Consider the following 56,472-nt stretch of genomic DNA (forward strand, 5'->3'; position numbering starts at 1 on the left):
CCGCCCCCGCCCGCACCAGGCCGGCAATCTCGGAAGCGGAATTGTCATAGACCTTCACCGCCACGCCGGGATGAAGCTCCGCGAAGGTCTTGAGCGCATGGGGCAGATGGCTTGCCGCGATGGTCGGCAGGCAGCCGATCGCGATGCGTGCCTCCTGGCCGCGCGCCTTCTCGCGCAAGGTCTCGATCTCCCCTTGCAGCGCGGACAGCGCGGTGCGGGCCTTGGGCAGCAGCGCCTCGCCATCCGGGGTGAGCGTCACCTGCCGGGTGGAGCGGAGAAGAAGGCGCACCCCCAGGTCATCCTCCAGCTTGCGCAGGCGGTGGGAGAGCGCGGTCTGGGACAGGTTGAGATGGGCGGCCGCCCGCAGGAACGAGCCGCGCTCGGCAATGGCAAGGAAGGCCTGGAGGCCGAGGAAATCGATCCGCATGCCCTTTGCTTGGCACGCGGCAGACGCGTTGGAAAGACGGGCTTAAGCGGGGTCGCGCCGCTCCAGCGTCACATAGGTCACCGGCGCCTCGTCGCCGGGCGCCTGGACAGGGCCCTCAACGGCCACCTCGCGCCACACCGCCGGATCATAGGGCGGCAAATGCACGTCGCCCTCGGGGGAAAGGTGCACGCGGGTCAGTTCCACCCGCCGCGCCACGGGCAGCGTGTCGGCAAACACCTGCCGGCCGCCAATGACCATGATCGCGTCCGCCCCCATCTCGCCCGCCGCCGCCCGCGCCAAGGCGAGGGCTTCGTCCAGCGTGCGCCCCACCCGCACGCCCTCGGGCGCCGTGAAGGACGGATCGGCGCTCACCACCACGGAAATGCGCCCCGGCAAGGGCCGGCCAATGGACTGGAACGTCCGCCGCCCCATGAGCAGCGGCTTGCCCCAGGTGAAGGCTCGGAAGCGCTTGAGGTCCGAGGGCAGCCGCCAGGGCAGCTCCTGCCCGCGCCCGATCACCCCGTTCTCGCCCACCGCCACCACATGGACGAGCGGCAGTTCCTGGTCAGCCATGAGGGGAGGTCTCCAGCCCCGCCAGGGCCGCCTTGGCGGCGGCAAGGCCGGTGAGATGGGCGCCGTGGCAGGTGGAGAAGTCATGCCGGGACACGGCTTCCCCAGCGAAATGAATGCGCGCGTCGTACGGCTCAGACAAGCGGGCGCGCAGGTGCGCCTTGCCCGGCAGGGCGCAGGAATAGCCGCCGCCAATAAGGGGATCGGCGGTCCAGGAGGTGGCGCGGGTGGTCACGATGTGCCGGCGCACGTCGGCGCCGAAGGCCCGCACCAAGGCCTCCACCGCCTCGATGGCCAGCGCCGCCGCGCCCTCGGCCACAAGACGCGCGGCGGAGGGGCCGGCCAGATGCGCCACCACCACGGGGCGCGCGCCGGGCAGGATCTGGAAATTCACTGGCGCGCGGTCGGAATTGGTGCTGTCGAAGGTGCTCACCCCCGTGCGCTCGTCGAACCCGAACAGGTCGCGGTCGAAGCCGATGGCCACCTTCTCCACCACGCCCAGCGGCAAGGCGGCAAACGCGTCCTCCAGGTCCGGCGGAAAGCCCGGCCGCACCGCGATGGCGCCCCGCGCCAGCACGCTGGTGGGCACGGCGATGATCACCGCCCGCGCCCGCACCGTCCCCTGCGCCGTTGTCAGCACCAGGTCGCGACCGGAGCGGTCGATGGCGGTGACGGGGCAGTTGAGCGCCACCGGCAGGTCCGCCCCATGGGCTGCCACCAGGGCGCCATAGCCCTCCAGCACCGGCCAATTGTGCCCGGTGTCGGAATAGGCCGCATAGTCGGCGGTGGATATGTCCTCGGGAAAGGCCGCGGTGATGAGCGACAGCCAGTGCCGCACCAGGGGCGCCCAGCGGCCGGCATCGGGGATGACGGCGGTGGCCGCCACGTCCCGTTCCGCCATGCCGGCGGCGATCATGGCCTCGAAGGCGCCATCCAGCAGGCCAGCCGCCTGCGCCACCTCCTCGCCATTGGCCCAGCCGGCGCCCGTATGCACATGGCGCAGCAAGGGCCGGTCGCGCTTCAGATAGGAGAAGCCGAGCCGATCGGCGATGGCGGTGAAGGGATTGCGATCGGCGGAATGCAGCCAGTGGCAGCCCAGGTCCCAGGGCTGCTCGAAGCTGGTGGCATCCGTATAGGCGCGCCCGCCGATGCGGCCCGCGGCCTCGAATACGGCGAAGCGCACGCCGCCACCCCGGAGCACGGTCCCGGCCGCAAGGCCAGCGGCTCCGGCACCTATGACGGCGACATCGAGATCCTGCACAACGCCACCTGACCGATCTGGGTGAGCCGAGCCGTCAGGCGCTCACTTCTTGCGGAAGACGTCGAGGCGCACCACCTCGGCTCCGGCCTGGGGCTTCTCCTCGGCGGCTTCGTCCTTGGTGGCCTCGGCCTTGCCGGCCGGCGCTTTCTCAGTCTCGCCGTCACCCTTGCGGGCGCTGGCCAGCGCAGGCTCGGACGCCGCGCCCCGGATGGCGCGGAGGGGAGAGGCGGTCGGCAGGGGCGTGGGGGCGGAGGAGGAGGCATTTTCCTCCGGCGCCGGCTCCTCGGTGGCCTCGGCCTCGGCGATCTCGAACTGGAGGCCGAACTTCACGGAGGGGTCGAAGAAGCCCTTGAGGGCCGTGAAAGGCACCAGCAGCCGCTCGGGCACGCCGCCGAAGGACAAGCCCACCTCGAAGGCGTGCTCGGTCACGTTCAGGTCCCAGAACTGGTGCTGGAGCACGATGGTCATCTCTTCCGGATACTTCTCCCGCATGCGCGTGGAGAGCCGCACGCCGGGGGCGCGGGTGTCGAAGGAGATGTAGAAATGATGGTCGCCCGGCAGGCCGTCGCGCGCAGCATCCACGAGCACCCGGCGGACCACGCCGCGCAAGGCTTCCTGGGCAAGAAGATCGTAGCGGATATGATCGACCGACGACATGAGGGCGTTTGAACTTTCCGGACGCGGGCTTCGGCCGGAACACCCCCGCGCATTCCCCGCAGGACCGGTGGTTCCGCCCCTCCGGCGAATGGGCGAACGGCCCATTCCCCTCCTTCAGGTCCGGCCGGGCCCGGAAGGAAGTGGAGGCTTCTGTTGCCAGGTGCCTCCGAACCCCGCCTAGCCAGTGCTACCCGGTAGGACTTTTATTTCGGTACCTTTACCGCTCACGCGGCAACGGCAACCGGAGCATAGTTGTCATTCGCAACTATAGGTCGGCCCGATATCGGCGGAACCATGCCGAGCGAAAGAAAGCCCTTTACACCCTCGTCGATCCTGGTTCGCCCCCGCCGGAGCCCGCGCGCGTGCGCTTCACGGGCTCTGGTGGAGGCGCCGGGTACTGCCCCCGGGTCCGAAAGGCTTATTACGACAACCATTTATCGCCATAGCCGGCTTGCGCCGGCCCCTTGAATATAGGCGGGGCCGGCCTGCGATGAAAGGGGCGCGCCCGCTTTTCCCCGCAGCGCATGAATGGGCGGTATCAAAAGACCTTAGGACGCGCCGTCCGACAAAGGATGGAGGTCGCGCACCATGGCCTTCAGGCGCTCGTCCAGAATATGGGTGTAGATCTGGGTGGTGGAAATGTCCGCATGCCCCAGAAGCGTCTGCACGATGCGCAGGTCCGCCCCATGGGCCAGGAGATGGCTGGCGAAGGCGTGGCGCAGCACGTGGGGGGAAAGCTTGGCCGGGTTCACCTCCGCCGCCACCGCCAGGTCCTTCAGCTCACGCCCCGCCTGCTGGCGGGTCACATGGCCGCTGGCCGCCCCCGAGGGAAACAGCCACTTGGTGGTCGCGAGCCCCGCCTCGGCCCGCGCGGCGAGGTAGTCCGCCATGGCCGTTTTGGCGGCGCTACCCAGCGGCACCAGGCGGTCCTTGCCGCCCTTGCCGGTGACCACGATGGCATCGGCCCGGCTGCGGGCGGCGCTGGCGGGCAAGGCGACCAGCTCGGAGACGCGCAGGCCGGTGGCATAAAGCAGTTCCACCACCGTGAGGGTGCGCAGGCGCCGCAGGCGTTCGGCGGGGGGCGCGGGCTCCTGCGCGCGGGCATGTGCCGTGGAGATGAGGCGCGTCACCTCCTCCTCGGTGAGCACCTTGGGCAGCGGGCGGCCGCGCTTGGGGCCTTCCAGCACTGCCGCCGGATCGTCCCCGCGATGGCCTTCCGCATAAAGGAAACGATGGAATTGCCGGAGCGCCGAGAGGCGGCGGGCGACCGTGGTCGCCTTCATGCCGCGATGGGAGAGATCGGCCAGATAGGCCCGCAGGTCACCCGTATCGGCCTTGTCGAGCGCGACGCCGCGGGTGGCGAGGAACTGGCCGAGGTCCGCAAGGTCGCGGCGATAGGCGTCCAGCGTATGGGGGCTCGCCGCCCGTTCCACGGCCTGCATGTCCAGGAACAGGGCCAGCGGCCCGGCCGCGCTCATTTGCTGTAGCGGTCGTTGGGCACCGTGAAGGTCACGTCGCGGGAAATGGGCTGGACCTTGTTGGCGAGCCAATAGGCCCCGCCATAGATGCCTCCGGCGAGGACCAGGATCACCACAAGGAGCCGGATCAGGCTGGGCAAGGCGGCCTCTTTGCTTCCCGCGAATCGCTTGCGCCGTGCGCCCATCACAGGTGACATGGTGCGGCGCGGCTTTCAACCGCCATTGCCGCGCCGAAAGGGGGGTGCTATCGCCCTGCCCCACGGGCGCCGCTGAGCCGGCGCAGCAGGAGGCAGGTGGTGACGGGTCCCACAGCGACGGAAAAGCCGGATGCGGCGGCCGAAGCGCTTCTGGCGCGGCTCGGGCGGCGCTGCATCGTGCTGGTGGGCATGCCGGGCGCCGGCAAGTCCTCCGTGGGCCGCCGCCTCGGCAAGCGCCTCAACCTGCCCTTCCTGGATGCGGACGAGGAAATCGTGCGCGCCGCCGGCATGAGCATCCCCGAAATCTTCGCCCAGCGCGGCGAGGCCGAGTTTCGCGAGGGCGAGAAGCGCGTGCTCTCCCGCCTGCTCCAGAACGGGCCGACCGTGGTCGCCACCGGCGGCGGCGCCTACATGAATGCCGAGACCCGCGCCAACATTTCACGCCATGGGATCGCCGTGTGGCTCCATGCGGACCACGCCACGCTGCTGCGCCGGGTGAAGAAGCGCACCGACCGCCCCCTGCTCGCCCAGGGCGATGCGGGCGAGCGCCTCGCCGCCCTCCAGGCCGAGCGCGAGCCGGTTTATGCGCTGGCCGATGTCACCGTCGAATCCCGCGACGTAGTGCATGAAGCCGTGGTGGAGGACGTGATCACCGCCCTTCTGCGCCACACCCAGAGCACGGCCCCGACGGGCGATGCCAGCGCCTCCTGACGCCGTCCTTCGTTCAAGGAAGTCCCATGTCTGAGCCCGCAGCCGCCACCTCGCCCGCCGAACCGCGCCTGGTGCGCGTGGACCTGGCCGGGCGGCCCTATGAGATCGCCATCGGACCGGGCCTGCTGACCGAGATCGGCCCGCGCATCGCCGCGCTCCGGCCGGGCGCGCGGGTGGCCATCGTCACCGACACCCACGTGGCGGAGCATCATCTCAAGACGGTGGAGGCCTCGCTCGCCGCCGCCGGCATCCCCTCTTCCGTCATCGAGGTCACGCCGGGCGAGAAGACCAAGGGTTATGCGGGCCTCGAACAGGTGACCGAAGGGCTGATCGCCGCCCGCATCGAGCGGCGCGACCTGGTGCTGGCGCTGGGCGGGGGCGTGGTGGGGGATCTCGCCGGCTTCGCCGCCGCCGTGGTGCGCCGCGGCGTGGACGTGGTGCAGGCACCGACCACCTTGCTCTCCCAGGTGGATTCCTCCGTGGGCGGCAAGACCGGCATCAATTCCCCCCAGGGCAAGAATCTCATCGGCGCCTTCCACCAGCCGGTGCTGGTGATCGCCGACACCGCCGCCCTCGACACGCTCCCCGCCCGCGAGGTGCGCGCCGGCTATGCGGAAGTGGCCAAATACGGCCTGCTCGGCGATGCGCCCTTCTTCGAATGGCTGGAGCAGAACGGCCGCGACGTGATCTCCGGCGGCCCGGCGCGGGTAGAGGCGGTGGCCGCCTCCTGCGCCGCCAAGGCCGCCATCGTCGCCCGCGACGAGAAGGAGACCGGCGACCGGGCCCTCCTCAATCTCGGCCACACCTTCGGCCATGCGCTGGAGGCGGGCGCCGGCTTCTCCCAGCGCCTGCTCCATGGCGAGGCGGTGGCCATCGGCATGGCGCTGGCCTTCTCCTATTCCGCCAAGATGGGCCTGTGCTCCGGGCAGGACGCGGTGCGCGCCACCCGCCACCTGGAAGCGGTGGGCCTGCCCACCCGCATCGCCGACGTGCCGGGCGAGTTGCCGGATACGGACGGCCTCATGGCCCTCATTGCCCAGGACAAGAAGGTCAGCCGGGGCGCGCTGACCTTCATCCTGGTGCGCGGCATCGGCGCCGCCTTCATCGCCAAGGATGTGGACGCCGCCTCCATCCGCGCCTTCCTGGAGGAGATGCGCGCGGCCTGAGCGGTCAGGCCGCCCCGCGCAGCGCGTGTTCCGACAGATCGGTGATGCGCGCGCCAGTGCCGGTGAGCGGATTGTCCGGGTCATAGGCGTATTCGAGCGTCTCGAAGCGCATGGAGAGCGCGTCGATCATCAGGAGCTTGCCCACCAGCCCCTCGCCGAAGCCCACAATGGCGCGGATGACCTCCAGCGCCGCCAGCGAACCGGCGATGCCGGCCAGCGCGCCCAGCACCCCCGCCTCCGCGCAGGGCGCCACGGTCCCCGGCGGCGGCGGCTCGGGGAAGAGGCAGCGATAGGTGGGATGAGGCGTGCCGTCCGGACCCCTCTCATGGGGCTTCAATGTGGTGACGGTGGCATCGAAGGTGCCGAGCGCGGCGGTCACCAAGGTGCGGCCGGCGAGCGCGCAGGCATCCGACACCAGATAGCGGGTGGCGAAATTGTCCGAGCCGTCCAGCACCACATCGGCGGCGGAGATCAGCTCCATGGCATTGGCGGGGGTGAGGCGGGTGGCGTGGAGCGTCATTTCCACATGGGGATTGAGCGCGCCGACGCGGTCGCGGGCGCTCTCCACCTTCGGCCGGCCAATGTCCGGCGTGCCGTGGATCACCTGCCGCTGGAGATTGGAGAGGGACACCTCATCATCATCCACCAGCGCGATATGCCCCACGCCGGCGGCGGCGAGGTAGAGGAGAGCGGGCGCGCCAAGCCCACCGGCGCCCACCACCAGCACACGGGCGGATTTCAGTTTCTGCTGGCCCGGCCCGCCCACGTCGCGCAGCACGATGTGCCGGGCGTAGCGCTCGATCTCCTCCGGTGAAAACGCCATGGGACTTAAAATCCTTCACTGGCCCGCGCGGCAAAGCCGGGGCCTTTGTGCATCATCCCGGCCCTGAAGGCCGGATCAGGGCGCCGCGCGCCGTTCGCTCTCCTGCTGCGCGGCGAGGCCCTCGGCGAGGGCGAAACCATAGAGAACGAGGCACGGACCCTCCGCGCCCTCGGCCACCGCCTTTTCCACCGCCTCCGCAAGGCCACCCAAGGGGGCGCTGACCACCACCTCCTGCGGGCGGCTGACGGAAAACACCGCCAGCGCCGGCACTTGCGGGTCGATTCCGGCATCGGTGAGCCGGCTTACAAGCTCCGCCAACGTCCGGCGGGGCATATAGACCACGGTGGTGGCGGCCGGATCGGACAGGGCCTTGAAATCCAGGTCTTCCGGCAGCTTGCCGTTGCGCGCATGGGCGGTGACCAATTGCAGCCGCCGGGCATGATCGCGATGGGTCAGCGAGGTGACGAGCCGGCTCGCCGCGCCCTGGGGCGAGGAAATGCCGGGCACCACTTCCACCGGAATGCCGGCGCGGCGGCAGGCGGTGATTTCCTCCCCCGCCCGGCCGAAAATCATCGGGTCGCCGCCCTTGAGGCGCACCACGCGGCGGCCTTCCTTGGCCAGCGACACCATCAGCGTGTTGATGTCGCTCTGCTTGCAGGAGGGGCCATAGCCGGTCTTGCCCACCAGCATCTTCTTGGCCTCGCGGCGGGCGAAATCCAGCACCTCGCCGGAGACGAGGTCATCGTAAAGCACCACCTCGGCGGATTGCAGGGCGCGCACCGCCTTCAGCGTCAACAGCTCCGGATCGCCCGGCCCGGCTCCCACCAGCACCACCGAGCCAGTCTCGGGCGCGGTGCGCTCGGTCTCGGCCAGCGCGATCAGTTCGGCCCGGTCCCGCTCGTCCGGTGCCCGCTCGGGGGTGGCGAGCGCACGGGCGGTGAAGGCTTCCCAGAAATGCCGGCGGCCATGGAAGGAGAGGCCCAGCTGCGACACCGCCCCCCGCCAGCGCTGCGCAGCCTGCGCCCACCGGCGAAACCCCAGCGGCAGGATGGCCTCGATCTTCGCCCGCACCGCCTGCCCGAAGACCGGGGCCGCGCCATCGGTGGAGATGCCCACCACCAAGGGCGAACGGTTCACGATGGCCCCGAAGGCGAAGTCGCAGAAGGCCGGCTTGTCGATCACATTGACCGGGACGCCCGCCCCTTTGGCAGCGGCGCGGAAGGCCTCCGCTTCCCCGTCATCCTCGGCGTCGGCAATGGCAAGCGCAGCGCCTTCAAGGTCGTCCGCCACCCAGCCCCGTTCGATGAGGTGGATGACGCCCTCGCGGCCCTCCTCCGGCTGCGCCATCTCGGCGGCCAGCGTCACCATCTCGTCGCAGGGATGGGCCGCATAGACCTTCACCACCGCCCCGGCGGCACACAAAAGCTCGGCCTTCCACACGGCCGGCGGCCCGCCGCCGGCCACCACCACCGGCTTGCCGGCCAGCGCAAAGAAGACCGGCAGCCGCGCCAGCGCATCCATGCGCCCGCTCGCCGTGGGGCTGGGGGCGCGGGGGGGAAGGATCTTGTCGGCCGGTAGGGCCATGTCGTCGTCCATGCTTCCTTTGGAGCCAACGTCACACAGCCGCCGACGCCGATTACCGGGCCATGAGCCCACCTGGAGAGAAAGCGGGCAAGAGTTTCGGCGTCAAGTCGACGCACTGCTGCAATTTGGGGCTACCGACCATCCAGAGCAAGTGGACGAGGCTTCAGAAAGGGGACAAGGGGCTCCGCCCCTCCGCTACGAACGAATACTTTCATATTATTTCATAGAAATTAAATGAGCCGATGATAAAATTCCGCAACTAAAGCCAACATAGCCTGCATAAAATAGCTTAAATTATATAAATATAAGTAAAAATTCGATCGCATCCAATTGAGGAAACTCAAGATGAAAAAGTCGCTCGCAAAATTCCTTGTCGCAAAATACGATCAGCTGGAGAACATTTCAAACTTCTGCGACTGGCGAAAGGAAGATTTTTGGGATCCTGCCGTCACTTCATTTGAGCCCACGGTTGAAAGGGCGCGTGGCGCGCTTGTGGGCATAAGGCGCGACGAGGCGCGGCTTAGAGAGGCTAAGGGAAAAATCAACGTTGCATTAAGAAGCACAAGTGAAAAGAGTGATGTTATAGCATTGAAATGGAAAAAGATTGCAAATGCAGCATTGATAAAGCAGAATAGAATAGAACAAAGCGAAAATATTGTAATTCTTGAAGAAGGCACAGAGATCGCGACGGGATTCCGCAACGAAGAGCGAGAATTAAAGGAGGGCATATGTTTGGGCTTGAGCTGCAAGTGGCTTCAAAACTTCAATCAAATACATCAAGATGATATAATAAAGGCAAAAATTGATGCCGCCACCCGCATCGGACGTCTTATTGTGCCGACGGACCAAGAGCGGGGTACACTTAGCACTCAATTGTTTCGCGAAAAAATAAGTGATTTCATTTTTTCACTGAACGCACACCACGCTATGTACAAATCAAAATTAGAAACTCTTCAACAGGACCCATATATTGCCGAACCCTCCCATAATTCACATATAAATATCATTCGTTCGCTTCTGAAGAAGCACAAATTCGACGCCACGGAGCACTACATTCAGAGGAACGGCCGTACGCCGTTGCAAATTTCCTGGGACTCAATCACATCGCCGAATTCGATCAGCAACGCGCTCGACATGGTCGATGGTTCATTTTTCCTCCTCTTCGAACTCAACCGGCCGGGAGCAACCACCGGCTCAGCCCACGCCACATGTGGGAGCCAGAAAATCGCATCGAGCTTCTGGAGCAAAAAGGCGACACTTTCCTTTTTTGATCCCAATTTCGGGGAGTTCTTCTCCACTAGGTCGCAACGTACCGAATTTCTCACAGCTCTTTGCGAGAACTACAATGACATGGGGAAAAAAGTCCTTGGCTTTCACCTTATCCCCTTGAACCGCATCCCGTAGAAGGCATCCGCTGCCTCAGTGCGCCTCGTCCCAATTGTCCGCCGCGCTCGCCTCCACCCTCAAGGGCACGGCGAGCGACACCGCCGGCAGCGCGGCGGTTTCCATCACGTGGCGCACCAAGGGCAAGGTGGCGTCCACTTCCGCCTCGGGCACTTCGAACACCAGTTCGTCATGCACTTGCAGCAGCATGCGGGCGGAAAGGCCGGCCTCGTCCAGCGCGCCTTCCATGCGGATCATGGCGCGGCGGATGATGTCGGCAGCGGTGCCCTGGAGGCGGGCATTGATGGCGGCGCGTTCGTTGAAGGCGCGCACGGAAGGGTTTGAGGCGGCAATGTCCGGATAGTGGCAGCGGCGGCCGAACAGGGTCGTCACATAGCCATGCTCGCGGCAATAGGCCTTGGTCTCGTCCATATAGGCGCGGATGCCCGGGAAGCGCTCGAAATAGCGGCGGATATAGAGCCCGGCTTCCTCGCGCGGAATGCCCAGCTGGTTGGCGAGGCCGAACGCCGAGATGCCGTAGATGATGCCGAAATTGATGGCCTTCGCCCGCCGGCGCACCTCGCTCGGCATGCCCTCCACCGGCACGCCGAACATTTCGGAGGCGGTCAGAGCGTGGATGTCCAGCCCGTCCTTGAAGGCCTGCCGCAAGGAGGGGATCTCGGCGATCTCGGCGAGCAGCCGCAATTCGATCTGCGAATAATCCGCCGAGACCAGCTTGTAGCCCTTTTCCGCCACGAAGGCGCGGCGGATGCGGCGGCCTTCCTCGGTGCGGATGGGGATGTTCTGGAGGTTGGGCTCGGAGGAGGACAGGCGCCCGGTGGTGGTGGCCGCCAGGGCATAGGAGGTGTGCACCCGCCCTGTGCGCGGGTTCACATAGCCGGGCAGCGCGTCCGTATAAGTGGAGCGCAGCTTGGCCAGCTGGCGCCAGTCCAGGATCTTCTTGGGCAGGGGATGGCCGGCCTCGGCCAGCTCCTCCAGCACATTGGCCTTGGTGGACCAGGCGCCCGTGGGGGTCTTGGTGGCGCCGGGCAGGCCCATGCGGCCGAACAATATGTCGCCGATCTGCTTGGGCGAGCCCACATTCAGCCGCTCGCCGGCAATCTCGGCGATCTCGTCCTCGATGCGCGCCGCGCCCTGGGCGAACTCGCCGGAGAGGCGCGAGAGCAAGGTGCGGTCGATGGAGACGCCCCGCGCCTCCATGCGGCCGAGCACCGGGATGAGCGGGCGCTCCAGGGTCTCATAGACGGTGGTCATGCCGTCCGCCGGCAAACGGGGCTTCAGCACCCGCCACAGGCGCAAGGTGACGTCCGCATCCTCGGCCGCATAGGCGGTGGCGGCGTCCAGCGGCACCTTGTCGAAGGTGATCTGCCCCTTGCCCTTGCCCGCGACCTCGGTGAAGGCGATGGGCTGGTGGCCGAGATGGCGCACCGAAAGGTCGTCCATGCCGTGATTGGTGCGGCCGGCATCGAGCGCATAGGACATGCACATGGTGCAGTCGATGGGCGCCACCTCAATGCCATAGCGGGCGAGGATGGCCGCGTCATACTTGACGTTGTGGCCGATTTTCAGCGTGCCCACATCCTCGAACAGGGGCTTGAGCAGCGCCAGGGCGTCCTGGAACGGGATCTGGTTGGGCAGCCGGCCCTCGCTGAAGAGCCCATCGCCCGCCCCCACATGGGCGAGCGGAATGTAGCAGGCCACATTGGGCGCCAGCGCCAGGGAGACGCCCACCAGATCCGCCTGCTGGCTGTCGATGCCCGTGGTTTCGGTGTCGAAAGCCACATAGCCCTGGTCGCGGGCGCGGGCGCACCAGTCGGCCAGCTCCGCCGCGCTGGTGAGCATGGCATAGCGGGAGCGGTCCACCTTCTCGGCGCGGGCCTCGGCGGCGCGGGCGGCCACGAGGTCGGACGGGGAAAGAAGCTGCGGGCGGCCGGAGGGGGCCGGCGCGGCGCCAGAGGCGGGCGCAGCGGCGGCGGGGGCCACCTGCTCGGCAGGGCCAGCGGGCAGAGCGGGCACGGCGCCGCCGCCGGGGGCGAGCAGCGGGTCGGGGTCGATCTCGCCCGCCTCCACCCCATAGGCCTCGGCCACGCGCCGGGTGATGGTGGTGAATTCCATGGCTTTCAGGAAGGCGACGAGGCGCCTGGCGTCCGGCTCCTCAAGGACGAGATCCTCCAGCGGCACTTCCACGGGGACGGCGCAATCCAGCGTCACCAGGCGCTTGGAGATGCGGGCCTTCTCCTGGTTGGCGGGATCGAGCAGCGATTCGCGGCGCTTGGGCTGCTTGATCTCGCCCGCGCGGGCGAGCAGCGATTCCAGGTCGCCATAATCCTGGATCAGGGTGGCGGCGGTCTTGATGCCGATGCCGGGCACGCCGGGCACATTGTCCGTGCTGTCGCCGGCCAGCGCCTGCACGTCGGTGACCTTCTCCGGCGGCACGCCGAAATAGTCCACCACCTCCTGGAAGCCGATGCGCCGCTCCGGCCGCGCGCCGCGCCCGCCCGCCTCGCCGGAGGCGGGATCGTACATGGCGACCCGCTCGCCCACGATCTGCATCAGATCCTTGTCGGCGGAGACCACCAGCACGTCGGCGCCGGCCTTTGCCGCCTGGACCGCATAGGTGGCGATGAGGTCGTCGGCCTCGAAGCGGGCCATTTCCACCGGGATCAGGCCGAAGGCTTTGACCGCCTCGCGCATGAGGGGGAATTGGGGAATCAGTTCGTCCGGCGGATCGGAGCGGTTGGCCTTGTAGTCGGGATAGATTTCCTTACGGAAGGAATCCTCCGACTTGTCGAAGATGATGGCGAGGTGCGTCGGCCGGATGCCCACGGCGCCTTCGCGGATGAATTGCAGCAGCTTGGTGCAGAACAGGCGCACCGCCCCGGTGGGCAGCCGGTCCGAACGGAAATTGTACTTCCGGTCCTGGTTGATGGACTGGAAATAGGCCCGAAACACAAAGGACGAGCCATCGACCAGGAAGACATGGTCGCCGGGCTTGATCGGGCGGGGGGCAACAGACATCGGGGCATCCTGCGAAACGGTGCGCACGATGCCCGACCCTCCCGCCGCAAACAACCCTTGCGTCCCGCTCGCCCGCGCGGCGGGGTCAGCCGATGGTGCGCAGCGGCTTCTCCAGCACGGCCAGCACGCGCGGCAGGTCGGGCCCGCGCTTCAGGATGAGGCCGGTCTGGGAGATGACGCTATAGGCGCCCTGCTTGCGGGCAAGCTTGGGGTCCTTCTCGATGCGATAGAGCGGCACGTCCATGGCGCGCCGGAAGATGGAGAAGACCGCCTTGTCCTTCATGAAGTCGATCGCATAGTCCCGCCACTCGCCGGCGGCGACCATGCGGCCATAGAGGTCGAGGATGCGATCCAGCTCCCGCCGGTCGAAAGTCACGCGGGCCGGCGCGGGCGGGGACGGGCTGGCGTGAGGGTGAGCGGCCGGAGATGCGGCGGCGGTGCGTATGGGTTCGACGTCTCCCATCGGGCCTCCTTCTTCAGGCATTCGCAAGAGCGCGATGGCATCCCGGCCCAGCACCGGCGCCGAGGACGTTTGATCCGCGCCATCCCATGATCCGCCCGATGGGCGCTGCTGGCAAGGGCAGTGGAAAGCCGGCTGAAAATCCGATCACGGCCTCGTCAACGGAAATCACAGTCTTGTCCCAATTGGGCCATGCCCTCGCCGTGGGCCGGGGCGATCTTCAATCCCGTAGCAGGGCCGGTTCGCCGCCGCTCCGGTCTATCCCAGCCCCCCAGCCCCCCGGGGCGGTGCAGCGGACCGGCCACTGCTACACACTTCAAGATGGTACCCCTTCCTGAAAAGGTCGCTCCGGCGGCCTTTTTTCTTGTCCGGATCACGGCCCTGACGGCCCCGGCACGCGCCATGGGGCCGCGGCGGGGGCGCTGTGTCACGACGCACGTCGCCAGACGGCCCAAGCCGCCCGCCTGATTCTGATCGGAACGGGATAATGGGGCTCAGGGCAGCGCGAGCTTGGCGGCGCCAAGAATGGGGCCGGGCGCGCCGGGGGAGCCGCTCTGCACCATCACCACCACCTGGTCGACACCCTCTTGCTGGATGCGGCTCAGATCCACCTCGTAGCGGGCGGCGCCGCCCGTCCAGGGACCGAGGCGGATCCAGCCGCGCACGATATTGGTGTAAGTGACGGTCTTGCCGGCATTCTCCCCGCGCCCGATGGACACCGCCTGGCTGGCGATGACCGGGCAGACCCACACATCGGCAGAAATCTCGGGGGTCACCGGCACATGGGCGGTTCCGGTGGGGCCGGGCCCGCTTTTGGGAGTGGCGGTGGCCTCGTGGCCCTTGGCGGCAGGCAGCTCGATGACCAGCGCATCCTTGTCGCGCGTCAGCGTCACCGGCACCGAGAGGACGGTGGCGTCGTCACGGACGCGGGAGACGGCCTTTTCCACCGACCGGCGATCGCTGCCCTTGGCGGCGACGACACCGTCCACCACCATTTGCGGCGTATAGATCATGCGGTCGCCGCGCAGGTCCGCATAGGCGCGCTGGCGCAGCGAATGGCCGTGCTTGGCCAGCGTGTCCTTCCAACCCACATAGTCCCAATAATCCACCGCCAAGGTGAGGGCGATCACCTGCGGATCGGCCGCCAGCTCGGAGAGCAGCGTGTCGGCGGGCGGGCAGGAGGCGCAGCCCTGGCTGGTGAAAAGCTCGACCACCGCCTTGGGCCTCTGGTCCGCCGCCTGTGCGGAGACGCCCGGACAGGCGGCAGCCAACGCAGCGGCAAGCAGGAGAGAACGGGCGCGGAACGGGCTCATCTGCGGCAGTTCAACCTTTCAGGGACGGGAGGCCAAGGCTTAGGCCCCCGCCGGGGGAGAGGCTACTCACTTCGCGGTGAGAGGAGGGCCCCTCACCGAGGCGTGCGATGCGGCCGCGCCAGCGGGCAGCCAGACACGAAAACGGCCGCGCCTGAGGGGCGCGGCCGGGAGGTAACTCCGACATGCGGCAGGCGTAGATGCTGGCCCGTCCCTTGAAACGTCATGGCCGGGCTTGGCCCGGGCCTCCACGCCCCCTCCGCTCGCGCACCGCAACAGGGCCGATCCCAGCCAACCCCGTGGGCGGCTGGGACAAGCCCGGCCATGAAGCCCGGCCCCAGGAAAGCAGGGCCACACCCCCGTCGCGAGGGATCGCCCGCACGTTTCGAAAGCAGGCGGCGCCAGAAGGCGCCGCCGTCAGCCTCACGCCGCCAGCGAGCGCAGGACGTAGGGCAGGATGCCGCCGTTGCGGAAATAGTCGAGCTCGTCGAGCGTATCGATGCGGCAGATGAGCTCCACATTCTCCACGCGGCCGTCGGCGAACTTGATCTCGGCGGTGAGCATCTGGCGGGGCTTGAGGTCGCCCTCGATGCCCTTGAGGGTGACGATCTCGTCGCCCTTCATGCCCAGCGTCTGCCAGCTCTCGCCGTCCTTGAAGACCAGCGGGACGATGCCCATGCCCACCAGGTTCGAGCGGTGGATGCGCTCGAAGGACTGGGCCACCACGGCGCGCACGCCCAGCAGCTTGGTGCCCTTCGCCGCCCAGTCGCGCGACGAGCCGGTGCCGTATTCCTTGCCGGCGAACACCACCAGCGGCACGCCCTCGGACTTGTAGAGCATGGCGGCATCATAGATGGGCATCTGCGCGCCATCCGGATAGTGGATGGTCACGCCGCCTTCCACGCCCGGCACCATCTGGTTCTTGATGCGGATGTTGGCGAAGGTGCCGCGCATCATGACTTCGTGGTTGCCGCGGCGGGTGCCGTACTGGTTGAAGTCCACCGGGCGGACCTGATGCTCGATCAGGTACTGGCCGGCAGGCGAGGCCTGCTTGATGGAGCCGGCGGGCGAGATGTGGTCGGTGGTGATGGAATCCAGGAACAGGCCCATGATGCGGGCGTCCAGGATGTCCTTCACCGGAACCGGCTCCTTCGTCATGCCGACGAAGTAAGGCGGGTTCTGCACATAGGTGGAGCTGTCCTGCCAGGCATAGGTCTGGCCGGTGGGCACCTCGATCTTCTGCCAGTTCTCGTCGCCCTTGAAGACGTCGGAATACTTTTCCTTGAACATCTTCTTGGTGATGTTCTCACGGATATAGGCGGCGATCTCCTTGTTGGAGGGCCAGATATCCTTGAGATAGACGGGCTCGCCATCCTTGCCCGTGCCCAGCGGCTCGGTGGTCAGGTCGATCTGAAGCGAACCGGCGATGGCATAGGCCACCACCAGCGGCGGGGAGGCGAGGTAGTTCGCCTTCACGTCGGGGTTCACGCGGCCTTCGAAGTTGCGGTTGCCGGAGATCACGGCGCCGGCAACCAGATCGTTCTTGTTGATGGCTTCGGAGATGGCTTCCGGCAGCGGGCCGGAATTGCCGATGCAGGTGGTGCAGCCGAAGCCCACCAGGTTGAAGCCGACCTTGTCCAGGTCTTCCTGCAGGCCGGAGGCGTTCAGATAGCCTTCCACCACCTGGGACCCGGGCGCCAGCGAGGTCTTCACCCACGGCTTGCGGGTCAGGCCCTTCTTCACCGCGTTGCGGGCGAGCAGGCCCGCCGCGATCAGCACCGAGGGGTTGGAGGTGTTGGTGCAGGAGGTGATGGCGGCGATGGTCACGTCGCCATGGCCGAGCGTGAAGTCCTCACCGGTGACGGGCACGCGCTTGGCGGCCTCGCCGGGCTTCTTGAACTCGCCTTCCAGGGCGGCGAGGAAGCCGGCCTTGCTCTCGGAGAGCAGAACGCGGTCCTGCGGACGCTTCGGGCCGGCCATGGAGGGCAGCACGGTGTCGAGGTCGAGCTCCAGCGTGTCGGTGAACACCGGATCGGGGGTGTCCTTCTTGCGCCACATGCCCTGGGCCTTGGAATAGGCCTCCACCAGGGCGACGCGGCTGTCCTTGCGGCCGGTCTCGTCGAGATAGTCGATGGTCTCGCGGTCCACCGGGAAGAAGCCGCAGGTGGCGCCGTATTCGGGGGCCATGTTGGCGATGGTGGCGCGGTCGGCGAGGGAGAGGTGCTCCAGGCCCGGCCCGTAGAATTCCACGAACTTGCCCACCACGCCCTTCTTGCGCAGCATCTGGGTGACGGTGAGCACGAGGTCGGTGGCGGTGATGCCCTCGTTGAGCTTGCCGAACAGCTTGAAGCCGATCACCTCGGGGATGAGCATGGAGATGGGCTGGCCCAGCATGGCCGCCTCCGCCTCGATGCCGCCCACGCCCCAGCCGAGCACGCCCAGGCCGTTCACCATGGTGGTGTGGCTGTCGGTGCCCACCAGCGTGTCGGGATAGGCGACCGTGACCTTGTGGCCGTCAATCTCTTCCTTCCGCGTCCACACGGTCTGGGCGAGATATTCCAGGTTCACCTGGTGGCAGATGCCGGTGCCGGGGGGCACGACGCGGAAATTGTCGAACGCGTTCTGGCCCCACTTCAGGAAGCGGTAGCGCTCCTGGTTCTGCTTGTACTCCTCGTCCACATTCTTCTTGAACGCGGCATTGTCGCCGAAATAATTCACGATCACCGAGTGGTCGATGACCAGATCCACGGGCACCAGCGGGTTGATGCGCTCGGGATCACCGCCAAGATTGACCATCGCGTCGCGCATGGCCGCCAGGTCCACCACCGCCGGGACACCGGTGAAGTCCTGCATGAGCACGCGCGCCGGGCGATAGGCGATCTCGCGCTCGGCCTTGCCGCGGGAGACCAGCCATTCGGCGACGGAGAGCACGTCTTCCTTGGTGACGGACCGGCCGTCCTCGAAGCGCAGCAGGTTCTCCAGCAGCACCTTCATGGAGAAGGGCAGGCGGGACACCCCCGTGAGACCATTTTTCTCGGCCGCTTCAAGGCTGTAATAGACGTATTCCTTATCGTCCACCTTGAGGGTGGTGCGGCACTGGAAGCTGTCGAGGGAAGTCACGGCGGGTAGTCTCCGGTTCGATGATCGACCGACGCAATACGGCCTCGGAAACCGGGAGAGTGGTGCCCGGCCACCTTGGACGGTGCGGTTCAGCCGCTTTATAGAGCCATTTCAAAGCGCGGTCATGCGCTAAGACGAGCGAATGTGCAATGCATCTAAAGCGGGATCTGCCATGCCCCGAGGCCATGCCCTGGTCGGACGCGGTTCTGCGCGCCGAGGACCTCGCCCTCCAGCGGGGACTTCGGCTGCTGTTCTCAGGGCTTAGCTTTGCCGTGCGATCGGGCGAGGCGCTCGTCGTCGTCGGTCCCAATGGCGCGGGAAAATCCTCGCTGCTGCGCGTCATGGCCGGGCTTCTGGGCGCCACCGCCGGCCAGGTGCGGCTGGAGGGCCTGCCCGGAGAGGAGGCGCAAGGCGAGCATGTGCACTATCTCGGCCACCAAGACGCGGTGAAGGGCGCCCTTTCGGTAGCCGACAATCTCACATTCTGGCGTGACGTGCTGGGGTCCCCGGGCCTTGCCGTGGACGAGGCCCTGGACGAAGTGGGCCTCGGCGGCCTCGGGCGGCTGCCGGCGGCGGTGCTCTCGGCCGGCCAGAAGCGGCGCCTCGCCATTGCCCGGCTACTGGTGGCCCGCCGCCCGGCCTGGATCCTGGACGAGCCCACCACCGCCCTCGACGTGACCGCCCAGGCCCGATTCGCGGCGCTGGGCCGCGCTCACCTGGCCGGCGGCGGCCTCATCCTCGCCGCCACCCACGCCCCCCTCGACCTTGGCGAGAACGCCCGCGAACTCAGCATTGGGAGGCCGGCATGATCTCCGCCTTCCTGGCGCTGGTCCGCCGCGACCTCGCCTTGGCCCTCAAAGCCGGCGGCGGCGCGGGTCTGGGCGTCGTCTTCTTCCTCTCGGTCGTCACCATCGTGCCCTTCGCCGTGGGGCCGGACATGATCCTGCTCGCCCGCATCGGCCCGGCGATTTTATGGATCGGCGCCCTGCTCGCCTCCCTCATCGGCCTGGAGCGCCTGTTCGCGCAGGACGTGGAGGACGGCACCCTGGACGTGCTCGCAGGCGCGGTGCTGCCCTTGGAACTGGTGGCCGCCGCCAAGGGCCTCGCCCACTGGATTGCCACCGGCCTGCCCTTGGTGGTGGCCGCCCCGGTCCTCGCCCTGATGCTGAATCTGGAGCCCACCGCCATCGGCGCGGTGGTGGCCACCCTCCTGGTGGGCACGCCCGCCGTCACCGCCCTCGGCCTGATCGGCGCGGCCTTCGCCGGCGCCTTCCGGCGGGGCGGCCTCCTCATCGCGGTGCTGGTGCTGCCCTTGGCGATCCCCGTCCTCATCTTCGCCGTCTCCGCCACCTCGGCGGCGGTCTCAGGCCCCGTGCCCTTCGGCACGCCGTTCCAGATCCTCCTGGGCCTTGCCTTGTTCGCCCTGGTGCTGGGACCAGTGGCGGCAGCGGCCGCGCTGCGGGCGGCGCGGTAGGGGCTGCGGTTCGTTACCGCAGCTTGGGCGTGGCCAGGTCGTCATGGGCCCGCACCAGGTCGCGCAGGCGGGCCCGGTCTGCCTCAAGGCCCAAGGCGGCCTCGGCGCGGTCGAGGGCCATGCGGGATTGCAGCCGGGCGGCGGCCTTGAAGGCGTCGTCGCCCATGCGGGACAAGGCCAGCAGGCACTTCTGCACGCGCAATTGCACCTCGATCAGGCCCGCCCCGTCGCGCGCCATCAGCATGAAGCCGTCCTCGAACAGGTCCGCCGTCTGAAGGGGCGGCACATGGATGCGGGGAAAGTCCGGCTCCTCCGCCGGTCCCTCCGCCCCGCCCTCCGCCCCGCCCTCCGCCCACAGGCTCAGGAGCCGGGTCACCCGGCCGATCACATCGATGGCCGTGCCCGCATCATTGACCCCGGGCGACAAGGCGCGGCAGCCGATTTCGCTCATCACCGCGAGGCCAAAGCGCGGGTCCTGGTCGAACGAACGCTCATCCCCCAGCGAGAAGGCGTCGCACACCGCCGCGCGCAGGTCGTCGGCCGCGTCCGCCTTCCCGGGGTTGAGGACATAGGCCAGCGGCACGTGCGGATAGACGAAGGTGCCGGGAATGGCGTTGAGCACCATGTCCGTGTCCCGCTCCTCGCACAGCCGCGACAAGGCGGGCATGTCGATGTGGAGGATGTAGCCGATCCGGTGCGCCGACACGGCCAAGGCACCGGCGGCCGGCGCCGTGTCCTTCGCGCGCAGGGGCGTCCCGCCCAGGCACGGATCGCGCAGGCGGGCCTTGATGGCGCGCCGGGTGGCGTCCTCTACCCGGTCGGTGGTCTCCCCCACCCGCCCGAGCCGGGTGAGATGGTCGATCCAGCGCAAGAGCGAGACCACCACCAAAGCGATGACGGCGATGGTCACCGCGAACAGGACCACGCGTCCCCGGTCGCCATAGGCCCCCGTCTTCAGGACGATCAGGCCGACAATGCTGAACAGGAAGGAGCCGATGAAGGTGGCGAGCACATTCTGCGTCAGCGTGTCCTCGACGAGGAGCTTGGTGGCACGCGGCGTGACATTGTTGGTGGCCGAGCCATAGGCCGAGACCATGACGCTCAGCGAGAAGGTGGTCACCGACAGCATGCTGGAGGCGATGATGGCGAGCAGACCATCCACGGCGTCGGAGCCGATGCTGCCGGGAATGGTCCAGGGAATGTAGCGTTCGGCCACCGTGGCGAGCATCGCGGCCAGGATGCCCAGCACCCCCAGCAAGGTGGCCCGCACCCAGAGCCGCCGTGTCAGCTGCGCCATCACCCATTGCCATTTCGGCATGCCCGCCTCCGTTCGGTGGATGCCGAACATACGGGAAATGAAGGCCGGAGGCGGCATTCTTGATCCATCGTCCGATCGGCGCCGTCTGGCATGTGGATGAAATTCGAGCCCATAGGATCGTAAGCTGAAGCTTTACCTTTTCGCGGGCGACGTTATCGCTCCTCGATATCTTGTCCCCGCACGTCCCACCCACCGGACCATCATCGCCCCCCCGCGCGCTCTGCTTTCGCAATGCGCTTCGAGGGCGGCCGGGCAAGGCGCTTCTGCGTGCGCTTTGCAAAAGTGAAAAGCCGGTTTTCCAGACGCCCGCCTTTCTCCCTTCGCCGATACCCGCTATCCCTAACGTCACCTTCTCGCGGGCATGGACAGCCTATGCCCGCATCCTCTGGGGGGAGGCAGGGGAAGGCCAAGCCCAGGCTCGCGCAGGTCATGCGCTCAACCGGCACGCCGGGACCTCAGGGTCCAGGCTGCCGATGCAGCGCCATCGCCGTTCCGGCAACGCCTGATCAGACCTTGAGACACGGAGGGACGGCACCATGGCGGAGCAGTCGGGATTCGACCTTGTGCAGGCGGTGGCCGTGCTGGGTGCGGGCGTGGTGGGTGCGCCCTTGTTCAAGCGCCTGGGCTTCGGCTCGGTCCTGGGATACCTGGCGGCAGGGCTGGTGCTCGGCCCCTTCGGCGTGCGGATGGTGACCGAGCCCGAGGCCATCCTGCATTTCGCCGAGCTGGGCGTGGTGATGTTCCTCTTCATCATCGGCCTGGAAATGCGCCCCGCCCGGCTCTGGAGCCTGCGGCGTGAGATATTCGGCCTGGGCGCCGCGCAGGTGCTGGCCTGCGGGGCGCTGCTGACGGGGGTGGGCATGCTGGCGGGCCTTGCCGCGCCGGTGGCCTTCATCGCCGCCATGGGCTTCGTGCTCTCCTCCACCGCCGCCATCATGCAGATCCTGGACGAGAGCGGCGAGACCGCCACCCCGGCCGGACAGCGGGCCGTCTCCATCCTGCTGCTGGAGGATCTCGCCATCGTCCCCCTGCTCGCCTGCGTCGCCCTGCTGGCGCCCGTTGGCGCGCACGAGGCGGGGTCGGGCTGGATGGCGCTGGCGATCGCGGTCGGGTGCGTGGCCGCCGTGGTGGCGGTGGGGCGCTGGCTGCTGAACCCGCTCTTCGCCTTGCTCGCCGCCGCCCGCGCCCGCGAGATCATGACGGCGGCCGCCCTCACCGTGGTGCTGGGCACGGCGCTCCTCATGCAGGTGTCCGGCCTCTCCATGGCCATGGGGGCGTTCCTGGCGGGGGTGCTGTTGTCCGGCTCCTCCTTCCGCCATCAATTGGAGGCGGACATCGAGCCGTTCCGGGGGCTGCTGCTGGGCCTGTTCTTCATGGCCGTGGGCATGTCGCTGGACGTAAGCGTGGTCATCAGCCAGTGGATGCTGGTGGCGGCGGCGGTCGTCGCCTTCATGGTGGTGAAGGCCATCGGCATCTGCGCCGTGGCGCTGCTCTTCGGCGCCGACAAGCACGAGGCCATCACCCGCGCGGCGCTGTTCGCCCAGGGCGGGGAGTTCGCCTTCGTGCTGTTCGCGGCGGCGGCGGGCGCGGGGCTGTTCGACCCCATGACCCACGCCATCATGTCCTCCACCGTCATCCTCTCCATGGTGCTGACGCCCTTGACGGTGCTGGCCGCCCGCCGCCTCGTGCCCGCCAAGGCGGTGGACACGGACGGGCTGGAGGTGCCGGACGGGCTCACCGGCTCGGTGCTGCTGGTGGGGTTCGGGCGGTTCGGACAGGTGGCCTCGCAAGGGCTGCTGGCGCGGGGGCTGGAGGTGACCATCATCGACCGCGACCCGGAGATGATCCGCAACGCCACCAAGTTCGGCTTCCGCGTCTATTATGGCGATGGCACCAATCTCGACGTGCTGCACGCGGCCGGCGCCCACACCGCCCGGCTGATCGCGGTGTGCGTGAACGACCGCCAAGCCGCCAACCACATCGTCGCCGTGGTCAAAAGCACCTTCCCCCATGCCGGGCTCATGGTGCGCGCCTATGACCGCCAGCATGCGGCGGAATTGGTCCACGCCCAGGTGGACTTCCAGCAGCGCGAGACCTCCGAATCCGCCTTCGTCTTCGGCCAGGCGGCGCTGGAATATCTCGGCCTGTCGCAAGAGGAGGCCGGCGAGACCATCGCCGACATCCGCCGCCGCGACGCGGAGCGCTTCGCGCTTGAACTGGCGAGCGGGCCCTATGCGGGCATGGGGCTCCTGCATTTCAACGCGCCCAAGGCGGAGCCGGTGCCCTTCGTGAAGCCGCTGAAAGCCGCCAAGGCGCTGAACCTTGAGGCAGAGCGCATCGCCGCCGCCCCGGCGCCTGACGCATCGTAAGGAGAGAAAGGGTATCGGCGGGGGGATGGGGAAAGCCCCGACTCGCGCTATATGAGCCCCCATGACGGCCATGCTGCGCGTTCACTCCCTTTCCAAGACCTATGCTTCCGGCCACACCGCGCTGCGCGACGTGTCGCTGGAGGTCAAGAAGGGCGAGATCTTCGCCCTGCTCGGCCCCAACGGGGCCGGCAAGACCACGCTCATCTCCATCATTTGCGGGCTGGTGAACGCCACGTCGGGCACCATCAGCGTGGACGGGCACGACATTTCGGCCGACTACCGCGCGGCGCGCTCCATCATCGGCCTGGTGCCCCAGGAATTGACCACCGAGGCGTTCGAGAGCGTGGTGGCAACCGTGAACTTCTCCCGCGGGCTGTTCGGCAAGGGCCGCAACCCGGCGCTGGTGGAGAAGATCCTGCGCGACCTCTCGCTCTGGGACAAGAAGGACGCCATGATCCGCACCCTGTCGGGCGGCATGAAGCGGCGCCTTCTCATCGCCAAGGCGCTGGCCCACGAGCCGCGCCTTCTCTTCCTCGACGAGCCCACCGCCGGCGTCGACGTGGAATTGCGCCGCGACATGTGGCGCGTGGTGCAGCGGCTGCGGGAAAATGGCACCACCATCATCCTCACCACCCATTATCTGGAAGAGGCCGAGGAAATGGCCGACCGGGTGGGCGTGATGCGCAAGGGCGAGCTCATCCTGGTGGAGGAGAAGGCCGCCCTCATGCGCCGGTTCGGCCGCAAGCAATTGACGCTGGATCTGGCCACCCCGCTCGCCGCCCTGCCGGAGTCGCTTGGCCACCACGGACTGGTGCTGGCGCCCTCGGGGCTGCAGCTGACCTATTCCTATGAGGAGGCGGGCGAGGGCACGGCCATTGCCGATCTGCTGCGGGACCTTTCCGCCGCCGGCATCGCCTTCAAGGATCTCGCCACGCGGCAAAGCTCGCTGGAAGACATTTTCGTGGACCTGGTGCGAGAGGGCGCCCGATGAATCTTCATGCCATCCGCGCCATCTATCATTACGAGATGGCCCGCACCGGGCGCACGCTGCTGCAATCGGTGGTCTCGCCCGTCATTTCCACCGTGCTCTATTTCGTGGTGTTCGGCACCGCCATGGGCTCCCATGTGGGCCATATCGATGGGGTGAGCTTCGGCGCCTTCATCGTGCCGGGGCTCATTATGCTGACGCTCCTCACCCAATCCATCGCCAATGCCTCGTTCGGCATCTATTTCCCGCGCTTCACGGGCACCATCTACGAACTGCTCTCCGCCCCGGTCTCGCCGTTCGAGATCGTGACCGGCTATGTGGGCGCGGCGGCCACCAAATCCGTGATGATCGGCCTCATCATCCTCGCCACCTCCGCCCTGTTCGTGCCGGTGCAGGTGATGCATCCGGTGTGGATGGTGGCCTTTCTGCTGCTGACGGGCCTCACCTTCTCGCTGTTCGGCTTCATCATCGGCCTGTGGGCGGATGGCTTCGAGAAGCTGCAGATGATCCCCCTCCTCATCATCACGCCTTTGACGTTCCTCGGCGGCAGCTTCTATTCCATCGACATGCTGCCGCCGGCCTGGCGCACGGTGAGCCTCTTCAACCCCGTGGTCTATCTCATCTCCGGCTTCCGCTGGAGCTTCTACGGCATCTCCGACGTGGGCGTGGAAATCAGCCTTTCCATGACCCTGGTCTTCCTGGCGGTGTGCCTCTTCACGGTGCGGTGGATGTTCAAGACGGGGTATCGGTTGAAGAGTTGAGGGGGCGCGCGCGTCTATGTTACCGCCCCGAGGGCTTTACGACATTTGACATACCCTCTGTATCCGTACAATCTGAGCGAGAAATCGACGTTTGCACGAGTATTAAATGAGCCCGCGCACTAAATATGAGACCCAAGACGATTCGGCCGACGGAAACGACCTTCCCCTCGACGACAACTTCGTAGAACAGGCTGAATATATTTCAGAAGACATTTTCCTATCGCTTAATGCTTATCACCCCGATCAAGACTCGATTATTCAAAAACTGTCCGGAGGTGGGGCAAAACTTCTCGTAGGCCCTCGGGGCTGCGGGAAGACTACGTCTATGCTAACAGCATACCACACAATGCGGCAGGATCGGGCGAGAAAAGCTTTCGCACTTTACGTCAATTTCAAGCTTTCGCTAAAGCTGGAGCCGCTCTACATTAAGACACCAAATGCCGGATTCTGGTTTAGGACCTGGCTGAATTTAAAGATCATAGAGTCGATTATCAAAAACCTTCCAATTGAAGAAGATATAGTTTTGCCCGCGTCTTTTCCTGTAAAGACCGAGGTAGAGCGGTTAATCGCGTCCATTGAAAGTGGAAACATTGAAAACTCCACTAACGCTGAAAAATTCACGACAAGCCAACTCTGTACTATAATTGAGGAATTTCTCGAGGAAAACAGTTTTAATCGGTGCGTTCTGCTGCTTGATGATGCGGCGCACGCGTTCTCTCCTCGGCAGCAGGAGGATTTTTTCGAGTTCTTCAGGGAAGTTAAAACTCGTAAAATATCGCCCAAGGCAGCGATATACCCTGGCATTACCAATCACTCACCTTCATTTCATGTCGGGCACGACGCCGAGCAGATAGACGTCTGGGTAAAGCCAAACAAAACTGAGTACCTCGATTTCATGTTTTCTTTAGCGGAAAAGAGATTCAATGGCGAGCTTCCCACCTTTTTAGCTAGGGACAGGGAAGCAATAGATTTTCTCGCATTCGCGTCCTTCGGAATTCCGCGCTCATTCCTTAATATGCTTCGCACGATTTACCACGAATCACAATCACAGACGTCTACCATAGTCGACCGACGGCAATTAATGGAAGTCGCTAAGCAAAGCCGCGAACTTTCCCATAATGTATACGACGCACTTCGATACAAGTTACCGACCTACAGAAGCTTCGTAGATGCTGGAAACACTATTTACGATAAAATAATATCCGTGATCAAGACTTTCAATAGAGTGAGACCTGACGACGATCAGGCGCTCGAGGTTGGGCTGCGCAGGCCTATAGATACCGGCCTTGCAAAGGTCGTTAGTCTTCTTCAATATTCTGGCCTCTTAATGCCCGCGGGAGAAAATCGTCGAGGCGAACAGGGAACGTTTGATATTTTCATGGTTCATTTCGGAGACCTTATTGTTGAAAATGCGATAATTGGACGCAAAGTAAAAAGCGTTCCACAATTCCTCAAAGCGCTCACTGCGCAGACACATCAAGCGTGGCCGCGACTTTCGTCCGATCCACTGATAACTTCCACACTTACGCGAGATAAATTCGTTTTATCTCTGCCTAATTGTCAAAGCTGTGGCGCAGAGAGGGCGAACGAGCACGCAAAGTTCTGTGCGAACTGCGGATCTCAGCTCACAACATCTTCCTTGTATCATGAGCTAACAAGTCAGGGTATCGAGGTTCTAAATCTGAGTGAATCAACAATACTCAGGATTAAGAAACACTCCAAGATTCGCACTATACGCGACATATTAATTGATACAGATCGAAAGGAGCTTCGTGGAATACCATATATCGGCCCTGTAAGAGCTGCTCGCATTGCAACCCTTGCTGAAGAACACGTGGCGTGAAATGGAACTCGGAGACTATATACACTACCCTCCTGTTGACGCACGTCTCGGCCAGCTAGATGGCTTTGTCGAAGAGGAGTCCCTCGCGTCTCCGATAGACATGTTTCGACGCACGATGCTGTCTGTCCTTCAATGTGGGACAGAGGATGCACTTGCCAGTTCGCCGGTCTTAGGGCGATCCTTGGCGCTTGCGATTGTGTCGGCGGCCGAAGGATACTTCAGGGCCGTGATATCTTCGTGTGTAGAGCTTTGCCCGATTTCTCAGAAATGTGCAGCCGATCAGAGCATTGGACTCGGGGGCCTACTTTGGCATGGGAAGCAAGGTTACAGTCGGGGCGCGCTGGAGAATAGCTCCCTTGCAAGCAAGAGAGAGTTAACGAAAGCGTCTAAAAACTTCCTAGGCTTTGATCTGAATGACGATGTTTTTAAAGTACCCCTCGATCAGTTCGACACTGTGTGTCACCTGCGACATGGCTTGGTGCATGCAGACGGAATTCTACCCGGCAAAAATGCCGTAGCGATAAACATGCCGAGGTATAGCAACGCTGTACGCATAAGAATTGGATATAGGCAACTTCAAGAAATCGCATCCGTTACGAACACTCTAGTACTCACATTTAATAGAAATCTTTTCATCGAAATGTGTCAGAGATGGGCTGTTAAATGGCGTCAGCGCGTAGATTGGGACGCGGAAAACGAGCAAAATTCTTTTAAAAAAATATGGATAATATTCCTTTCAGAGGATCAGCGTCAAATTAGGCGCGGCCGAAAATCAATAACTTGGAAAAACTGCATGAACGACGTCAAACTGTTATATTCTATACCCTAATTAATAGGCTTAGACGATGGTCGCTTTCCAACGACCGACTAGGCCTATCTTCCCATTCGCTCCACCCCCTGCTATAGTCCTCTCACCTCGCACCAAGGAGGGGCGCGTCCGGAGCGGCCTGACGGGTGGTGTGGGGCAGCGGGTGTCCGACGCGGCGGGGACTAACGCCTCCCGCCGCGCGAGAAAGGAGGCCGAAGGGGAAGGCGCACCGATCCGGGCCTGGTTCGTCCGGTGCTGATGGGAGAACCGATCACCCACGCGGCGCATCCTCCAAGCCACAAATCTCCGCGCGGGAGCGGACGTCATCCGGTTCCCCAACGACACTTACCCCCCTGGCATGCCGCCGCATGCCGGCTGCTCCCGCCTCCCTCCACCCCTGCCCCATGGCGGGGTTATGGGTGCTGGCCCCCTCCCCGCCCCGCAATCGCCTTTTGCATCCCCGCACGGGACGCGGCGGTCGCCCCGTGGCATCATTGCCTGATCTTCTCGCCCCGGCCGGCGCCGGGTGGCCCGCCCCCAAGAGAGGCGTCCAAGAGAAGGGAACGCCCAGATGAAAAGGGAACGCCCATGAGCTGGATGCCTTCCGTCGACCCCATCGCGGGCGATGCCCCAAGCTGCGATGCCCTCGACCTCGTCATCGTGCCCCGGGTGCGGGATTTGGGCGACGGCTTCTCCGTCCGCCGCGCTCTGCCCCACGGCAAGCGGCAGATGGTCGGCCCCTTCATCTTCTTCGACCAGATGGGCCCGGTCCAGTTCGTGGCCGGCCAGGGGCTGGATGTGCGGCCCCATCCCCATATCGGCTTGGCCACCGTCACCTATCTCTTCGACGGAAGGGTGATGCACCGCGACAGCGAGGGCAATGCGCTGGAAATCACCCCCGGCGCCATGAACCTGATGACCGCCGGGCGCGGCATCGCCCATTCCGAGCGCACGCCGGGGGATGCCCGCGCCGCGGCCGGCACCATGTATGGCATCCAAAGCTGGATCGCCTTGCCCGCCGACAAGGAGGAGGTGGACCCCTCCTTCCAGCATTTCTCCGCCACCGATTTGCCGGTGGTGGCGGACAAGGGCGTCACCGCCCGCGTCATCGCCGGCTCCGCCTTCGGGGTCCGCGCCCCGGTGGGCATGCTCTCCGACTGGCTCTATGCGGAGGTGATGCTGGCGGCGGGCGCCCGCGCCCCGCTCGATCCCGACACGGAGGAGCGCGCCATCTATGTGGTGGAAGGCGAGGTGGAGATTGCCGGCGACGTGTTCGAGGGGCCGAGCCTCCTCATCTTCCGCCCGGGCGATGCCATAACCGTCACCGCCCGCCGGCCGAGCCGGATGATGTTCCTGGGCGGCACGGCGCTGGAAGGCCCGCGGCACCTGTGGTGGAACTTCGTCTCCTCCCGCCGCGAGCGCATCGAGGAGGCGAAAGAAGCCTGGAAGGCCGGCCGCTTCCCGCAGGTGCCCGGCGAAGAGGAGTTCATTCCCCTGCCCGAATAGGGAACAGGCGGAGGGGAACAGGTTTGCGCCCGCGCCGTTGTCCGCAGGACAAGCAGGACGCGCCCCAGATGCGGGTTCGCCCGCATTGAAACCGGGCGCGGGGCGGCGTATCCCCCGGCCTACCGATGATCGGCCCGCCGGCTTGAACGGTCGACGGGCCGGTCGCATGTGAAGGGCGGACGCGCCGTCACGGCGCGTCCTTGGAGGGACGAAGCATGACGACCCCCATAAGCCGCGTCGCCGTTATCGGCGCCGGCACCATCGGCGCCAGCTGGGCCGCCTATTTCCTCGCGCGCGGGCTGGAGGTGACGGTCTCCGACCCGGCGCCCGACGCCAAGGCCGCCACCGGCCGCTTCATCGAGGCGGCCTGGCCGACCCTCCAGGCGCTGGGCGGCGGGGCGGGCATCGATCCGCAGAGCTGGCGGTTCGAGGCGGACCCGGTGAAGGCGGTGGAAGGGGCCGACTTCGTCCAGGAGAACGCGCCCGAGCGCTACGAGGTCAAGAACGCCCTCCTGCCCAAGATCGACGCGGTGCTGCCGCCGGAGGTGGTGATCGCCTCCAGCACGTCCGGCCTGCTGGTGAGTCGCCTCTCCGAAGGCTGCCGCCATCCCGAGCGCGTGGTCATCGGCCATCCCTTCAACCCGCCCCACCTCATCCCGCTGGTGGAAGTGGTCGGCGGCCCCACCGCCAGCCCCGAGGCGGTCGACACCGCCATGGCCTTCTACAAGGCCATCGGCAAGCACCCCATCCTCCTCAACAAGGAAGTGCCCGGCCACGTGGCCAACCGCCTCCAGGCGGCGCTGTGGCGGGAGGCCATCCATCTGGTGGACCAGGGGGTCGCCTCGGTGGCGGACATCGACGCCGCGGTCAGCCAGGGGCCTGGCCTGCGCTGGGCGCTCATGGGCCAGCACATGATCTTCCATCTGGGCGGCGGCCAGGGCGGCCTTGCCCATTTCATGCACCATTTGCTGCCGGCGGTGGAAACCTGGTGGGATGATCTCGGCACGCCGAAGGTGGACGAGGCCCTCCAGCGCAAGCTGGTGGAAGGCGTCATCGCGGAAGCCGACGGCCGCTCCATCGCGGATCTGGCCGCCGAGCGGGACGCCTTGCTGCGCGAGATCCTCGCTTTGCGCGCCCGCCACGCGGACGCCGCCGCCCAGGCGGCCGCGAGCCCCCGTCTCGACGAGGCCCTGGAGGAAACCTTCCCCGCCTCCGACCCGGTCTCCGTCACCCGCGCCAAGCCCACCGAGGACATCACCGGCGCGGCGTGAAAGAACAGGCGCGCCGCTCAAGCGGCGGCGCGCTCTTCTAGAGACTGGCGCCGGTGACGCCGAGGATGCGCAGCGCCTGCCCCGCCGCCCGCTCGCCGGAGGCAAAGGCCCCGTGGACGGTGCCCCATTGCGTCTCGCTGGCATGCTCTCCGGCAAACAAGAGCTTGCCGGAGACGGTCTCGGTGAAGGCCCGGCGCAGGTTCCCGGCGCCCGGCAAGGCGCAGGAAAAGGCGCCCAGCGCCAGCGGGTCGCGGGTCCAGCGGGTGTGGTGCACCTTGCCCACCTTCGCCGCCACATCGCCCCCGAAGGCGCGGGTGAGCGCCTCCTTCAGGAAGCTGGCGCCAGCCTGGGGCGGGCCGGCGGCCAAGTCGGCGGCGAGCTTGCCGCCCACCTCCAGCATGTGCAGATCGCTCCCGCCCATGCGGCCGACAAGGGCGAAAGTCCTGGCATCCTGCGCCTTCACATGCACCGTCTCGTCCGCCTGGAGCCGCAGGGGATTGCCCGGCAGCAGGAAGGCAATGTGGTCGTAGGCGCCAAGGGTGATGCGCTCCACCGCCGAGCGATAACGCGGGGCGAGGCTCGGCGATATCCGCACCTTGCCGGCGGCAATCAGGCTCGGCGGGATGGCGAGGATCACCGCGCGCCCGTTCACCGTACCGCGCGTGGTGCCCACCTGGGCAAGGCGTCCGCCGAGATCGATGGAGGTGACCGTCGTCTCCAACCGCACCGACAGCGGCTGGGCGAGCGCGGCCACCAAGGCGCCGACGCCGGCGCGGCAGAAGACATCATCCTCCCGCTCATCGGCGCGGGAAAAGTCGACGGTGGACACCTGGTCGAGATCCTTCGCGCAGGTAAACGGTCCCATGACGAAGGAGGCACTCGGCCCCCATTCGCCCAGATCCGGCAGCACGCGGGCGGCGGGCAGATCGCGTCCGGCATCGCCGGCCGCCACGATGGCGCGCTCGCCCCGGCGCACGGCGGCGACGAAGTCCTCATAGTCGCCCTCCTTGGCTTCCCGGCCGTTCACATAGAGCCGGGCGCCATGGGGCGCGGGGTAAAGGTCAAGGTTCTGGGCGCTGCCCCATTCCACCAGCGGATTGGCATTGCCGCCGTGCAGCCAATGGGCGCCGAGATCAAAGGGCACGCCGAAAATGGAGGTGTCGGTGACGGCGCGCCCGCCCACCCGCTTGCCGGCCTCCAGCAGGGCATAGGTGCGCCCGGCGGCGGCGATGCGGCGGGCGGCGGCGATGCCGGCGACGCCCGCGCCCACGATCACCACGTCCACCGCGCCGGAAGACGGCACCTGCCCCAGCGCCCGCGCCGCGCCCATGGGGGCAAGCGCAAGGGAAGCCGCGCCAGCGAGCACCGCGCGGCGGGAGGGAGAGAAGGGGGAGAGGCGGCGCATCACGATGGCCGGCACGCTAGCATGTCAGGTGGAGAGGCGCGACCGGGCAGAGGTACCGGCTCACTTGCGCCGGGCGGCGACGAAGACGGCGGTCTCCTTCAGGATGTCCGCCCGCGCCCCAAACGGGGCCAGCGCGCCCTTGGCGCTCTCCACCAGATCGGCCAGCAGCGCGCCCGCCGCTTCCCGCCCCAAGGCGGAAACGATGGTGGCCTTGCCGGCCGCGGCATCCTTGCCGACGGCCTTGCCGACCTCCTCGGCGGAGCCTTCCAGGTCCAGGATGTCGTCGGCAATCTGGAAGGCGGCGCCGAGCGCCCGGCCATAATCGGCCAGCGCCTCGCGCTCCACGTCCGTCGCGCCGCCGAGCCGCGCGCCCATCTCAACGGCGGCGGCAAGGAGCGCGCCGGTCTTCATGGCCTGCAGGTCGCGGATGGCGTCGAGCGGCAAGGCGAGCGGCATGCCATCGCCGAAGCGGCCCTCGGCGGCGAGGTCCAGCATCTGCCCGCCCACCATGCCACCCATGCCCGAGGCGCGGGCCAGCACCTGGACAAGGGCAATGCGCACCGCCGGATCGGCATGGGCATCGGGGCCGGACAGGAGATCGAAGGCGAGTGTGAGAAGGGCATCGCCCGCCAGGATGGCGGTGGCCTCGCCGAATGCCGCATGGACGGTCGGCCGGCCGCGCCGCAGGAGGTCATTGTCCATGGCGGGCAAATCGTCATGGATCAGGGAGTAGCAGTGCACGCACTCAATGGCGGTGGCAGCGGTCACGGAGGCGTCCGGCGCGACGCCGAACAAGGCGGCGGCCTCCATCACCAGAAAGGGCCGCAGGCGCTTGCCGCCATCGAGACTCCCATGGCGCATGGCGGCCATCAGCCGCTCCGGCCGCAGGCGCTCGCCCAAAGCCGGCGCATCGCAGAGCGCCGCGACGAGCCGCGCCTCCACGCGATCGGCCGCCGCCTCCATGCGCGCGGTGAAGGCAGGATCGGAAGCGGAGGAAGAGGCAGCGGACACGGGGCTCACCTGGCAAGGTTGACGCGCGGTCCGGGGTGCCCCAACCAGACGGCTTGGTCAAGGCGGGAACCGAGGCTTCGGCTCGGCCGTTAGACCTGAAAAGAGGGAGGGGACGGGCGCCATGAAACTCCTGCGCATCCTGGTGCTGGTGGTCGTGGCGCTGGCGGCGGTGCCGCTTCTGCTCACCTTGGCCTATGCGGTGATCAATCCCGTCTCCACCCTGATGATCGGACGGTGGCTGACGGGCGAGCGGGTGGAGCGGGTCTGGACGCCCATGGCGGAGATGTCGCCCACTTTGGTGCGCACGGTGGTCGCCTCGGAGGATGCCCGCTATTGCCAGCATTGGGGCGTGGACCCGACCGAAATCCGCGCCGCCATCGACCGCGCGGATGGCGAGGTGGAAGACGCCCGCGGCGCCTCCACCATTCCCATGCAGGTGGCCAAGAACCTGTTCCTGTGGCCGGGCCGCTCCTTCATCCGCAAGGGCCTGGAATTGCCCCTCGCGCTTTGGCTGGACCTTGTGCTCACCAAGCGCCGGCTGCTGGAAATCTATCTCAACATCGCCGAATGGGGGCCGGACGGGGAATTCGGCGTGGCGGCCGGTGCGCAGCGGGCCTTCAAGGAGGGGCCGGGCGATCTCGATGCCCGCCAGTCGGCCCTGCTGGCGGTCATGCTGCCCAATCCGCATCGGCGCGACGCCGGACGGCCGGGGCCTGGCGTGCGCCGGCTCGCCGCGCGGCTGGAGACCCGCGCCGTGCAGGAAGGGCCGGAAATCGTGGATTGCCTCGGCCTTGCCCGCTGACCTTTCGGCACGACGGGCGTCGCGCCGAAACGCCTTGATCCCGCCCCGAGCGCCGGTCACAAGAAGGCGAGACCGGAAAGGACCCGCATGACCTCCGACGCCGCCCCCCGCCGCACCCTCAATCCCGGCCTCAAGATCGGCCTGGAACTGGGTCCGCTGGTGCTGTTCTTCGCCGGCAATGCCTATGGCGGCATCTATGTGGCCACGGGCCTGTTCATGGCGGCAACGCTGATCGCGCTGGCGGCCATGTGGATCCTGGCCCGGCGCATCGCGGTGATGCCGCTTATCTCGGCCCTGGTGGTGATGATCTTCGGCACGCTGACCATCGTCCTGCAGGACGACCACTTCATCAAGCTGAAGCCGACTTTGGTGAATGCCCTGTTCGCGGCGGCCCTCTTGGGCGGGCTGGTCTTCAAGAAGCCGCTGCTGCCCTATGTGTTCGACGGCATGGTGCGTCTCACGGACGAGGGCTGGCGCATCCTCACCATCCGCTGGGGCGTGTTCTTCCTGGTGATGGCGGTGCTGAACGAGATCGTCTGGCGGTCCTTTTCCACCGACGCCTGGGTCAGCTTCAAGACCTTCGGCTATCTGCCGCTGACCTTCCTGTTCGCCTTCGCCCAGGCCCCGCTCATGGCGCGCTATGAGCTGAAAGCGCCGGACGGCCCTACTTCGGCGGAGACGCGCTGACGCCGGAGGAGAGCCGCTCCACCAGCGGCATCAACGTATCGCGCACGGCGGCCTCGGTCAGCGGCCCGACGAATTTGTGGGCAATGGTGCCGTCCGGGGCGAGGACGAAGGTTTCCGGCACGCCATAGACGCCCCACTCGATGGCCGCGCGCCCATTGGGGTCGACGCCAACAGCCGCATAAGGCAGGCCATATTGGCCGAGGAAGCGGCGGGCATTGTCCGGCGCGTCCTTGTAATTGAGCCCGACGAGGCGCAGGCGCGGATCGCGCGACAGCGCCATGAGGATGGGGTGCTCCTCCCGGCACGGCGCGCACCAGGACGCCCAGACATTCATGAGCGTGACCCGGCCGGCAAGATCCGCGGGGACGAGGCCCGGCACCGGCTGCCCGTCCCGCATGAGGCCCGGAAGCGACGCCAGATCCAGCTTCGGCGCAGGGCGGCCCACAAGGGCGGAGGGAATGCGGGAGGGATCGCCTGCATAAAGCCGGATGAAGAACAGCCCCGCGAGCGCCGCGAAGACCAGCACCGGAAGCAGCAGGATCAGCCGGCGGCGGGACGGCGAGGCCGCGCTCATGCGCCCCTCCGGTCGGAACGGCGGCGCAGCCCGCGCGCCTCCAGCTCGGCCAAGGCCCGTTGTTGGCCGCGATAATCGAACCATAGCGTCGCGGTCAGCACGAGAAGGCCGAGGCCCGCCACGCCATAGGCGGCCAGGATGAAGAAGGCATGGCTCATGCGCCGGCGGCCTCCGCAGCGGCCCGCGCTTCCAGCGCCTGCACCCGCCGGCGCAGGATCTCGGTGCGCATGGCGAGGAGATGGAGCGAGATGAACAGGAAGGTAAAGCCCAGCGCGCACACCAGCAGCGGGCGCAGCAGCGAGCCGTCAATGGTCGGCCCGTCCATGCGGAAGACCGAGGCCGGCTGGTGGAGGGTGTTCCACCAATCCACCGAGAACTTGACGATGGGCACGTTGATGAAGCCCACCAGGGTCAGCACGGCTGCCGCCCGTCCGGCCCGGCTTGGGTCATCAATGGCGGCGCGCAGGGCCATGAGGCCGAGATAGAGCAGGAACAGCACCAGTACCGAGGTCAGGCGCGCGTCCCACACCCAATAGGTGCCCCACATGGGCCGTCCCCACAGGGCACCCGTGACCAGGCACAAGAAGGTGAAGGTCGCCCCGATGGGCGCCGCCGCCTTGTGGGAGACATCGGCCAAAGGATGGCGCCAGACCAGGATGCCCAGCGCCGAGGCCGCCATCAGCGAATAGCCGAACATGGCGAGCCACGCGAAGGGCACGTGGATGTACATGATCCGCACCGTCTCACCCTGCTGGTAGTCCGCCGGGGCGGCAAAGGCCAGGGCAAGGCCGGCGGCCAGGAACAGCACCGCCGCACCGGCGGTCCAAGGAAGGAGCCGGCCGGACAGGGCCAGGAAGCGGGTGGGGTTTGCCAGATCGAGCAGCGCCATGACCGCCTTCTAGACGAGTTCTCGAAGCGGGGGGAGTGGGACCATTCCTGAGGTGCCTTCCCTTCGGTACGTTTTCACCTTGCGAGACTTTCGTTTAACGTGAAGCGCCATTCATGGAGCCGTCCCTCGGCTCCCTCCGTTCCGGAGCCCAGCGTGCCCCGCCGCCTCGTTCCCGCCCTCCTCCTGCTCGCGCTCCTGCTTGGGATTGGCACCCTCATCGGGCGCGCCGGATTCGTGGTGCTGAATGTGCCGGAAGCCGTCACGGCCGGCGCTTTCGAGGCCATGCGGAGCGACCTGCGGCAGATGCGGGCCTTTCTCCAGCGCATGCCGAAGGGCGCGGACCTGCACACTCACCTGTCCGGCGCTGTCTATGCCGAGCGGCTGATCGCCTGGGCGGCGCAGGACGGGCTGTGCCTCAGCCAACCGGAGAAGGTGCTGGTCCAACGCCCCGCCGACGCGCGCGAGGATGCACCCTGCGGCGCCGATCCCGGCCTGATTCCGGTGGCGCAGGCCGTGTCCGGCCCGGGCAGCCAGACGGTGTATGGCCTGCTGGTGGACGCCTATTCCATGCGGGCGTTCGTGCCAACGCCGCAGGTGCCCTCGGGCCACGACCAGTTCTTCGCCACCTTCGGCAAGTTCGGCGCGGCCACCGGCGGGGCCGACACGCCGAACCGCCTGGAACGGCTGGCCGAAATGACCGCCGACCAGCTGCGCGCCTATGACGCCGCCGCGGTCCAATATGCCGAGTTCATGTTCACCTTCCTGGAGAGTGCGGAGCGGCGGCGCCTGGCCGCTGCCATCGGCACCGAGACCGAGCCGAAGGCCATGCTGGCAGCCCTTCAACAGGCGGGGCTGAAGGATTTCGTGCGGCGGCGCGCCGACGAACTGGAGGGACTGAGGGGGCGCATCGAGGCCCTGCTCGGCTGCGCCGGCGGCAAGGACCGGCCGGGCTGCGGCGTTGGCTACAGCTTCATCGCGCAGGTGAACCGCAACGCTCCGCCTGCCGAGGTGTTCGTCCAGACAGCGGTGGCGGCCGCCCTCGTGCGCACGGCGCCGCGCCTGGTGGTGGGGCTGAATTTCGTGGGGCCGGAGGACCATCGCACCGCACTGCGCGACTATCACACGCACATGGCCTATGTGGCCGCCCTCGCCCCGCCCGACGTGCCGGTCGCCCTGCATGCGGGCGAGCTGTGGCTCGGCCTCGTGCCGCCCGCCGATCTCGATTTTCATATTCGGGAGGCGGTGGAGGTGGCTGGCGCGCGGCGCATCGGCCACGGCACCGCCATCGGCTTCGAGCGCGACATGCCCGGCCTGCTGGCGGAGATGGCACGCCGCGAGGTGGCGGTGGAGATCGCGCTGACCTCCTCGGACCTGATCCTGGGCGTGCGGGGCCGGGAGCATCCCATCTCCACCTATGTGGCCGCCGGGGTTCCCGTGGTGCTGGCTACCGATGATGCGGGGGTCTCCCGCATCGACCTCACCCACGAATTCGTGCGGGCGGCGCGCGACCATGGCTTCGATTATCGAGCGCTGAAAGCCTTCGCCTACAACGCCATCCGCTATGCCTTCCTGCCGGCGGCGGAAAAGGAGGCGCAGATGCGCAAGCTCGCGGTCGCCTTCTCGACCTTCGAGCGAACGGAAGTGCGGCGCCTGTCCTTTGGGGAGCGGGCACGCGCGATCCTGTCCGAGATCATGCGCGGCGCCAAGGCGGGCGGCGGCGCGAACCTGTAGGACCTGATCGCGACAGGTGGAGCCGGCCTGATCGGTGGAACGTGCTCTAACCTATTGGATAGAGACGGTTTCACCCCTCCCATTGAATCGTCGAAGCGATTCAATGGGAGAGAATGCTCTAGAAGGGCAGCACCTCGGCAAGCATCAGCAGGTTGACGGTGGCCAGCAGCAGGAGGTTCCAGGGTTTCCCGCGCACGAACAGCAGCGCCATCAAGACGGGAACGGTGAGGACCTCCAGCAGCCCGCCAAACGTGTCGTCGGCCCCCGGCATCGCGTCGAAGATCCCGCTCTGGCGGTAGAATTCCAGGGCCAGCACGGCGCAGATGGTGAGCAGGTTGACGGCCAGGATGCCGCCCAGAACCGTGCGGCGCACCACCAGGTAATAGTCATCATAGTCCGGCCACTGCTTGGGCTCGGCCGGAAAGACCATGGTGGAGAGGGCGTAATAGCCGCCGATCAGCACCATCATGGAGACGAGGCTGGGATAGGTGCCCGGCAGAAGCGGGCCGAAATGCTGGAAATTGATCCAGAACGTCATCTGGTCCAGCACCATCATGGTGCCGAGCAAGGGCACCAGCCAGCCGATGCGCACCGCGCCCGGCCGTACGTCCTCCGCCTTGAGCCGGATCCGCACCACGCGGGCGAATCCTTTCAGCACCTCGGCAATGGCCAGCCCCAGAAGCAGCGCGAACAGCCGCGAGACCACCTCGAACTCACCCATGGGCCCCCATCCCGCCTGATGATGCGATGCCGCACAGTGTCGCCGGGCCGCGAAAAAGCCAAGCCGGTGCCCGGTGGCGCGCGGCCTGCCCCCAAGACGCCGAGACGGACACTAGGCGTACTCCGAAACCTCCACCCGATTCCGGCCCCGGCGCTTGGCCGCATACATGGCAAGGTCTGCCGCCCGCACCAGGGCGTCCGGTGTCAGATGGGGCGGCTGTGATACCGCCACGCCCACGGAGAGGGTCACACCAATGGGCTGCCCTCCCACGTCAACAGACATCCGCTCCGCTTCGGCCCGCACCCGCTCGGCGATCTGCCGGGCGGTCTCCCCGTTGGCGCCGGGGAGAAAGATGGCGAACTCTTCTCCGCCGATGCGCGCCACCTGGTCCTGCTGTCGCACGGCGCCTTGCAGAACACCGGAAAGGGCCTTGAGCACCGCATCGCCGCCGGCATGGCCGAACCGGTCATTGATCGGCTTGAAATGGTCCACGTCCACGAACAGCACCGCCACGGACCGAAGCAGACCGAAATCGGACATCTCGGCGTCCATGGCCTCATGGAAGGCGCGCAGGTTGAGCAAGCCGGTCAGGGGATCGAGGCGTGCGGCGGCATCCAGCACCACATTCTGCTGCGCCACCAGACGCAGCGCGTGCGTCGCCTGGCGGTGGAAGATGCGAAAAAACTGGCCGGTGAGCGCAAGGGTGATCAGGAACGTCGCGGCCGCGACCGGGCTTACGGCCATGGCGCCGCGGCCGACGGCGGTGGCGAACACCGCATAGGAGATGAGGAGCGCCAGGAAGGCAGCGCGGTAGCCGAGCACGAACAGAACCGCACCAAGCGCCGGATAGAAAAGAAGAATGCGGAACTGGTCCGACGGCATGAGGAACTGGGCAGCGGCGATGTAGAGGTACAGGGCGACAAAAAAAGCAATCGCGACGCGCCGGTGCGGCATCCAGTGCCGCCGCAGAGTGACGAGCAGGGCGAGCGTGACCAAGGCGAAGCCGACGGTGTTGGCAAGGTGGATCGGCTCTACCACCAGCCATCGGCCGAGGACGCCCACCAGGAACGCACCCGCCCAGACCAGAGATAGCCCCAGCACCGCCGACAGGAAGCTCTGCGAGATCAGCTCCTCTTCCGGCAGGAGCGGAGCATGCGGGTCGACGCGTGAAAACATCCCAGGCTCCGACAGCTGCGCGCATTACCCAGGGTCTTCGTACGGCTGAGAGGTCGCTTGGATCAACCGATTGCTGCTCCTTTTGGGGCGCGGCCAAAATTTATACAGCTGCGGACGTTTTGGAGGTTTTATGAAACCTCTGGATGCGCCTATTGCGGCAAGGAGGCGGAGATCTTCTGGGCGGCATCCAGCAATACTGGGAGGAACCGGGACTTCAACACCTCGGCGGAATTGCGCCCCACATGGGTGGAGACGTTCAGGGCCGCCAGCACCTCAGAGCGCCGGTTGCGCACGGGGACAGCGATGGAGCGCAGGCCCATCTCCAATTCCTGGTCCACCAGCGTCCAGCCCTGCCGGCGGGAGGTTTCCACCGCGTCCTTCAGTGCCACCATATTGGCCACCGTCCGCTCGGTCCGCTGCTCCAGCTTCACCCGGTCGTAGAAGACCGCCAGTTCCGCGGGTGGCAGGCCGGCCAGCAAGGTCCGGCCCATGGAGGTGCAGAAGGCCGGCAGGCGGCTGCCGATGGACAGGCCGATGGTCATCACCCGCTCGGTGGGAACGCGCGCCACATAGACGATGTCGAGCCCATCCAGCACCGAGAGCGAGCAGGATTCCTGCAACTCGTTCACCACATCCCGCATGATGGGCTGGGCCACCTCCCACATGGGCAGGGAGGACAGATAGGAGAAGCCGAGGTCCAGCACCTTGGGGCGCAGGGAAAAATACTTGCCGTCGGTCTCGGCATAATTCTCCCGCACCAGGGTCAGGAGGAAGCGCCGCGCCGCCGCGCGGGAGAGGCCGGTATGCTGGGCCACCTCGCTCAAGGTCATGCGCGGCTTGTAGCGGGTGAAGGTGCGGATGACTTCCAGGCCACGCACGAGGGACTGGATATAGTCCTTGTCCTCGCTTTCCCCGCTCGCCCGCCCGCTCATTCCGCGCCCCCGCCGCCGGGCTTTCCGCCCGCTGCGTCATCATAGCCGTCCTCGGCCGCGCGTGCAGCGGCGAGCGCCGCCATGAGGCGGTCGTCGCGCCAGGCGACGCGGGCCTCCCAGTCCTCCAGCGGCAGGAGCGCGCGGCGCTGGGCGGCGGCGCGGGCGACGAGGTCCTCGTCCCACTGATCCGGCTGGCCGCGCTCGGCGCCCATCTGCGCATAGCGCGCGCCCATGCGGCGGGCATGCTCGGCAAGGCCGCCGCGATAGTTGAGGTCGGCGGTCTCGAACGGCCCGATGAGCGACCAGCGCAGGCCGAGGCCGCCGGTCATCACCTGGTCGATGTCATTCACATCCGCGATGCCTTCCTTCAGCATCCAATAGGCCTCGCGCAACACCGCGCCCTGGAGGCGGTTGTAGATGAAGCCGTTGACCTCCCGCTTCAGCTCCACCGGCCGCTGGCCCGCACCCGCCATGAGCGCCCGGGTTGCGGCGAGGGCGGCCGGGTCGGTCCAGGGGGCAGGCACCAGCTCGACGATGGGCAGCAGGTAGACCGGGTTCGCCGGGTGGGCGACGAGGCAGCGATGGCGGCCCGGCAGGTGGTCGGTGAAGTCGGAGGCGGGGAAGGAGGAGGTCGAGCTGGCGAGCACCGCATCGGCGGGCGCGCGCCGGTCCAGTTCGGCGAACAGGTCGCGCTTGAGGTCGAGCTTCTCCAGCACGCTTTCCTGCACATGGACGACGCCCGCAACGGCTGCGTCCAGGTCTGCCGTCGTCGAGATGCGGGCGAGCACAAGGTCGGGCGCCTCGTCCAGGAGGCCGTGGGCGCGCAGACCGTCCAGGCGGCGGGCGATGCCGGCCGGAGCCGCGGCCAGAACCTCGGCGCTGACATCGTAAAGGCGCACGCGCGCCCCCGCGCGGGCGAAGACGATGGCCCAGCCGAGCCCCATGCTGCCCGCCCCCACCAGGGCCACGGAGCGCCCTTCCAACTGAGCCATGCGCGCCTCCTTGTGCGACTGACGTACTCAATGTTCGCAATGCGCACAGAACGCAATCCCCTCGCCCCTGTCAAGGCGGCAATTTAAAGCGACGCCAAAGCATCAGAATTTGAGATTATTTCCAATGACTTCCCGCGATTGCTCTGATTTCGTGTGCAGCCGCAACATCGAATCTCGTTGACGCCGTCGCGCTTGCGGCCCACACAAGACTGAAATTTGTTCGCATTACGAACATGAGATTTGGGGAGCCAATGACCCACGCTTATATCTGCGACGCCGTCCGCACCCCCATCGGCCGCTATGCCGGCACCCTCTCCTCCGTCCGCCCCGACGACCTCGCGGCCCTCGCCATCAAGGCGCTGATGGACCGCGTGCCCGGCGTCGACGCCAAGGCCATTGACGACATCATCCTGGGCTGCGCCAACCAGGCCGGCGAGGACAATCGCAACGTTGCCCGCATGGCGGGCCTGCTCTCCGGCCTGCCCATCGACGTGCCCGGCTCCACCCTGAACCGCCTGTGCGGCTCGGGCATGGATGCGGTGGGAACTGCCGCCCGCGCCATCAAGGCGGGCGAAGCCGGGCTGATGATCGCCGGCGGCGTGGAAAGCATGAGCCGCGCGCCCTTCGTCATGGGCAAGGCGGACACCGCCTTCTCCCGCACGGCCAAGATCGAGGACACCACCATCGGCTGGCGGTTCGTCAACGCCCAGATGAAGGCGCTGCACGGCACCGATTCCATGCCCGAGACCGCCGAGAACGTGGCCGAGGACTTCGCCATCTCCCGCGAGCGGCAGGATGCCTTCGCCCTCGAGAGCCAGCGCCGCGCGGCCGCCGCCTGGGACGCCGGCCGCTTCGCCGACGAGATCATCCCCGTGCCGGTGCCGCAGAAAAAGGGCGATCCCAAGCTCTTCGAGCGCGACGAGCACATGCGCCCCGACACCAAGCTGGAAGACCTCACCCGCCTCAAGGGCGTGGTGAAGCCGGGCGGCACGGTGACCGCCGGCAATGCCTCGGGCGTCAATGACGGCGCGGCCGCCCTCCTCATCGCCTCCGAGGAAGCGGTGAAGCGCTACGGCCTCACCCCCCGTGCCCGCGTGCTCGGCATGGCCACGGCCGGCGTGCCCCCGCGCATCATGGGCATGGGTCCCGCCCCGGCCACCCGCAAGGTGCTCGCCCGCCTCGGCCTGACCCTCGACCAGATGGATGTGATCGAGCTCAACGAAGCCTTCGCCGCCCAGGCCTGCGCGGTTCTGGCCGATCTCGGCCTCCCCGACGATGCCGCCCACGTCAATCCCAATGGCGGCGCCATCGCGCTCGGCCATCCGCTCGGAATGTCCGGCGCGCGCCTGGTGGGCACGGCCATGTACCAGCTTGCGCGCACCGGCGGCCGCTATGGGCTGTGCACCATGTGCATCGGCGTCGGCCAGGGCATCGCCACCGTGATCGAGCGGGTGTGAACCCGCTCCCGGCGAAGCCCCCTGAACACCACACGCGGAAGACCCCACGCGGAGGAAAGATGAAGACCAAGGCTCTCTATGCCGGCCTCATGGCCGGGCTGCTCCTGTCCAGCCCGGCGCTGGCCCAGTATGCCGGCGGCGGCGTCAAGATCGGCGTGCTCACCGACATGTCGGGCGCCTATTCGGACCTCGCCGGCAAGGGCTCGGTGGAAGCCGCGCGCATGGCGATCGAGGATTTCGGCAAGCCCATCAATGGCAAGCCGGTGGAACTGGTCTCCGCCGACCACCAGAACAAGGCCGACATCGCCTCCTCCACCGCCCGCGCCTGGTATGACACCCAGGACGTGGATGCCATCTTCGACATCAACGGCTCGGTGGCGGCGCTCGCGGTGCGCGACGTGGCCAAGGAGAAGGGCAAGGTCGACATCAATTCCGGCGCCGCCTCCATGGCGCTGACCAACAAGGCCTGCTCCCCCACGGGCCTGCACTGGACCTATGACGTCTATTCGCTGGCGGCCGGCACCGGCAATGCGGTGACCAGCGGTGGCGGCAAGTCCTGGTTCTTCATCACCGCCGACTACACCTTTGGCCATGACCTTGAGAACCAGGTGGCCAAGATCGTGAAGGAGAAGGGCGGCACGGTGAAGGGCGCGGTGCGCGCGCCGTTCAACAATGCGGACTTCTCGTCCTATCTGCTCCAGGCCCAGTCCTCGGGCGCACAGATCATCGGCATGGCCAATGCCGGCGCCGACACCATCAACACCATCAAGCAGGCCCGCGAGTTCGGCATCACCCAGTCCGGCCAGACGCTGGCCGCGCTGCTGCTGTTCCTCACCGACATCAAGTCGGTGGGCCTGGACGCCTCCCAGGGCATGGTGCTGACCACCGGCTTCTACTGGGACTATGACGACAAGACCCGCGCCTGGTCCAAGCGCTTCGCCGAGCGCATGGGCGGCAAGATGCCCACCATGGTGCATGCGGGTGTCTATTCCTCGGTCCTCAACTATCTGAAGGCGGCCGACGCCGCCGGCACCGACGAGGGCGTGAAGGTCATCGCCAAGATGCGCGAGACCCCGGTGGAGGACATGTTCGCCCGCAACGGCAAGATCCGCGAGGACGGCCGCATGGTGCACGACATGTACCTCGCCAAGGTGAAGGCCCCCAAGGACTCCAAGGGCCCCTGGGACTTCTACGAGATCACCCGCGTGATCCCGGGCGACGAGGCGTTCCAGCCGCTCTCCGAGAGCACCTGCCCGCTGGTCGCCAAGAAGTGAGCCCGTGCCGGCGGGGTGTGCAGACCCCGCCGGCTCCCCTTTCCGCAAAGCGCGGCCGCAGGACGGGCGGCCGAGGAGCCGGTGCCATGCTCTTCCATGTGCAGATGAACGTGAACATCCCCCACGACTTCCCCGCCGAGAAGGCGGACGCCATCAAGGCGGCGGAGAAGGCCTATGCGCAGGACCTCCAGCGGCAAGGCAAGTGGGTGCATCTGTGGCGCATCGCCGGCCGGTATGCGAACGTCTCCATCTTCGACGTGGAGAGCGTCGACGAGTTGCACACCCTGTTGTCCTCCTTGCCCCTCTTCCCCTTCATGGACATCGTGGTGACGCCCCTGGCGCGCCATCCCTCGGCGATCGGCTGAACAAGAAGAAAGCGGCCACACATGATCGACAAGACGAGACCCGATACGGCGAGCACCGTCGCCGACATTCCGGACGGCGCCACCATCCTGGTGGGCGGCTTCGGCGGGGCGGGCATGCCCCATCAGCTCATCGACGCGCTCATCGCCCGCGCGCCGAAGGACCTGACCATCGTCTCCAACAATGCCGGCAACGGCACCACCGGCCTTGCCGCCCTGCTCCAGGCGGGCTTGGTGCGCAAGGTGGTGTGCTCCTTCCCCCGGCAGGTGGATTCCTTCGTCTTCGACAAGCTCTATCGCGACGGCAAGCTGGAGCTGGAACTGGTGCCCCAGGGCAATCTGGTGGAGCGCATCCGCGCCGCCGGGGCCGGCATCGGCGCCTTCTTCACCCCCACGGGCTACGGCACGCCGCTGGCCGAGGGCAAGGAGACGCGCATCATCGACGGGCGCGGCTATGTGCTCGAATATCCCATCAAGGCGGACTTCGCGCTGATCAAGGCGTTCAAGGGCGACCGCTGGGGCAACCTCATCTACCGCAAGACCGCCCGCAATTTCGGGCCGGTCATGTCCACCGCCGCCAAGGTGACGGTGGCCCAGGTGGAGGAGATCGTGCCGCTGGGATCGCTTGACCCCGAATCCATCGTCACCCCCGGCGTGTTCGTGGACCGCGTGGTCGCGGTCGGAACGGGAGCCTCGGCATGAGCAGCAGCACTTTCGTCCCCTGGACCCGCGTCGAGATGGCCAAGCTCATCGCCCGGGACATTCCCGAAGGCGCAGTGGTCAATATCGGCATCGGCATGCCCGGCCTCGTGGCGGACCACCTGCCCGCCGACCGGGAAATCCTGCTCCATGCGGAGAATGGCATCCTCGGCATGGGTCCCAAGCCCGGCGACAACGCGGTCGACATGGACCTCATCAATGCCGGCAAGGAGCCCGTGACGCTTCTGGAAGGCGGCGCCTTCTTCGATCACATGATCTCCTTCTCCATGATGCGGGGCGGGCACCTGGACATTGCCGTGCTCGGCGCCTTCCAGGTGGCGGAGAATGGCGACCTCGCCAACTGGGCCACCAACGACGCCAACGCCATCCCGGCCGTCGGCGGCGCCATGGACCTGGCGGTGGGTGCCTCCAACGTGTTCGTCATGATGGAATTGCTCACCAAGAAGGGCGAATCCAAGCTGGTGCACCGCTGCACCTATCCGCTCACCGGCCTTGGCTGCGTCAACCGGGTCTATACCGACCATGCGGTGCTGGACATCGACGCCGACGGCTTCGTCCTGCGCGAGCTGGCGCCGGGCCTCACCCTCGACGAGCTGAAGGCGCGCACCGGGCTTGAGATCCGCGCGGCCTGAGGCGGGAGATTTCCAATGGCCTACATGATCGAGACTTTCGACAAGCCCGGTTCGGCGGACCTGCGCACCGCCACGCGCGATGTGCACCTGGCCTTCCTGGATGCCCACAAGCACCTCTTGCTCGCCTGCGGCGCCAAGCTCGACGAGGACGGCAATGCCGCCGGCGGCGGGCTCTATGTGGTGGACGTGGAGACGCGGGCGGAGGCGGAAGCCTTCATCGCCGCCGATCCCTTCACCACCGCCGGCCTGTTCGAGCGCGTGGTGATCCAGCGTTGGCGCAAGGCCTATGTGGATGGCGTCTGCTACCTGCCGGGAGCCTCGAAGTGACCGCCGGCGCAGGGCGCACGCTCGTCACGGGAGGCGCCAGCGGCATCGGCCTGGCGGTGGTCCGGCGGGAAATTGCGGCGGGCCGCGCGGTGGTGGTGCTCGATCGCGCCCCGCCCCCCGGCGACGTGGCCGCGGGCTTCATCGCCGTCGACATGATGGATGCGGCGGCCACCGACGCGGCGCTCAAAGCCGTTCTGGCCGATGGCCCCATCACCCGCCTCGTCAACAATGTGGGCCTGGTGCGGCCGGCCACCATCGACGACACCACGCTTGAAGACCTCGAAGCGGTCATGCGCCTGAATGTGGGCGCGACGCTTCAATGCACGCAGGCACTGCTGCCCGGCATGCGGGCGGCGGGCTTCGGGCGCATCGTGAACGTCTCCAGCCGCGCCGCCTACGGCAAGGACCTGCGCAGCGCCTATGCGGCCAGCAAGGCCGGGCTGCTCGGCCTGACGCGCACCTGGGCGCTGGAACTGGGCCGCGACGGCATCACCGTGAATGCGGTGGCCCCCGGCCCCATCGCCACCCCGCTCTTCACCGCCGCCAACCCGCCGGACGCCCCCCGCACCCGCGCCATCATCGAGGCCATTCCCGTCGGCCGCATGGGCACGCCCGAGGACGTGGCGGATGCCATCTGCTTCTTCCTCGGCGATGCCGCGGGCTTCGTGACCGGCCAGACGCTGCCGGTGTGCGGCGGCATGACCGTGGGCAAGGGCGTGGTCTGAGGCCCCGCCCAAGGCTCCGCGAAAGAAAGAGTCATCACATGTCCAACCCGCGCTGGACCCGCCGTCCCGAAGGCTCCACCTGGGGCGATTTCGGGCCGGACGACGAACTGGGCCGCCTCAACCTCATCACACCCGACAAGGTGCGGGCCGCCGTCGCCGAGGTGCGCGAGGGCCGCACCTTCTGCCTGTCCCTGCCGCTGGACCGGCCGGGCGGCAATGTGGTGAATGCCCGCCGGTTTCCCCCGGTCCTGGTGCCCACCGGCCCCGCCGAAGCGCCGCGCTACAACGCCCTGCTGTGCCACGACGATGCCAGCTTCGTGGACGTGGTGAGCGACGACAAGGTGGAAATCTGCCTGCAATATTCCACCCAGTGGGACAGCTTCGCCCATGTGGGCGCCCTGTTCGACGTGAGCGGCACGGGGCGGCCGGAGCCCGTTTATTATAACGGCTTCCGCGCCGGCATCGACATTGTCGGCCCCAGGGACGCGGCCGAGCGCGGCATCCCCACCGGCGCCCGGCGCCTGGGCATCCAGAATGCCGCTGCCCATGGCGTGCAGGGGCGCGGGGTGCTCGTGGATCTCCTCTCGCCCTTCGGTGAAGCCCGCCACCTGGTCGGCTATGACGACCTGATGCGGGTGATGGAGGCCCAGAAGGTGGTTGTGGAGGAGGGCGACATCCTCTGCCTCTATACCGGCTTCACCGACCTCATCATGGCCATGGACGGCGTCCCCGATCCTGACCGCCTCGCCCGCGCCTGCGCGGTGCTGGATGGGCGCGACACCAAGCTTCTCGACTGGATCGCCCACAGCCGCATCTCGGCCCTGGTGGCCGACAATTACGCGGTGGAGCAGTTGCCTGCCCGCAAGCTCGCCGCCAATGCCCAGGCCTCCATGCCGCTGCACCATCATTGCCTGTTCAAGCTGGGGGTGCCGCTCGGCGAATTGTGGTGGCTCTCGGCGCTGGCCGCCCATCTGAAGGCCACGGGCCGCAACCGCTTCCTGCTCACCGCCCCGCCCTTGCGCCTGCCCGGTGCAGTGGGGTCCCCGGTGACGCCCATCGCCACCGTCTGACGTCCGTCCTCACGAGGGTCCGCTTCTCGCATCGGTCATGCGAGGGGCCACTATCCGTTCGTTGTCTCTCCCGGAGCCTGCCATGCCCTTCATCCTTACCGGCCCCCTCGTCACCCATTATGACCTCGCCGGCCCGAAGGGCGCGCCCGTCCTGCTGCTCGCGAATTCGCTGGGCACCAGCTTCCATGTGTGGGATGCCATCGTGCCGGCGCTGACCACCCGCTACCGGGTGCTGCGCTATGACATGCGCGGCCACGGCCTCACCGACGCCACCCCCCTGCCGGGCGAGGCGCAGGGCTATTCCATCGCCGAACTGGCGGGGGATGCGCTGGCGCTCCTGGATGCGCTGGGCATCGCGAAGGCCCATGTGGTGGGCCTGTCCATCGGCGGCATGGTGGCCCAGCACCTGGCGGCCTCCGCGCCGGACCGGGTGGACCATGTGGTGCTGTGCGACACGGCTGCCGTCATCGGCCCGGCCTCGGTGTGGAACGACCGCATCGTCGGTATCCGCCGCGACGGCCTGCCCGCCATTGCGACGGGCGTCATGGCCCGCTGGTTCACGGACGGCTTCCGCGCCGCCCGCCCCGATCTCATCCGGGGCTATGTGAACATGGTGGCCCGCACCACGCTGGAGGGCTATCTGGGCTGCGCCATGGCGGTGCGGGACGCCGACCTGCGGGAGGCCGGCGCGAAGATCGCCGCGCCGGTGCTCGTACTCGTGGGCGACAAGGACCCCTCCACCCCGCCCGCCGCCGCCGAGGCGCTGGCGCAGGGCATTGCCGGCGCACGGCTCGAGGTCATCGCGGACGCCTCGCACATTCCCTGCGTGGAGCAGCCGGAGGCGCTCAGCCGCCTGCTGCTGGGCTTCCTTCCCGGCTGAGTTTCCTGCCCGCCTGAGGCCCCTTATGGCGCGCCGGCCCGTCCGCGCGCCATCATCTCCGGCAGGCGGTGGCGGTTCAGCGCCAGCCATTGCACGGCCAGCAGCAGATAGGCGTTGGACGAACGGCCCGGCGCCAGAAGGCTCAATGCCTCATCCACCGGCACGGTAAAGGGGCGCGTCACCTCGTGCTCGCTCGCCGCCCCCGCCCGTTCCGGCACGCGGGAGGCATCCACGAGCCCGAGGAACAGGTCGCAGCTTTCATCCGTCACGCCGGGCGTGGGCAGGAAGGTGAAGAGCGGCTCCAGGTGATAGGGCTCGAGCCCGATCTCCTCCTGGCACTCCCGTCGCGCCGCCTCGGCGCAATCTTCGCCCCGCTCCACCCGGCCGGCCACGATCTCCACCAGCTCGCCCCGTCCTGTGGCCAGATGCGCCGAGAGGCGGAACTGGCGGATCAGCACCAGCACATCGCGCACGGGATCGACGCACAGCACGCCAGCCACCCGCCCCACGCGGATCACGTCCCGCGAGAGCAGGTCCACGGTGCCATCGGGATGGCGAAGCGTCACGTCATACTGCTCATAGGTGAGATAGGACTTCGCCAGGGTCTCCGGTGCGGACAGATCGATGTCCGCCACCGCATCGCCCAGCAGCCCGCCGGTCTGGATCCCGCTCATTGCGCCACCACCCCCACCTGGGCGGTCTCCAGGTTGAAGGCCGCCGCGAACAGGGCCTTGGTATAGGCCTCGCGCGGCGCCTCGAACACCTGCCGCGCCGGCCCTTCCTCCACCACCTTGCCGCCCTTCATCACCAGGATGCGGCTCGCCAGGGCGGAGACCACCCGCAGATCGTGGGAGATGAACATGTAGGTCAGGTTGCGCCGGCGTTGGAGGGAGCGCAGCAGGTCGACGATCTGGGCCTGAACCAGCATGTCGAGGGCCGAGGTGGGCTCGTCCAGCACCACGAAGGAGGGTTCGAGCACCATGGCCCGGGCGATGGAAATGCGCTGGCGCTGGCCACCGGAGAATTCGTGCGGATAGCGATGGCGCATCTCGGGATCGAGGCCCACATCCGCCAGCGCCGCGATCACCCGCGCTTCGCGCGCCTGGGACGAGAGGCCGGGCTGATGCACCTCCAGCCCCTCCCCCACGATATCGCCCACGGCCATGCGGGGCGAGAGCGCGCCATAGGGGTCCTGGAAGACGATCTGCAGGTCCTTGCGCAGCGGCCGCATCTGCGCAAAGCGCAGGCCGTCAATGCGCTGGCCGAGATAGGCGATGGGGCCGGCGGAGGAAATGAGGCGCAACATGGCCAGGCCCAAGGTGGTCTTGCCCGAGCCGGATTCCCCCACCACCCCCAGCGTCTCGCCCTGGTGGACGGCCACCGTCACCCCATCCACCGCCTTCACATGGCCGATGGTGCGCCGGAGGATGCCGCGCTTGATGGGGAAATGGACCTTCAGGTCCTCGGTCGCCACCACCACCGGCGCATCGGGTGCGGCGGGCGCCGGGTCGGGCTTGGGCTCGGCATGGAGGAGGGCCTGGGTATAGGGATGGGTGGGGCGCTGGAAGATGTCCTCCGCGCTGCCCTGCTCCACGATCTCCCCGTGCCGCATGACGCAGACCCGGTCGGCGATCTTGCGCACGATGCCCAGGTCATGGGTGATGAACAGCATGGCCATGCCGAGGCGGGCCTGAAGCTGCTTCAGGAGCTTGAGGATCTGCGCCTGGACGGTGACGTCGAGCGCCGTGGTTGGCTCGTCGGCGATCAGAAGGTCCGGCTCGTTGGCCAGCGCCATGGCGATCATGACACGCTGGCGCTGGCCGCCGGACAATTGATGGGGATAGGCGGAGAGCCGGCTCTCGGGGTCAGGCAGCCCCACCTCATGGAGCAGTTCCAGCGTCCGCGCGCGGGCGGCGGCGGTGGACAGGCCGCGATGGAGGATGAGCATCTCCCCCACCTGCCGCTCAATGGTGTGGAGCGGATTCAAGGAGCTCATGGGCTCCTGGAACACCATGGTCACGTCATTGCCGCGCACGCCGCGCAGCTCCCGGTCCGGCAAGGTGAGCAGGTCGCGCCCCTTGAACAGGATACGGCCCGTGGGATGGCTCGCGGCCGGATAGGGCAGGAGCTTCAGGATGGAAAGGGCGGTCACCGACTTGCCGGAGCCCGATTCCCCCACCAGGGCCACGGTCTCGCCCGCGCCCACCTGGAAGGAGACGCCCTTGACCGCCACGGCATCCGTGCCGTCCCGGCGGAAGGCGACGGACAGGTTCTCGACGGACAGAAGGGGCGCGGCGGCTTGGGTCATGGCAGCTGCTCCAAAAGGGCAGAAAGGTCATGGGCGCTCGTGTCCACCACGGGCAGCGGCGCATGCGCCGCCAAACGCTTGTCGCCAGTGATGATGTGAGAGCACCCCGCGCACTCGGCGCTAGCCAAGTGTATGGCATCCGGCAGCTTCAGGCTGGGATGGGCGGCGCGAATACGGGCGGCGGTCAACAGGACGTCACGGGAGACGGCAAGGCAATCCAGTTGGCCTCCCCCTGCCAGAAGACCAGCATAGATTTCGATGCGCTGAAAATCCCGCTCCCGGATGGGCGCTACCAGGATCTCCGCCATGGACAATTGGCTGGTCACAGCGGCGAAGTCGGCGGAACGATGCTCCATGATGGCCACCATAGCCTCCGCCGCTGGCGGCTCCCCCTCCATTGCCAGGATGATGGCATTGGCATCCAGATAGACGCGCACCGTCTAGCTGTCCCACTCGTCACGCAGCGCACGGATCCGCGCCACCGCCTCCGCGGCGCTGACCCCGCTACGCGCTAGCCGCATCCGCGCCTCCGAGGGGCCGACTGGGCGCGCATCGCGCAGAATCTGGTCGAGGCGTGAATCGAAGGGCGCGGGCGGGGAGCGGCCCTCGACGGTGACGGTGACGGTGGTGCCGACGGGAAGTCCGTCCCGCAAATCCTCCGGCAGCTTCTCCACCGGGTAGTGTTCGCGCACGATCCTGGTCATGGGGTCATCTCCGGCGCCATCCTACCACACTCACCCGAAGGTCTTGCGCGGGTCGAAGGCGTCGCGGACGGCTTCGCCGATGAAGATGAGCAAGGTCAGCATCAGGCCCACGGTGAAGAAGCCGGTCAGCCCAAGCCAGGGCGCCTGGATGTTGGCCTTGCCCTGGGCCAGCAGCTCACCCAGCGAGGGCGAGCCGGGCGGCAGGCCGAAGCCGAGGAAGTCCAAGGCGGTGAGGGTCATCACCGAGGAGGACAGGATGAACGGCAAAAGCGTGAGGGTGGCCACCATGGCATTGGGCAGGATGTGGCGCACGATGAGGGTGAAATTGCCCACCCCCAGCGCCCGCGCCGCCTGCACATACTCGAAATTCCGGGCCCGCAGGAACTCGGCGCGGACCATGCCCACCAGCGACACCCAGGAGAAGAGCAGCAGGATGCCCAGGAGCACCCAGAAGCCCGGCACCAGCACGGAGGAGATGATGAGCAGCAGATAGAGGGCGGGAATGGAGGTCCAGATCTCGATGAAGCGCTGGAACAGGAGGTCCACCCAGCCGCCGAAATAGCCCTGCACCGCGCCCGCCGCGACCCCGATGATGGAGGAGATGATGGTCAGAGTCAGGCCAAACAGCACCGAGATGCGGAAGCCGTAGATAAGGCGGGCCAGCACATCGCGACCCTGGTCGTCGGTGCCGAGCCAGTTCATTTCCAGGCCCGAACAGCCCGAAACGCCCTTGCGCTCGGCCGCCGCCTTGCACTGCGCCTCGGTCAGCATCCAGGTGGGCGGCGAGGGGGCCGGCGTGGGCAGGTCGAGATTGTGGGTGGAATAGGAGAAATGGATGGGCGGCCAGATCATCCAGCCGCCTTTCTCCGCAATCAGCTTCTTGAGATAGGGATCGCGATAGTCCGCCGTGGTCTCGAAGTCGCCGCCAAACGTGGTCTCCGGATAGGCCTTCACCACCGGGAAATAATAGGCGCCCTCATAGCTCACCAGGATCGGCCGGTCATTGGCGATGAATTCGGCGAACAGGCTCAAGACGAACAGGATGGTGAAGAGGACGAAAGACCACCAGCCGCGGCGGTTGGCGCGGAAATTCCGCACCCGGCGCTGGTTGAGCGGCGAAAGCCAGCGTTTTTCGCTGTTCGGCACCGCAGTTTGGGGTGCCACGGCGGGAGCGAGCGTGTCCATGCCTCACACCTCCCGCGTTTCAAAGTCGATGCGCGGATCGACCAGCATATAAGTGAGGTCGGACAGGAGCCCCACCAGAAGGCCCGCGAGCGAGAAGATGTAGAGCGTGCCGAACACCACCGGATAGTCCCGGTTGAGGACGCTTTCAAAGCCCAGCAGCCCGAGCCCATCCAGGGAGAAGATGGTCTCGATCAGCAGCGAGCCGGTGAAGAAGGCGGAGATGAAGGCGGACGGGAAGCCGGCGATCACGATCAGCATGGCATTGCGGAACACATGCCCGTAGAGCACCCGCCGCTCCGGCAGGCCCTTCATGCGGGCGGTGGTGACATATTGCTTTCGGATCTCTTCCAGGAACGAGTTCTTGGTCAAAAGCGTCATGGTGGCGAAGGAGCCGAGCACCATGGAGGTGAGCGGCAGCACCAGGTGCCAGCCATAGTCGGCGATGCGTTCCGGCCAGGACATCTGCACCCAATTGTCGGAGGTCAGGCCCCGAAGGGGGAACCAGTCCAGGAACGACCCGCCGGCGAACAGGATGATGAGCAGGATGGCGAACAGGAAGGAAGGGATGGCATAGCCGACGATGATGACCGCCGAGGTCCACACATCGAAGCGCGAACCGTCCCTCATGGCCTTGGCGATGCCGAGCGGAATGGAGATGACATAGGTCAGCAGCGTCATCCACAGCCCGAGTGAGATGGAGACCGGCAGCTTCTCCGCGATCAGATCCAGCACCCCGATGTCGCGGAAATAGGAGCGCCCGAAATCGAAGCGCACATAGTTCCAGATCATCCGCAGGAAGCGCTCGTGGGCGGGCTTGTCGAAGCCGAACTGCTTTTCCAGCTCGGCGATGAATTTCGGATCGAGACCCTGGGCGCCGCGATACTTGGAGGAAGCATCCGCCCCGCCCGCCCCGGCACCGCGCGCGGCACCGCCTGCCAGGTCGCCGCCCTGGCCCGAGACACGGGCGGTGGCCGAGACATCGTCGCCGGTGAGCTGGGCGATCACCCGCTCCACCGGCCCGCCGGGGGCGAACTGGATGACCACGAAGGACACCAGCATGATGCCGAGAATGGTCGGGATCATCAGGGCCAGGCGTCGGACGATATAGGCGAGCATCGTGTCTCCGCTTTCCGCGTCACCGTGGGGTTACGCCGCTGCGACGTCAACCGCTCACGCGGGATTGGACCACCAGGTGTCAAGAACGCCGGTATCGTATTTGGGCGGCACCGGCGGGCGGCCGAACACATCCCAATAGGCGAGCCAATGGGAGGGCTTGTACCATTGGGGCACCCAGTAGCGGCCGGCCCGCAGCACCCGGTCCAGGGCGCGGCAGGCGGTCACCAGCTCCGGGCGGGTCTGGGCGGCGAGCGCCACACTGATAAGCCCGTCCACGGCGGTGTCCGAAATGCCCGAAACATTGTTCGAGCCGCGGGTGCGCGCTGCTTCGCTGCCGAAATAGGCCCGCAATTCCTCGCCCGGATTGAGCGAGACCGAGTAACGGCGCACCAGCATGTCGAAGTCGAAATCCTTCAGCCGCGCCTGGTATTGCGCGGGATCGACGATGCGGAACGTCGCCTCGATGCCCAGCACCTTGAGGTTGCCGATATAGCGCGAGGTGTGCCGCTCGAAGGCGCCGTCATCGTCCAGAAACTCGATGGTCAGCGGCTGGCCCTTGCCATCCACCAGCCGGCCTTGCTGCACCACATAGCCCGCTTCCTTCAGAAGCGCGGCGGCGCGGCGCAATTGCGCCCGGTCCTGCCCCGAGCCGTCGGTCACCGGCGGCAGATAGGGCTCGCCGAACACTTCCTCGGGCAGGCGGTCGCGATAGGGGGCGAGCAGCTTCTCCTCGGCCGGGGAGGGCTTGCCCTGGGCCATCAGGTCGGAATTCTGGAAGAAGGAGACGGTCCGGTCATACTGGCCGAACATGAGGTTCTTGTTGGTCCACTCGAAATCAAAGGCGAGCGCAATCGCCTCGCGCACCGAGCGGTCATAGAATTTCGGCCGGCGGGTGTTGAAGAACCAGCCCTGGGCACCGGAGGGGGTGTTGTCGGGAAGGACCTCGCGCTTGACCCGCCCGTCCTTGACGGCGGGAAAGTCGTACTGGGTCGCCCAGGCGCGGGAGGTGAATTCCTGACGGTAGAGATAGGCCCGCGCCTTGAAGGCCTCAAACCCCACCTCCCGGTCGCGGAAATATTCGTAGCGCACGGTGTCGAAGTTGAAGCGACCGCGATTGACCGGCAGGTCGGCCGCCCAGTAGCCGGGCACGCGGTCATATTCCACGAAGCGCCCCACCTCGAAGCGGCCCACCTTGTAGGGGCCGGAGCCCAGCGGCGGGTCGAGGGTGGTCTCCTCGAACTTGTGCGTGCCGTAATAGGCCTTGGAGAAGATTGGCAGGCTCGCCGCGTAAAGGGGCACGTCGCGCGGGCGTTGGGCGGTGAAGCGCAGCACAACGGCGCCGGGCCCGTCCGCCTCGGCGCTGGTAAACTCCTGGAGCGCCTGACGGATGAGCGGATGGCCCTGGCTCTTCAGCGTCTCCAGCGAGAACACCACGTCCTGCGCCGTGAGCGGGGACCCGTCATGGAAGCGGGCTTCGGGGCGCAGCGTGAAGCGATAGACGCGGCCCTCCTCGGTGATGAGGACGGAGGCGGCCACAAGGCCATAGAGGCTGTCCGGCTCGTCGGCGGCCCGCACCATCAGGCTGTCGAAGACGAGGGCAAGGCCCTGCGCGCCATCGCCGCGCAGGATGTAGCCGTTCAGCGAATTGAAGGTCTGGAACGACTGGTTATAGGCCGCCGTCGGCCCGATGAGGGAAAAGGCGCCGCCCTTCGGGGCGGCGGGGTCCACATAGGCGAAATGGCTGAAATCGGCGGGATATTTCAGTTCGCCGAAGGCCGACAGACCGTGGCGCTCCGCCCCTTCGGGCGCAGCGAGAGCGGCCCGGCTTGCCAGCCCCCCCGCCAAGGGGGGGGTCATCAGGCCGGCGCCGGCGGCAGCGGTGAGCTTCAGGACGGAACGACGGTCCATCCCGCTCATGGCTTGGGCGCCCCCACCTTCGCGGCCTTAGCGGCGTCCCACCACCAGATGGTGGGGAAGCCGAAGGAATAGCGCGGCAGCTCCGGGGGATGGGCGAACCGGTCCCAGCGGGCCGTGCGGGTGAAATTCAGCGTCCAGGCGGGAATGACGAAGTCGTTCCACAACAGCACCCGGTCGAGGGCATGGGCGGCGGCCACCAGTTCCTCGCGGTCGGAGGCATAGATGACCTTCTCGATCAGGGCGTCCACAGCCGGATCGGCGATGCCCGCATAATTGCGCGAGCCGTCGCGCTTGGCCGATTCGGAGCCCCAGAAGTCGCGCTGCTCATTGCCCGGCGAAAGCGACTGGCCC

The 56,472-nt window shown here is 66.9% G+C and carries 53 protein-coding genes and 1 other RNA gene (2 of these 54 cut by a window edge); 23 read left to right on the forward strand and 31 right to left on the reverse strand.

What is annotated here, in order from left to right; translation table 11 throughout:
- The 7 genes from PV781_RS17210 to PV781_RS17240 form a co-directional block, all read right to left on the reverse strand.
- Positions 1–427: the 5' portion of a LysR family transcriptional regulator gene (locus tag PV781_RS17210; RefSeq protein WP_274776866.1), read on the reverse strand. It extends 509 nt beyond the left edge of the window; the window shows 427 of its 936 coding nt (coding positions 1–427); it begins with the start codon at positions 425–427; its stop codon lies off the left edge, out of view.
- A 42-nt stretch (positions 428–469) separates the two neighbouring features.
- Positions 470–1,000: a dihydrofolate reductase gene (locus PV781_RS17215; protein ID WP_274776867.1), complete on the reverse strand. Its 531-nt coding sequence runs from the start codon at positions 998–1,000 to the stop codon at positions 470–472.
- Positions 993–2,258: a flavin monoamine oxidase family protein gene (locus PV781_RS17220; protein ID WP_274776868.1), complete on the reverse strand. Its 1,266-nt coding sequence runs from the start codon at positions 2,256–2,258 to the stop codon at positions 993–995. The genes PV781_RS17215 and PV781_RS17220 overlap by 8 nt, the downstream gene beginning before the upstream one ends.
- 42 nt (positions 2,259–2,300) lie before the next feature.
- Positions 2,301–2,915, reverse strand: coding sequence for an SspB family protein (locus PV781_RS17225; RefSeq protein ID WP_274776869.1), 615 nt, complete (start codon positions 2,913–2,915; stop codon positions 2,301–2,303).
- A gap of 139 nt (positions 2,916–3,054) precedes the next feature.
- Positions 3,055–3,415, reverse strand: a transfer-messenger RNA (tmRNA) gene (ssrA, locus tag PV781_RS17230).
- A gap of 48 nt (positions 3,416–3,463) precedes the next feature.
- Positions 3,464–4,393: a site-specific tyrosine recombinase XerD gene (locus tag PV781_RS17235; protein ID WP_274776870.1), complete on the reverse strand. Its 930-nt coding sequence runs from the start codon at positions 4,391–4,393 to the stop codon at positions 3,464–3,466.
- Positions 4,390–4,533: a histidine kinase gene (locus tag PV781_RS17240; RefSeq protein WP_209104164.1), complete on the reverse strand. Its 144-nt coding sequence runs from the start codon at positions 4,531–4,533 to the stop codon at positions 4,390–4,392. Before PV781_RS17240 ends, PV781_RS17235 begins: the two co-directional genes overlap by 4 nt.
- Before the next feature lie 156 nt (positions 4,534–4,689).
- Between PV781_RS17240 and PV781_RS17245 the strand changes: the two genes are divergently transcribed.
- Together PV781_RS17245 and aroB are read left to right on the forward strand one after the other, a co-directional pair.
- Complete coding sequence (locus PV781_RS17245) at positions 4,690–5,301, forward strand: shikimate kinase (protein ID WP_274776871.1); 612 nt, start codon at positions 4,690–4,692, stop codon at positions 5,299–5,301.
- A gap of 26 nt (positions 5,302–5,327) precedes the next feature.
- Positions 5,328–6,467, forward strand: a complete 1,140-nt coding sequence (aroB, locus tag PV781_RS17250) for a 3-dehydroquinate synthase (protein ID WP_274776872.1) — start codon at positions 5,328–5,330, stop codon at positions 6,465–6,467.
- A 4-nt stretch (positions 6,468–6,471) separates the two neighbouring features.
- Here aroB and PV781_RS17255 read toward each other — a convergent pair whose 3' ends face one another.
- Together PV781_RS17255 and cysG are read right to left on the reverse strand one after the other, a co-directional pair.
- Positions 6,472–7,290 (reverse strand): HesA/MoeB/ThiF family protein, encoded by an 819-nt coding sequence (locus PV781_RS17255; protein WP_274776873.1) that lies wholly within the window; start codon positions 7,288–7,290, stop codon positions 6,472–6,474.
- A gap of 75 nt (positions 7,291–7,365) precedes the next feature.
- Positions 7,366–8,874: a siroheme synthase CysG gene (cysG, locus tag PV781_RS17260; RefSeq protein ID WP_274776874.1), complete on the reverse strand. Its 1,509-nt coding sequence runs from the start codon at positions 8,872–8,874 to the stop codon at positions 7,366–7,368.
- A gap of 345 nt (positions 8,875–9,219) precedes the next feature.
- Between cysG and PV781_RS17265 the strand changes: the two genes are divergently transcribed.
- A complete protein-coding gene (locus PV781_RS17265; RefSeq protein ID WP_274776875.1) occupies positions 9,220–10,278 on the forward strand; it encodes a YopT-type cysteine protease domain-containing protein in 1,059 nt (352 codons plus the stop codon).
- Positions 10,279–10,293: 15 nt separating this feature from the next.
- Here PV781_RS17265 and polA read toward each other — a convergent pair whose 3' ends face one another.
- From polA to acnA, 4 genes are all read right to left on the reverse strand, one after another.
- On the reverse strand, positions 10,294–13,296 hold the full coding sequence (gene polA / locus PV781_RS17270) for a DNA polymerase I (protein ID WP_274776876.1): 3,003 nt from the start codon (positions 13,294–13,296) through the stop codon (positions 10,294–10,296).
- An 85-nt stretch (positions 13,297–13,381) separates the two neighbouring features.
- Positions 13,382–13,759: a DUF2794 domain-containing protein gene (locus PV781_RS17275; RefSeq protein ID WP_274776877.1), complete on the reverse strand. Its 378-nt coding sequence runs from the start codon at positions 13,757–13,759 to the stop codon at positions 13,382–13,384.
- Positions 13,760–14,250: 491 nt separating this feature from the next.
- Positions 14,251–15,069 carry a DUF1223 domain-containing protein gene (locus tag PV781_RS17280; RefSeq protein WP_274776878.1) on the reverse strand — a complete coding sequence of 273 codons (819 nt, stop codon included), beginning with the start codon at positions 15,067–15,069 and terminating at the stop codon, positions 14,251–14,253.
- Positions 15,070–15,489: 420 nt separating this feature from the next.
- Positions 15,490–18,186, reverse strand: coding sequence for an aconitate hydratase AcnA (gene acnA, locus PV781_RS17285; protein ID WP_274776879.1), 2,697 nt, complete (start codon positions 18,184–18,186; stop codon positions 15,490–15,492).
- A gap of 185 nt (positions 18,187–18,371) precedes the next feature.
- Between acnA and ccmA the strand changes: the two genes are divergently transcribed.
- Positions 18,372–18,995 carry a heme ABC exporter ATP-binding protein CcmA gene (ccmA, locus tag PV781_RS17290; protein WP_274776880.1) on the forward strand — a complete coding sequence of 208 codons (624 nt, stop codon included), beginning with the start codon at positions 18,372–18,374 and terminating at the stop codon, positions 18,993–18,995.
- Complete coding sequence (ccmB, locus tag PV781_RS17295) at positions 18,992–19,660, forward strand: heme exporter protein CcmB (RefSeq protein WP_274776881.1); 669 nt, start codon at positions 18,992–18,994, stop codon at positions 19,658–19,660. The genes ccmA and ccmB overlap by 4 nt, the downstream gene beginning before the upstream one ends.
- A gap of 13 nt (positions 19,661–19,673) precedes the next feature.
- Here the strand turns inward: ccmB and PV781_RS17300 are convergent, their stop codons facing one another.
- Positions 19,674–20,978, reverse strand: coding sequence for a DUF2254 domain-containing protein (locus PV781_RS17300; RefSeq protein ID WP_274776882.1), 1,305 nt, complete (start codon positions 20,976–20,978; stop codon positions 19,674–19,676).
- 536 nt (positions 20,979–21,514) lie between these two features.
- On the opposite strand from PV781_RS17300, the gene PV781_RS17305 reads away from it, so the two are divergent.
- The 6 genes from PV781_RS17305 to PV781_RS17330 all read left to right on the forward strand — a co-directional run bounded on the left by PV781_RS17305 (position 21,515) and on the right by PV781_RS17330 (position 30,524).
- On the forward strand, positions 21,515–23,347 hold the full coding sequence (locus PV781_RS17305; protein ID WP_274776883.1) for a monovalent cation:proton antiporter-2 (CPA2) family protein: 1,833 nt from the start codon (positions 21,515–21,517) through the stop codon (positions 23,345–23,347).
- 61 nt (positions 23,348–23,408) lie between these two features.
- Complete coding sequence (locus PV781_RS17310) at positions 23,409–24,338, forward strand: ABC transporter ATP-binding protein (protein WP_274776884.1); 930 nt, start codon at positions 23,409–23,411, stop codon at positions 24,336–24,338.
- Entirely contained in the window at positions 24,335–25,096 is a 762-nt protein-coding gene (locus PV781_RS17315; RefSeq protein ID WP_274776885.1) for an ABC transporter permease, read from the forward strand. The genes PV781_RS17310 and PV781_RS17315 overlap by 4 nt, the downstream gene beginning before the upstream one ends.
- A gap of 106 nt (positions 25,097–25,202) precedes the next feature.
- On the forward strand, positions 25,203–26,939 hold the full coding sequence (locus PV781_RS17320; protein WP_274776886.1) for a zinc ribbon domain-containing protein: 1,737 nt from the start codon (positions 25,203–25,205) through the stop codon (positions 26,937–26,939).
- Between the two features lie 1,396 nt (positions 26,940–28,335).
- The gene (locus PV781_RS17325) at positions 28,336–29,253 is read left to right on the forward strand and encodes a pirin family protein (RefSeq protein ID WP_274776887.1); all 918 of its coding nucleotides are present in this window, start codon (positions 28,336–28,338) and stop codon (positions 29,251–29,253) included.
- A gap of 215 nt (positions 29,254–29,468) precedes the next feature.
- Positions 29,469–30,524 (forward strand): FAD-dependent oxidoreductase, encoded by a 1,056-nt coding sequence (locus tag PV781_RS17330; protein ID WP_274776888.1) that lies wholly within the window; start codon positions 29,469–29,471, stop codon positions 30,522–30,524.
- Positions 30,525–30,561: 37 nt separating this feature from the next.
- Here PV781_RS17330 and PV781_RS17335 read toward each other — a convergent pair whose 3' ends face one another.
- Positions 30,562–31,944, reverse strand: coding sequence for a flavin monoamine oxidase family protein (locus PV781_RS17335; RefSeq protein ID WP_274776889.1), 1,383 nt, complete (start codon positions 31,942–31,944; stop codon positions 30,562–30,564).
- Between the two features lie 45 nt (positions 31,945–31,989).
- The gene (locus PV781_RS17340; protein ID WP_274776941.1) at positions 31,990–32,892 is read right to left on the reverse strand and encodes a polyprenyl synthetase family protein; all 903 of its coding nucleotides are present in this window, start codon (positions 32,890–32,892) and stop codon (positions 31,990–31,992) included.
- A 169-nt stretch (positions 32,893–33,061) separates the two neighbouring features.
- Between PV781_RS17340 and PV781_RS17345 the strand changes: the two genes are divergently transcribed.
- Together PV781_RS17345 and PV781_RS17350 are read left to right on the forward strand one after the other, a co-directional pair.
- Positions 33,062–33,742 carry a transglycosylase domain-containing protein gene (locus tag PV781_RS17345; protein ID WP_274776890.1) on the forward strand — a complete coding sequence of 227 codons (681 nt, stop codon included), beginning with the start codon at positions 33,062–33,064 and terminating at the stop codon, positions 33,740–33,742.
- A gap of 87 nt (positions 33,743–33,829) precedes the next feature.
- Positions 33,830–34,429: a septation protein A gene (locus tag PV781_RS17350; RefSeq protein ID WP_274776891.1), complete on the forward strand. Its 600-nt coding sequence runs from the start codon at positions 33,830–33,832 to the stop codon at positions 34,427–34,429.
- On the opposite strand, the gene PV781_RS17355 is transcribed toward PV781_RS17350, so the two are convergent.
- Genes PV781_RS17355 through PV781_RS17365 form a run of 3 tightly spaced genes read right to left on the reverse strand, consistent with a single transcriptional unit; the run spans position 34,407 to position 35,892 of the window.
- Positions 34,407–35,003: a DsbE family thiol:disulfide interchange protein gene (locus PV781_RS17355; RefSeq protein WP_274776892.1), complete on the reverse strand. Its 597-nt coding sequence runs from the start codon at positions 35,001–35,003 to the stop codon at positions 34,407–34,409. The two genes, PV781_RS17350 and PV781_RS17355, sit on opposite strands and share 23 nt — an antisense overlap.
- On the reverse strand, positions 35,000–35,161 hold the full coding sequence (gene ccmD, locus PV781_RS17360; RefSeq protein ID WP_274776893.1) for a heme exporter protein CcmD: 162 nt from the start codon (positions 35,159–35,161) through the stop codon (positions 35,000–35,002). The genes PV781_RS17355 and ccmD overlap by 4 nt, the downstream gene beginning before the upstream one ends.
- Positions 35,158–35,892: a heme ABC transporter permease gene (locus PV781_RS17365; protein ID WP_274776894.1), complete on the reverse strand. Its 735-nt coding sequence runs from the start codon at positions 35,890–35,892 to the stop codon at positions 35,158–35,160. The genes ccmD and PV781_RS17365 overlap by 4 nt, the downstream gene beginning before the upstream one ends.
- A 153-nt stretch (positions 35,893–36,045) precedes the next feature.
- Between PV781_RS17365 and PV781_RS17370 the strand changes: the two genes are divergently transcribed.
- Positions 36,046–37,623 carry an adenosine deaminase family protein gene (locus PV781_RS17370; RefSeq protein ID WP_274776895.1) on the forward strand — a complete coding sequence of 526 codons (1,578 nt, stop codon included), beginning with the start codon at positions 36,046–36,048 and terminating at the stop codon, positions 37,621–37,623.
- Positions 37,624–37,741: 118 nt separating this feature from the next.
- Here the strand turns inward: PV781_RS17370 and PV781_RS17375 are convergent, their stop codons facing one another.
- From PV781_RS17375 to PV781_RS17390, 4 genes are all read right to left on the reverse strand, one after another.
- A complete protein-coding gene (locus PV781_RS17375) occupies positions 37,742–38,344 on the reverse strand; it encodes a hypothetical protein (protein WP_274776896.1) in 603 nt (200 codons plus the stop codon).
- Positions 38,345–38,455: 111 nt separating this feature from the next.
- Entirely contained in the window at positions 38,456–39,520 is a 1,065-nt protein-coding gene (locus tag PV781_RS17380; RefSeq protein WP_274776897.1) for a GGDEF domain-containing protein, read from the reverse strand.
- Positions 39,521–39,669: 149 nt separating this feature from the next.
- Positions 39,670–40,452, reverse strand: a complete 783-nt coding sequence (locus PV781_RS17385) for an IclR family transcriptional regulator domain-containing protein (RefSeq protein WP_274776898.1) — start codon at positions 40,450–40,452, stop codon at positions 39,670–39,672.
- Positions 40,449–41,444 carry a 3-hydroxyacyl-CoA dehydrogenase gene (locus tag PV781_RS17390; RefSeq protein WP_274776899.1) on the reverse strand — a complete coding sequence of 332 codons (996 nt, stop codon included), beginning with the start codon at positions 41,442–41,444 and terminating at the stop codon, positions 40,449–40,451. Before PV781_RS17390 ends, PV781_RS17385 begins: the two co-directional genes overlap by 4 nt.
- Before the next feature lie 251 nt (positions 41,445–41,695).
- On the opposite strand from PV781_RS17390, the gene pcaF reads away from it, so the two are divergent.
- The 9 genes from pcaF to pcaD all read left to right on the forward strand — a co-directional run bounded on the left by pcaF (position 41,696) and on the right by pcaD (position 48,891).
- Positions 41,696–42,901, forward strand: coding sequence for a 3-oxoadipyl-CoA thiolase (gene pcaF / locus PV781_RS17395; RefSeq protein WP_274776900.1), 1,206 nt, complete (start codon positions 41,696–41,698; stop codon positions 42,899–42,901).
- 59 nt (positions 42,902–42,960) lie between these two features.
- Positions 42,961–44,175 (forward strand): ABC transporter substrate-binding protein, encoded by a 1,215-nt coding sequence (locus PV781_RS17400; protein WP_274776901.1) that lies wholly within the window; start codon positions 42,961–42,963, stop codon positions 44,173–44,175.
- Positions 44,176–44,261: 86 nt separating this feature from the next.
- A complete protein-coding gene (gene catC, locus PV781_RS17405) occupies positions 44,262–44,540 on the forward strand; it encodes a muconolactone Delta-isomerase (protein ID WP_209104216.1) in 279 nt (92 codons plus the stop codon).
- Between the two features lie 24 nt (positions 44,541–44,564).
- Positions 44,565–45,239 (forward strand): 3-oxoacid CoA-transferase subunit A, encoded by a 675-nt coding sequence (locus PV781_RS17410; RefSeq protein WP_274776942.1) that lies wholly within the window; start codon positions 44,565–44,567, stop codon positions 45,237–45,239.
- Positions 45,236–45,889 carry a 3-oxoacid CoA-transferase subunit B gene (locus tag PV781_RS17415; RefSeq protein WP_274776902.1) on the forward strand — a complete coding sequence of 218 codons (654 nt, stop codon included), beginning with the start codon at positions 45,236–45,238 and terminating at the stop codon, positions 45,887–45,889. Before PV781_RS17410 ends, PV781_RS17415 begins: the two co-directional genes overlap by 4 nt.
- Positions 45,890–45,904: 15 nt before the next feature.
- A complete protein-coding gene (locus PV781_RS17420; RefSeq protein ID WP_274776903.1) occupies positions 45,905–46,216 on the forward strand; it encodes a YciI family protein in 312 nt (103 codons plus the stop codon).
- The gene (locus tag PV781_RS17425; protein WP_274776904.1) at positions 46,213–46,941 is read left to right on the forward strand and encodes an SDR family NAD(P)-dependent oxidoreductase; all 729 of its coding nucleotides are present in this window, start codon (positions 46,213–46,215) and stop codon (positions 46,939–46,941) included. Before PV781_RS17420 ends, PV781_RS17425 begins: the two co-directional genes overlap by 4 nt.
- Positions 46,942–46,979: 38 nt before the next feature.
- Positions 46,980–48,011, forward strand: coding sequence for a cyclase family protein (locus PV781_RS17430; RefSeq protein WP_274776905.1), 1,032 nt, complete (start codon positions 46,980–46,982; stop codon positions 48,009–48,011).
- Positions 48,012–48,093: 82 nt separating this feature from the next.
- On the forward strand, positions 48,094–48,891 hold the full coding sequence (gene pcaD, locus PV781_RS17435; RefSeq protein WP_274776906.1) for a 3-oxoadipate enol-lactonase: 798 nt from the start codon (positions 48,094–48,096) through the stop codon (positions 48,889–48,891).
- 23 nt (positions 48,892–48,914) lie between these two features.
- Here pcaD and PV781_RS17440 read toward each other — a convergent pair whose 3' ends face one another.
- The 8 genes in view from PV781_RS17440 to PV781_RS17475 are tightly spaced (at most 54 nt apart) and all read right to left on the reverse strand, a layout consistent with a single transcriptional unit that may run on beyond the window.
- On the reverse strand, positions 48,915–49,565 hold the full coding sequence (locus PV781_RS17440; RefSeq protein ID WP_274776907.1) for an NUDIX domain-containing protein: 651 nt from the start codon (positions 49,563–49,565) through the stop codon (positions 48,915–48,917).
- Entirely contained in the window at positions 49,562–51,199 is a 1,638-nt protein-coding gene (locus tag PV781_RS17445) for an ABC transporter ATP-binding protein (RefSeq protein ID WP_274776908.1), read from the reverse strand. Before PV781_RS17445 ends, PV781_RS17440 begins: the two co-directional genes overlap by 4 nt.
- Positions 51,196–51,636: a type II toxin-antitoxin system VapC family toxin gene (locus PV781_RS17450; protein WP_274776909.1), complete on the reverse strand. Its 441-nt coding sequence runs from the start codon at positions 51,634–51,636 to the stop codon at positions 51,196–51,198. Before PV781_RS17450 ends, PV781_RS17445 begins: the two co-directional genes overlap by 4 nt.
- 3 nt (positions 51,637–51,639) lie before the next feature.
- Complete coding sequence (locus tag PV781_RS17455) at positions 51,640–51,903, reverse strand: hypothetical protein (protein ID WP_274776910.1); 264 nt, start codon at positions 51,901–51,903, stop codon at positions 51,640–51,642.
- Between the two features lie 30 nt (positions 51,904–51,933).
- Positions 51,934–53,088, reverse strand: a complete 1,155-nt coding sequence (locus PV781_RS17460; RefSeq protein WP_274776911.1) for an ABC transporter permease — start codon at positions 53,086–53,088, stop codon at positions 51,934–51,936.
- 3 nt (positions 53,089–53,091) lie between these two features.
- Positions 53,092–54,204 (reverse strand): microcin C ABC transporter permease YejB, encoded by a 1,113-nt coding sequence (locus tag PV781_RS17465; protein WP_274776912.1) that lies wholly within the window; start codon positions 54,202–54,204, stop codon positions 53,092–53,094.
- 54 nt (positions 54,205–54,258) lie between these two features.
- Positions 54,259–56,121, reverse strand: coding sequence for an extracellular solute-binding protein (locus tag PV781_RS17470; protein ID WP_274776913.1), 1,863 nt, complete (start codon positions 56,119–56,121; stop codon positions 54,259–54,261).
- Positions 56,118–56,472: the final stretch of an extracellular solute-binding protein gene (locus tag PV781_RS17475; RefSeq protein WP_425532416.1), read on the reverse strand. It continues 1,487 nt past the right edge of the window; the window shows 355 of its 1,842 coding nt (coding positions 1,488–1,842); the start codon falls outside the window, past its right edge — the gene reads right to left on this strand; it ends in the stop codon at positions 56,118–56,120. Before PV781_RS17475 ends, PV781_RS17470 begins: the two co-directional genes overlap by 4 nt.

It is taken from the genome of Aquabacter sediminis, assembly GCF_028863665.1.
In the GTDB taxonomy this organism is placed as follows: Bacteria; Pseudomonadota; Alphaproteobacteria; order Rhizobiales; family Xanthobacteraceae; genus L1I39.

What these genes read in the sequence shown, in the direction of transcription:
- PV781_RS17215 (WP_274776867.1), bottom strand. Translation starts at nt 1,000, where the DNA reads ATGGCTGACCAGGAACTGCCGCTCGTCCATGTGGTGGCGGTGGGCGAG.
- PV781_RS17225 (WP_274776869.1), bottom strand. Translation starts at nt 2,915, where the DNA reads ATGTCGTCGGTCGATCATATCCGCTACGATCTTCTTGCCCAGGAAGCC.
- PV781_RS17235 (WP_274776870.1), bottom strand. Translation starts at nt 4,393, where the DNA reads ATGAGCGCGGCCGGGCCGCTGGCCCTGTTCCTGGACATGCAGGCCGTG.
- aroB (WP_274776872.1), top strand. Translation starts at nt 5,328, where the DNA reads ATGTCTGAGCCCGCAGCCGCCACCTCGCCCGCCGAACCGCGCCTGGTG.
- PV781_RS17255 (WP_274776873.1), bottom strand. Translation starts at nt 7,290, where the DNA reads ATGGCGTTTTCACCGGAGGAGATCGAGCGCTACGCCCGGCACATCGTG.
- cysG (WP_274776874.1), bottom strand. Translation starts at nt 8,874, where the DNA reads ATGGCCCTACCGGCCGACAAGATCCTTCCCCCCCGCGCCCCCAGCCCC.
- PV781_RS17265 (WP_274776875.1), top strand. Translation starts at nt 9,220, where the DNA reads ATGAAAAAGTCGCTCGCAAAATTCCTTGTCGCAAAATACGATCAGCTG.
- polA (WP_274776876.1), bottom strand. Translation starts at nt 13,296, where the DNA reads ATGTCTGTTGCCCCCCGCCCGATCAAGCCCGGCGACCATGTCTTCCTG.
- PV781_RS17275 (WP_274776877.1), bottom strand. Translation starts at nt 13,759, where the DNA reads ATGGGAGACGTCGAACCCATACGCACCGCCGCCGCATCTCCGGCCGCT.
- PV781_RS17280 (WP_274776878.1), bottom strand. Translation starts at nt 15,069, where the DNA reads ATGAGCCCGTTCCGCGCCCGTTCTCTCCTGCTTGCCGCTGCGTTGGCT.
- ccmA (WP_274776880.1), top strand. Translation starts at nt 18,372, where the DNA reads ATGCCCTGGTCGGACGCGGTTCTGCGCGCCGAGGACCTCGCCCTCCAG.
- ccmB (WP_274776881.1), top strand. Translation starts at nt 18,992, where the DNA reads ATGATCTCCGCCTTCCTGGCGCTGGTCCGCCGCGACCTCGCCTTGGCC.
- PV781_RS17300 (WP_274776882.1), bottom strand. Translation starts at nt 20,978, where the DNA reads ATGCCGAAATGGCAATGGGTGATGGCGCAGCTGACACGGCGGCTCTGG.
- PV781_RS17305 (WP_274776883.1), top strand. Translation starts at nt 21,515, where the DNA reads ATGGCGGAGCAGTCGGGATTCGACCTTGTGCAGGCGGTGGCCGTGCTG.
- PV781_RS17310 (WP_274776884.1), top strand. Translation starts at nt 23,409, where the DNA reads ATGACGGCCATGCTGCGCGTTCACTCCCTTTCCAAGACCTATGCTTCC.
- PV781_RS17315 (WP_274776885.1), top strand. Translation starts at nt 24,335, where the DNA reads ATGAATCTTCATGCCATCCGCGCCATCTATCATTACGAGATGGCCCGC.
- PV781_RS17320 (WP_274776886.1), top strand. Translation starts at nt 25,203, where the DNA reads ATGAGCCCGCGCACTAAATATGAGACCCAAGACGATTCGGCCGACGGA.
- PV781_RS17325 (WP_274776887.1), top strand. Translation starts at nt 28,336, where the DNA reads ATGAGCTGGATGCCTTCCGTCGACCCCATCGCGGGCGATGCCCCAAGC.
- PV781_RS17330 (WP_274776888.1), top strand. Translation starts at nt 29,469, where the DNA reads ATGACGACCCCCATAAGCCGCGTCGCCGTTATCGGCGCCGGCACCATC.
- PV781_RS17340 (WP_274776941.1), bottom strand. Translation starts at nt 32,892, where the DNA reads ATGGAGGCGGCGGCCGATCGCGTGGAGGCGCGGCTCGTCGCGGCGCTC.
- PV781_RS17345 (WP_274776890.1), top strand. Translation starts at nt 33,062, where the DNA reads ATGAAACTCCTGCGCATCCTGGTGCTGGTGGTCGTGGCGCTGGCGGCG.
- PV781_RS17350 (WP_274776891.1), top strand. Translation starts at nt 33,830, where the DNA reads ATGACCTCCGACGCCGCCCCCCGCCGCACCCTCAATCCCGGCCTCAAG.
- PV781_RS17355 (WP_274776892.1), bottom strand. Translation starts at nt 35,003, where the DNA reads ATGAGCGCGGCCTCGCCGTCCCGCCGCCGGCTGATCCTGCTGCTTCCG.
- ccmD (WP_274776893.1), bottom strand. Translation starts at nt 35,161, where the DNA reads ATGAGCCATGCCTTCTTCATCCTGGCCGCCTATGGCGTGGCGGGCCTC.
- PV781_RS17365 (WP_274776894.1), bottom strand. Translation starts at nt 35,892, where the DNA reads ATGGCGCTGCTCGATCTGGCAAACCCCACCCGCTTCCTGGCCCTGTCC.
- PV781_RS17375 (WP_274776896.1), bottom strand. Translation starts at nt 38,344, where the DNA reads ATGGGTGAGTTCGAGGTGGTCTCGCGGCTGTTCGCGCTGCTTCTGGGG.
- PV781_RS17380 (WP_274776897.1), bottom strand. Translation starts at nt 39,520, where the DNA reads ATGTTTTCACGCGTCGACCCGCATGCTCCGCTCCTGCCGGAAGAGGAG.
- PV781_RS17385 (WP_274776898.1), bottom strand. Translation starts at nt 40,452, where the DNA reads ATGAGCGGGCGGGCGAGCGGGGAAAGCGAGGACAAGGACTATATCCAG.
- PV781_RS17390 (WP_274776899.1), bottom strand. Translation starts at nt 41,444, where the DNA reads ATGGCTCAGTTGGAAGGGCGCTCCGTGGCCCTGGTGGGGGCGGGCAGC.
- pcaF (WP_274776900.1), top strand. Translation starts at nt 41,696, where the DNA reads ATGACCCACGCTTATATCTGCGACGCCGTCCGCACCCCCATCGGCCGC.
- PV781_RS17400 (WP_274776901.1), top strand. Translation starts at nt 42,961, where the DNA reads ATGAAGACCAAGGCTCTCTATGCCGGCCTCATGGCCGGGCTGCTCCTG.
- catC (WP_209104216.1), top strand. Translation starts at nt 44,262, where the DNA reads ATGCTCTTCCATGTGCAGATGAACGTGAACATCCCCCACGACTTCCCC.
- PV781_RS17415 (WP_274776902.1), top strand. Translation starts at nt 45,236, where the DNA reads ATGAGCAGCAGCACTTTCGTCCCCTGGACCCGCGTCGAGATGGCCAAG.
- PV781_RS17420 (WP_274776903.1), top strand. Translation starts at nt 45,905, where the DNA reads ATGGCCTACATGATCGAGACTTTCGACAAGCCCGGTTCGGCGGACCTG.
- PV781_RS17430 (WP_274776905.1), top strand. Translation starts at nt 46,980, where the DNA reads ATGTCCAACCCGCGCTGGACCCGCCGTCCCGAAGGCTCCACCTGGGGC.
- pcaD (WP_274776906.1), top strand. Translation starts at nt 48,094, where the DNA reads ATGCCCTTCATCCTTACCGGCCCCCTCGTCACCCATTATGACCTCGCC.
- PV781_RS17440 (WP_274776907.1), bottom strand. Translation starts at nt 49,565, where the DNA reads ATGAGCGGGATCCAGACCGGCGGGCTGCTGGGCGATGCGGTGGCGGAC.
- PV781_RS17445 (WP_274776908.1), bottom strand. Translation starts at nt 51,199, where the DNA reads ATGACCCAAGCCGCCGCGCCCCTTCTGTCCGTCGAGAACCTGTCCGTC.
- PV781_RS17455 (WP_274776910.1), bottom strand. Translation starts at nt 51,903, where the DNA reads ATGACCAGGATCGTGCGCGAACACTACCCGGTGGAGAAGCTGCCGGAG.
- PV781_RS17460 (WP_274776911.1), bottom strand. Translation starts at nt 53,088, where the DNA reads ATGGACACGCTCGCTCCCGCCGTGGCACCCCAAACTGCGGTGCCGAAC.
- PV781_RS17465 (WP_274776912.1), bottom strand. Translation starts at nt 54,204, where the DNA reads ATGCTCGCCTATATCGTCCGACGCCTGGCCCTGATGATCCCGACCATT.
- PV781_RS17470 (WP_274776913.1), bottom strand. Translation starts at nt 56,121, where the DNA reads ATGAGCGGGATGGACCGTCGTTCCGTCCTGAAGCTCACCGCTGCCGCC.